The sequence below is a fragment of the Streptomyces sp. BPTC-684 genome, from assembly GCF_030028635.1.
GTDB lineage: Bacteria > Actinomycetota > Actinomycetes > Streptomycetales > Streptomycetaceae > Streptomyces > Streptomyces noboritoensis.
In genome coordinates this window covers 2,040,216-2,094,860 of record NZ_CP124863.1, presented here as the reverse complement: position 1 = coordinate 2,094,860, position 54,645 = coordinate 2,040,216, and the positions used below count along the sequence as shown (strand labels likewise).

56 protein-coding genes and 1 riboswitch (1 of these 57 cut by a window edge) are annotated in these 54,645 nt (G+C 71.9%); of the genes, 31 read left to right on the top strand and 25 right to left on the bottom strand.

The annotated features are described in order from the left end of the window. The 3 genes from QIY60_RS09310 to sucD form a co-directional block, all read left to right on the top strand. Window positions 1–285: the end of a VWA domain-containing protein gene (locus QIY60_RS09310; RefSeq protein ID WP_283145873.1), read on the top strand. Its footprint begins 831 nt before the window's first position; the window shows 285 of its 1,116 coding nt (coding positions 832–1,116); the start codon falls outside the window, past its left edge; its stop codon occupies window positions 283–285. A gap of 319 nt (window positions 286–604) precedes the next feature. Next, window positions 605–1,783, top strand: a complete 1,179-nt coding sequence (gene sucC, locus QIY60_RS09305) for an ADP-forming succinate--CoA ligase subunit beta (protein WP_283141994.1) — start codon at window positions 605–607, stop codon at window positions 1,781–1,783. Between the two features lie 21 nt (window positions 1,784–1,804). After that, window positions 1,805–2,689 carry a succinate--CoA ligase subunit alpha gene (sucD, locus tag QIY60_RS09300; protein ID WP_283141993.1) on the top strand — a complete coding sequence of 295 codons (885 nt, stop codon included), beginning with the start codon at window positions 1,805–1,807 and terminating at the stop codon, window positions 2,687–2,689. A 114-nt stretch (window positions 2,690–2,803) separates the two neighbouring features. Here sucD and QIY60_RS09295 read toward each other — a convergent pair whose 3' ends face one another. Continuing rightward, on the bottom strand, window positions 2,804–4,000 hold the full coding sequence (locus QIY60_RS09295; RefSeq protein ID WP_283141992.1) for a sigma factor-like helix-turn-helix DNA-binding protein: 1,197 nt from the start codon (window positions 3,998–4,000) through the stop codon (window positions 2,804–2,806). A 152-nt stretch (window positions 4,001–4,152) separates the two neighbouring features. On the opposite strand from QIY60_RS09295, the gene QIY60_RS09290 reads away from it, so the two are divergent. Then, on the top strand, window positions 4,153–5,910 hold the full coding sequence (locus QIY60_RS09290) for a DUF6350 family protein (RefSeq protein ID WP_283141991.1): 1,758 nt from the start codon (window positions 4,153–4,155) through the stop codon (window positions 5,908–5,910). 573 nt (window positions 5,911–6,483) lie between these two features. On the opposite strand, the gene QIY60_RS09285 is transcribed toward QIY60_RS09290, so the two are convergent. After that, entirely contained in the window at window positions 6,484–7,278 is a 795-nt protein-coding gene (locus QIY60_RS09285) for a hypothetical protein (RefSeq protein ID WP_283141990.1), read from the bottom strand. Window positions 7,279–7,698: 420 nt separating this feature from the next. On the opposite strand from QIY60_RS09285, the gene purN reads away from it, so the two are divergent. Continuing rightward, the gene (gene purN / locus QIY60_RS09280; protein WP_101389684.1) at window positions 7,699–8,334 is read left to right on the top strand and encodes a phosphoribosylglycinamide formyltransferase; all 636 of its coding nucleotides are present in this window, start codon (window positions 7,699–7,701) and stop codon (window positions 8,332–8,334) included. After that, window positions 8,331–9,887 (top strand): bifunctional phosphoribosylaminoimidazolecarboxamide formyltransferase/IMP cyclohydrolase, encoded by a 1,557-nt coding sequence (gene purH, locus QIY60_RS09275; protein WP_283141989.1) that lies wholly within the window; start codon window positions 8,331–8,333, stop codon window positions 9,885–9,887. The genes purN and purH overlap by 4 nt, the downstream gene beginning before the upstream one ends. A 56-nt stretch (window positions 9,888–9,943) precedes the next feature. On the opposite strand, the gene QIY60_RS09270 is transcribed toward purH, so the two are convergent. Next, window positions 9,944–10,570 carry a DUF3824 domain-containing protein gene (locus QIY60_RS09270; protein ID WP_283141988.1) on the bottom strand — a complete coding sequence of 209 codons (627 nt, stop codon included), beginning with the start codon at window positions 10,568–10,570 and terminating at the stop codon, window positions 9,944–9,946. Window positions 10,571–10,776: 206 nt separating this feature from the next. On the opposite strand from QIY60_RS09270, the gene QIY60_RS09265 reads away from it, so the two are divergent. The 7 genes from QIY60_RS09265 (at window position 10,777) to QIY60_RS09235 (ending at window position 18,033) form a co-directional block, all read left to right on the top strand. Beyond that, entirely contained in the window at window positions 10,777–11,637 is an 861-nt protein-coding gene (locus tag QIY60_RS09265; protein WP_283141987.1) for a bifunctional methylenetetrahydrofolate dehydrogenase/methenyltetrahydrofolate cyclohydrolase, read from the top strand. Between the two features lie 17 nt (window positions 11,638–11,654). Further along, window positions 11,655–12,230, top strand: coding sequence for a DUF3017 domain-containing protein (locus tag QIY60_RS09260; protein ID WP_283141986.1), 576 nt, complete (start codon window positions 11,655–11,657; stop codon window positions 12,228–12,230). Window positions 12,231–12,582: 352 nt separating this feature from the next. After that, window positions 12,583–13,596 carry an XRE family transcriptional regulator gene (locus QIY60_RS09255; RefSeq protein WP_283141985.1) on the top strand — a complete coding sequence of 338 codons (1,014 nt, stop codon included), beginning with the start codon at window positions 12,583–12,585 and terminating at the stop codon, window positions 13,594–13,596. Window positions 13,597–13,814: 218 nt separating this feature from the next. Then, window positions 13,815–14,804, top strand: a complete 990-nt coding sequence (locus QIY60_RS09250) for a malate dehydrogenase (RefSeq protein WP_283141984.1) — start codon at window positions 13,815–13,817, stop codon at window positions 14,802–14,804. A 177-nt stretch (window positions 14,805–14,981) separates the two neighbouring features. Continuing rightward, window positions 14,982–16,673 carry a hypothetical protein gene (locus tag QIY60_RS09245; RefSeq protein ID WP_283141983.1) on the top strand — a complete coding sequence of 564 codons (1,692 nt, stop codon included), beginning with the start codon at window positions 14,982–14,984 and terminating at the stop codon, window positions 16,671–16,673. Further along, window positions 16,660–17,037, top strand: coding sequence for a hypothetical protein (locus QIY60_RS09240; RefSeq protein WP_283141982.1), 378 nt, complete (start codon window positions 16,660–16,662; stop codon window positions 17,035–17,037). Before QIY60_RS09245 ends, QIY60_RS09240 begins: the two co-directional genes overlap by 14 nt. Before the next feature lie 3 nt (window positions 17,038–17,040). Further along, window positions 17,041–18,033 (top strand): hypothetical protein, encoded by a 993-nt coding sequence (locus QIY60_RS09235; protein ID WP_283141981.1) that lies wholly within the window; start codon window positions 17,041–17,043, stop codon window positions 18,031–18,033. Window positions 18,034–18,090: 57 nt separating this feature from the next. On the opposite strand, the gene QIY60_RS09230 is transcribed toward QIY60_RS09235, so the two are convergent. The 3 genes from QIY60_RS09230 to QIY60_RS09220 are packed head-to-tail and all read right to left on the bottom strand — an operon-like array spanning window position 18,091 to window position 19,789. Then, entirely contained in the window at window positions 18,091–18,819 is a 729-nt protein-coding gene (locus QIY60_RS09230) for an isocitrate lyase/phosphoenolpyruvate mutase family protein (protein WP_283141980.1), read from the bottom strand. Next, complete coding sequence (locus QIY60_RS09225) at window positions 18,807–19,256, bottom strand: carboxymuconolactone decarboxylase family protein (RefSeq protein WP_283141979.1); 450 nt, start codon at window positions 19,254–19,256, stop codon at window positions 18,807–18,809. The genes QIY60_RS09230 and QIY60_RS09225 overlap by 13 nt, the downstream gene beginning before the upstream one ends. After that, entirely contained in the window at window positions 19,253–19,789 is a 537-nt protein-coding gene (locus tag QIY60_RS09220; RefSeq protein ID WP_283141978.1) for a carboxymuconolactone decarboxylase family protein, read from the bottom strand. The genes QIY60_RS09225 and QIY60_RS09220 overlap by 4 nt, the downstream gene beginning before the upstream one ends. A gap of 47 nt (window positions 19,790–19,836) precedes the next feature. On the opposite strand from QIY60_RS09220, the gene QIY60_RS09215 reads away from it, so the two are divergent. Continuing rightward, entirely contained in the window at window positions 19,837–21,258 is a 1,422-nt protein-coding gene (locus tag QIY60_RS09215; protein ID WP_283141977.1) for a PLP-dependent aminotransferase family protein, read from the top strand. Between the two features lie 279 nt (window positions 21,259–21,537). On the opposite strand, the gene QIY60_RS09210 is transcribed toward QIY60_RS09215, so the two are convergent. Beyond that, the gene (locus QIY60_RS09210) at window positions 21,538–22,365 is read right to left on the bottom strand and encodes a hypothetical protein (RefSeq protein WP_283145872.1); all 828 of its coding nucleotides are present in this window, start codon (window positions 22,363–22,365) and stop codon (window positions 21,538–21,540) included. Window positions 22,366–22,509: 144 nt separating this feature from the next. Between QIY60_RS09210 and QIY60_RS09205 the strand changes: the two genes are divergently transcribed. Both QIY60_RS09205 and QIY60_RS09200 read left to right on the top strand, forming a co-directional pair. Then, window positions 22,510–22,836, top strand: a complete 327-nt coding sequence (locus QIY60_RS09205; RefSeq protein ID WP_283141976.1) for a hypothetical protein — start codon at window positions 22,510–22,512, stop codon at window positions 22,834–22,836. 3 nt (window positions 22,837–22,839) lie between these two features. Further along, window positions 22,840–24,021 carry a glutathionylspermidine synthase family protein gene (locus QIY60_RS09200; protein ID WP_283141975.1) on the top strand — a complete coding sequence of 394 codons (1,182 nt, stop codon included), beginning with the start codon at window positions 22,840–22,842 and terminating at the stop codon, window positions 24,019–24,021. A gap of 19 nt (window positions 24,022–24,040) precedes the next feature. Here QIY60_RS09200 and QIY60_RS09195 read toward each other — a convergent pair whose 3' ends face one another. Both QIY60_RS09195 and rocD read right to left on the bottom strand, forming a co-directional pair. Further along, the gene (locus QIY60_RS09195) at window positions 24,041–24,733 is read right to left on the bottom strand and encodes a polysaccharide deacetylase family protein (protein WP_283141974.1); all 693 of its coding nucleotides are present in this window, start codon (window positions 24,731–24,733) and stop codon (window positions 24,041–24,043) included. A gap of 99 nt (window positions 24,734–24,832) precedes the next feature. Beyond that, window positions 24,833–26,041, bottom strand: coding sequence for an ornithine--oxo-acid transaminase (gene rocD, locus QIY60_RS09190; RefSeq protein WP_283141973.1), 1,209 nt, complete (start codon window positions 26,039–26,041; stop codon window positions 24,833–24,835). A 111-nt stretch (window positions 26,042–26,152) separates the two neighbouring features. Next, a riboswitch (ZMP/ZTP riboswitch) is annotated at window positions 26,153–26,242 on the top strand. A gap of 25 nt (window positions 26,243–26,267) precedes the next feature. Between rocD and glyA the strand changes: the two genes are divergently transcribed. Continuing rightward, the gene (gene glyA, locus QIY60_RS09185) at window positions 26,268–27,539 is read left to right on the top strand and encodes a serine hydroxymethyltransferase (RefSeq protein WP_283141972.1); all 1,272 of its coding nucleotides are present in this window, start codon (window positions 26,268–26,270) and stop codon (window positions 27,537–27,539) included. Window positions 27,540–27,659: 120 nt separating this feature from the next. Here the strand turns inward: glyA and QIY60_RS09180 are convergent, their stop codons facing one another. The 3 genes from QIY60_RS09180 to QIY60_RS09170 all read right to left on the bottom strand — a co-directional run bounded on the left by QIY60_RS09180 (window position 27,660) and on the right by QIY60_RS09170 (window position 30,014). Continuing rightward, window positions 27,660–28,349 (bottom strand): hypothetical protein, encoded by a 690-nt coding sequence (locus QIY60_RS09180; RefSeq protein ID WP_283145871.1) that lies wholly within the window; start codon window positions 28,347–28,349, stop codon window positions 27,660–27,662. A gap of 206 nt (window positions 28,350–28,555) precedes the next feature. Next, window positions 28,556–29,416, bottom strand: a complete 861-nt coding sequence (locus QIY60_RS09175) for a hypothetical protein (RefSeq protein WP_283141971.1) — start codon at window positions 29,414–29,416, stop codon at window positions 28,556–28,558. Continuing rightward, window positions 29,409–30,014 (bottom strand): sigma-70 family RNA polymerase sigma factor, encoded by a 606-nt coding sequence (locus QIY60_RS09170; RefSeq protein WP_283141970.1) that lies wholly within the window; start codon window positions 30,012–30,014, stop codon window positions 29,409–29,411. Before QIY60_RS09170 ends, QIY60_RS09175 begins: the two co-directional genes overlap by 8 nt. Window positions 30,015–30,220: 206 nt before the next feature. On the opposite strand from QIY60_RS09170, the gene trpS reads away from it, so the two are divergent. Both trpS and QIY60_RS09160 read left to right on the top strand, forming a co-directional pair. Further along, window positions 30,221–31,234 carry a tryptophan--tRNA ligase gene (gene trpS, locus QIY60_RS09165; protein ID WP_283141969.1) on the top strand — a complete coding sequence of 338 codons (1,014 nt, stop codon included), beginning with the start codon at window positions 30,221–30,223 and terminating at the stop codon, window positions 31,232–31,234. Between the two features lie 182 nt (window positions 31,235–31,416). Further along, entirely contained in the window at window positions 31,417–31,992 is a 576-nt protein-coding gene (locus QIY60_RS09160; protein WP_283141968.1) for a 2'-5' RNA ligase family protein, read from the top strand. Window positions 31,993–32,395: 403 nt separating this feature from the next. Here the strand turns inward: QIY60_RS09160 and QIY60_RS09155 are convergent, their stop codons facing one another. Together QIY60_RS09155 and QIY60_RS09150 are read right to left on the bottom strand one after the other, a co-directional pair. Beyond that, window positions 32,396–33,151 (bottom strand): decaprenylphospho-beta-D-erythro-pentofuranosid-2-ulose 2-reductase, encoded by a 756-nt coding sequence (locus QIY60_RS09155; RefSeq protein ID WP_283141967.1) that lies wholly within the window; start codon window positions 33,149–33,151, stop codon window positions 32,396–32,398. A gap of 33 nt (window positions 33,152–33,184) precedes the next feature. Beyond that, entirely contained in the window at window positions 33,185–34,540 is a 1,356-nt protein-coding gene (locus QIY60_RS09150) for an FAD-binding oxidoreductase (RefSeq protein WP_283141966.1), read from the bottom strand. A 186-nt stretch (window positions 34,541–34,726) separates the two neighbouring features. Between QIY60_RS09150 and QIY60_RS09145 the strand changes: the two genes are divergently transcribed. The 4 genes from QIY60_RS09145 (at window position 34,727) to QIY60_RS09130 (ending at window position 37,609) form a co-directional block, all read left to right on the top strand. Continuing rightward, window positions 34,727–35,302 (top strand): phosphatase PAP2 family protein, encoded by a 576-nt coding sequence (locus QIY60_RS09145; protein WP_283141965.1) that lies wholly within the window; start codon window positions 34,727–34,729, stop codon window positions 35,300–35,302. 65 nt (window positions 35,303–35,367) lie between these two features. Beyond that, window positions 35,368–36,243, top strand: coding sequence for a decaprenyl-phosphate phosphoribosyltransferase (locus tag QIY60_RS09140; RefSeq protein ID WP_283145870.1), 876 nt, complete (start codon window positions 35,368–35,370; stop codon window positions 36,241–36,243). Between the two features lie 47 nt (window positions 36,244–36,290). Further along, window positions 36,291–36,710: a GtrA family protein gene (locus QIY60_RS09135; protein WP_283141964.1), complete on the top strand. Its 420-nt coding sequence runs from the start codon at window positions 36,291–36,293 to the stop codon at window positions 36,708–36,710. Next, entirely contained in the window at window positions 36,698–37,609 is a 912-nt protein-coding gene (locus QIY60_RS09130) for a YihY/virulence factor BrkB family protein (protein WP_283141963.1), read from the top strand. Before QIY60_RS09135 ends, QIY60_RS09130 begins: the two co-directional genes overlap by 13 nt. Here QIY60_RS09130 and QIY60_RS09125 read toward each other — a convergent pair. Continuing rightward, window positions 37,563–39,041: a D-alanyl-D-alanine carboxypeptidase gene (locus QIY60_RS09125; protein ID WP_283141962.1), complete on the bottom strand. Its 1,479-nt coding sequence runs from the start codon at window positions 39,039–39,041 to the stop codon at window positions 37,563–37,565. The two genes, QIY60_RS09130 and QIY60_RS09125, sit on opposite strands and share 47 nt — an antisense overlap. Here QIY60_RS09125 and QIY60_RS09120 point away from each other — a divergent pair. Together QIY60_RS09120 and QIY60_RS09115 are read left to right on the top strand one after the other, a co-directional pair. Then, the gene (locus tag QIY60_RS09120; protein WP_283141961.1) at window positions 38,980–39,255 is read left to right on the top strand and encodes a hypothetical protein; all 276 of its coding nucleotides are present in this window, start codon (window positions 38,980–38,982) and stop codon (window positions 39,253–39,255) included. The two genes, QIY60_RS09125 and QIY60_RS09120, sit on opposite strands and share 62 nt — an antisense overlap. 158 nt (window positions 39,256–39,413) lie before the next feature. Further along, entirely contained in the window at window positions 39,414–40,970 is a 1,557-nt protein-coding gene (locus QIY60_RS09115; protein ID WP_283141960.1) for an ABC transporter substrate-binding protein, read from the top strand. A 73-nt stretch (window positions 40,971–41,043) separates the two neighbouring features. On the opposite strand, the gene QIY60_RS09110 is transcribed toward QIY60_RS09115, so the two are convergent. The 3 genes from QIY60_RS09110 to QIY60_RS09100 form a co-directional block, all read right to left on the bottom strand. Beyond that, window positions 41,044–41,772, bottom strand: coding sequence for a TetR family transcriptional regulator (locus tag QIY60_RS09110; protein ID WP_283141959.1), 729 nt, complete (start codon window positions 41,770–41,772; stop codon window positions 41,044–41,046). Between the two features lie 37 nt (window positions 41,773–41,809). Then, entirely contained in the window at window positions 41,810–42,430 is a 621-nt protein-coding gene (locus tag QIY60_RS09105) for a Uma2 family endonuclease (protein WP_283141958.1), read from the bottom strand. A 124-nt stretch (window positions 42,431–42,554) separates the two neighbouring features. Continuing rightward, a complete protein-coding gene (locus QIY60_RS09100) occupies window positions 42,555–43,790 on the bottom strand; it encodes an MFS transporter (protein ID WP_283141957.1) in 1,236 nt (411 codons plus the stop codon). A gap of 92 nt (window positions 43,791–43,882) precedes the next feature. On the opposite strand from QIY60_RS09100, the gene QIY60_RS09095 reads away from it, so the two are divergent. Further along, window positions 43,883–44,395, top strand: coding sequence for a MarR family transcriptional regulator (locus QIY60_RS09095; protein ID WP_283141956.1), 513 nt, complete (start codon window positions 43,883–43,885; stop codon window positions 44,393–44,395). Between the two features lie 315 nt (window positions 44,396–44,710). On the opposite strand, the gene QIY60_RS09090 is transcribed toward QIY60_RS09095, so the two are convergent. The 5 genes from QIY60_RS09090 to QIY60_RS09070 all read right to left on the bottom strand — a co-directional run bounded on the left by QIY60_RS09090 (window position 44,711) and on the right by QIY60_RS09070 (window position 48,870). Beyond that, a complete protein-coding gene (locus QIY60_RS09090) occupies window positions 44,711–45,469 on the bottom strand; it encodes a succinate dehydrogenase iron-sulfur subunit (RefSeq protein ID WP_283141955.1) in 759 nt (252 codons plus the stop codon). Then, window positions 45,469–47,223: a succinate dehydrogenase flavoprotein subunit gene (sdhA, locus tag QIY60_RS09085; RefSeq protein ID WP_283141954.1), complete on the bottom strand. Its 1,755-nt coding sequence runs from the start codon at window positions 47,221–47,223 to the stop codon at window positions 45,469–45,471. Before sdhA ends, QIY60_RS09090 begins: the two co-directional genes overlap by 1 nt. Before the next feature lie 31 nt (window positions 47,224–47,254). After that, window positions 47,255–47,731 carry a succinate dehydrogenase hydrophobic membrane anchor subunit gene (locus tag QIY60_RS09080; RefSeq protein WP_101389719.1) on the bottom strand — a complete coding sequence of 159 codons (477 nt, stop codon included), beginning with the start codon at window positions 47,729–47,731 and terminating at the stop codon, window positions 47,255–47,257. 8 nt (window positions 47,732–47,739) lie between these two features. Then, window positions 47,740–48,120 carry a succinate dehydrogenase, cytochrome b556 subunit gene (gene sdhC, locus QIY60_RS09075; protein WP_188276263.1) on the bottom strand — a complete coding sequence of 127 codons (381 nt, stop codon included), beginning with the start codon at window positions 48,118–48,120 and terminating at the stop codon, window positions 47,740–47,742. A 216-nt stretch (window positions 48,121–48,336) separates the two neighbouring features. Then, the gene (locus QIY60_RS09070) at window positions 48,337–48,870 is read right to left on the bottom strand and encodes a 2-oxo-4-hydroxy-4-carboxy-5-ureidoimidazoline decarboxylase (RefSeq protein ID WP_283145869.1); all 534 of its coding nucleotides are present in this window, start codon (window positions 48,868–48,870) and stop codon (window positions 48,337–48,339) included. Between the two features lie 346 nt (window positions 48,871–49,216). Between QIY60_RS09070 and QIY60_RS09065 the strand changes: the two genes are divergently transcribed. Further along, on the top strand, window positions 49,217–50,860 hold the full coding sequence (locus QIY60_RS09065; protein WP_283141953.1) for a family 20 glycosylhydrolase: 1,644 nt from the start codon (window positions 49,217–49,219) through the stop codon (window positions 50,858–50,860). Between the two features lie 78 nt (window positions 50,861–50,938). Further along, complete coding sequence (locus tag QIY60_RS09060; RefSeq protein ID WP_283141952.1) at window positions 50,939–51,529, top strand: RNA polymerase sigma factor; 591 nt, start codon at window positions 50,939–50,941, stop codon at window positions 51,527–51,529. A 325-nt stretch (window positions 51,530–51,854) separates the two neighbouring features. Here QIY60_RS09060 and QIY60_RS09055 read toward each other — a convergent pair whose 3' ends face one another. After that, window positions 51,855–52,064, bottom strand: a complete 210-nt coding sequence (locus QIY60_RS09055; protein ID WP_283141951.1) for a DUF397 domain-containing protein — start codon at window positions 52,062–52,064, stop codon at window positions 51,855–51,857. After that, the gene (locus QIY60_RS09050; RefSeq protein WP_283141950.1) at window positions 52,061–52,891 is read right to left on the bottom strand and encodes a helix-turn-helix transcriptional regulator; all 831 of its coding nucleotides are present in this window, start codon (window positions 52,889–52,891) and stop codon (window positions 52,061–52,063) included. The genes QIY60_RS09055 and QIY60_RS09050 overlap by 4 nt, the downstream gene beginning before the upstream one ends. A gap of 301 nt (window positions 52,892–53,192) precedes the next feature. Here QIY60_RS09050 and QIY60_RS09045 point away from each other — a divergent pair, with 301 nt between their 5' ends. Genes QIY60_RS09045 through QIY60_RS09035 form a run of 3 tightly spaced genes read left to right on the top strand, consistent with a single transcriptional unit; the run spans window position 53,193 to window position 53,776 of the window. Continuing rightward, window positions 53,193–53,399 (top strand): hypothetical protein, encoded by a 207-nt coding sequence (locus QIY60_RS09045; protein WP_283141949.1) that lies wholly within the window; start codon window positions 53,193–53,195, stop codon window positions 53,397–53,399. A 3-nt stretch (window positions 53,400–53,402) separates the two neighbouring features. Beyond that, window positions 53,403–53,627 carry a hypothetical protein gene (locus QIY60_RS09040; protein WP_283141948.1) on the top strand — a complete coding sequence of 75 codons (225 nt, stop codon included), beginning with the start codon at window positions 53,403–53,405 and terminating at the stop codon, window positions 53,625–53,627. Continuing rightward, complete coding sequence (locus tag QIY60_RS09035) at window positions 53,624–53,776, top strand: hypothetical protein (RefSeq protein WP_283141947.1); 153 nt, start codon at window positions 53,624–53,626, stop codon at window positions 53,774–53,776. Before QIY60_RS09040 ends, QIY60_RS09035 begins: the two co-directional genes overlap by 4 nt. Window positions 53,777–54,645: the final 869 nt, after the last annotated feature.

Here is a 54,645-nt window from a genome sequence, read left to right as displayed (position 1 = left end):
ATCACCCGTCCTGCCGACACCGTCGTCGTACTGATCAGTGATCTTTACGAGGGAGGGATCCGGGACGAGATGCTGAAGCGGGTGGCGGCGATGAAGGCGTCCGGGGTGCAGTTCGTGGCCCTGCTCGCCCTCTCCGACGAGGGCGCCCCGGCGTACGACCACGAGCACGCGGCGGCCCTGTCGGCCCTGGGAGCGCCCGCCTTCGCCTGCACCCCCGACCTCTTCCCGGAGATCATGGCGGCGGCCATTGAGAAGCGGGCCCTGCCGATACCGGACGCGGGCTGAAACCCGGTGCCGGGGTCGGCCTCCCGGCCGGGGGTCCGGGGGTTGTCCCCCGGGAGATGCAGTATGGCGGCGGCCATTGAGAAGCGGGCTCTGCCGATACCTGACACGCTGTGAGCAGGTGATCTGTGACAGGTATCACCGCTCCGGTGTGATCTGCGATTTAGGGAGCTCGCTCTGGCGGGGATAACCTGCGAGACGGACATGCCGCGTACCCGGACACCGTGTACGCCTCCCTCAGTGACAGCGCCGTCACGTTGCCCTTCGCGGCACGCCCACGCAGAAAACGAACCGCGAGACCACTGAAAAGGGACGGACGCGCGTGGACCTGTTCGAGTACCAGGCGAGGGACCTCTTCGCCAAGCACGGTGTACCGGTGCTGGCCGGTGAAGTGATCGACACGCCTGAGGCAGCCCGCGAGGCGACCGAGCGGCTGGGCGGCAAGTCCGTCGTCAAGGCGCAGGTGAAGGTCGGCGGCCGCGGCAAGGCCGGTGGCGTCAAGCTGGCCGCCAACCCCGACGAGGCGGTCGCCCGCGCGACGGACATCCTCGGCATGGACATCAAGGGCCACACGGTCCACAAGGTGATGATCGCCGAGCTGTCCCCGGAGATCGAGGCGGAGTACTACGTCTCGTACCTCCTCGACCGCACCAACCGCACCTTCCTCGCCATGGCGTCGGTGCAGGGCGGCATGGACATCGAGGAGGTCGCGGAGAAGACCCCCGAGGCCCTCGCGAAGGTCCCGGTCAACGCCGTCGAAGGCGTGAACATCGAGAAGGCCCGCGAGATCGTGGCCCTGGCGAAGTTCCCGGCCGAGGTGGCCGAGGGTGTCGCCGAGGCCATGGTGACCCTGTGGGACACCTTCGTCGCCGAGGACGCGCTCCTCGTCGAGGTCAACCCGCTGGTGAAGACCAAGGACGGCCGCATCCTGGCGCTGGACGGCAAGGTCTCGCTCGACGAGAACGCCGAGTTCCGCCAGCCGGAGCACGAGGCGCTCGAGGACAAGGACGCGGCTGACCCGCTCGAAGCCGCGGCCAAGGCCAAGGGCCTCAACTACGTCAAGCTCGACGGCGAGGTCGGCATCATCGGCAACGGCGCGGGTCTCGTCATGAGCACCCTGGACGTCGTCGCGTACGCCGGTGAGAACCACGGCGGCGTGAAGCCGGCCAACTTCCTCGACATCGGCGGCGGCGCGTCCGCCCAGGTGATGGCGAACGGCCTGGAGATCATCCTCGGTGACGCGGACGTCAAGTCCGTGTTCGTCAACGTCTTCGGTGGCATCACCGCCTGCGACGAGGTCGCCAACGGCATCGTCCAGGCGCTGCAGCTCCTCGCCGACAAGGGCGAAGAGGTCACCAAGCCGCTGGTCGTGCGCCTCGACGGCAACAACGCGGAGCTGGGTCGCAAGATCCTGTCGGACGCGAACCACCCGCTGGTGCAGCGCGTGGACACCATGGACGGCGCGGCCGACAAGGCCGCCGAGCTCGCGGCCGCGAAGTAAGGGACGAGGGAAACCACAGCCATGGCTATCTTCCTCAACAAGGACAGCAAGGTCATCGTCCAGGGCATGACCGGTGCCACGGGCATGAAGCACACCAAGCTCATGCTCGGCGACGGCAGCAACATCGTCGGCGGTGTGAACCCGCGCAAGGCCGGCACGTCCGTCGACATCGACGGCCACGAGATCCCGGTCTTCGGCACGGTCGCCGAGGCGATGGAGAAGACCGGCGCCAACGTGTCCGTCCTCTTCGTGCCGCCGGCGTTCGCCAAGGCCGCCGTGGTCGAGGCGATCGACGCCGAGATCCCGCTCGCCGTGGTCATCACCGAGGGCATCGCGGTCCACGACTCCGCCGCCTTCTGGGCGTACGCGAAGGCCAAGGGCAACAAGACCCGCATCATCGGCCCGAACTGCCCCGGTCTGATCACGCCGGGCCAGTCCAACGCCGGCATCATCCCGGGCGACATCACCAAGCCGGGCCGTATCGGCTTGGTCTCGAAGTCCGGCACGCTGACGTACCAGATGATGTACGAGCTCCGTGACATCGGCTTCTCGTCCGCCGTCGGCATCGGTGGCGACCCGGTCATCGGCACCACGCACATCGATGCGCTCCAGGCGTTCCAGGACGACCCGGACACCGACCTGATCGTCATGATCGGTGAGATCGGCGGCGACGCCGAGGAGCGCGCGGCCGACTTCATCAAGGCCAACGTGACCAAGCCGGTCGTCGGCTACGTCGCGGGCTTCACCGCGCCCGAGGGCAAGACCATGGGCCACGCCGGCGCCATCGTCTCCGGCTCCTCCGGCACGGCCCAGGCCAAGAAGGAGGCCCTGGAGGCCGCGGGCGTCAAGGTCGGCAAGACGCCGACCGAGACGGCCAAGCTGGCGCGCGAGATCCTCGCGGGCTGACCTTCAGGTCCGCGGTTCTGTACGCGCGTGGGCCCGCACCCCTGTCCGGGGGTGCGGGCCCACGCGCGTTTCTCCGGGCGCAACAGGCGTCAGCCGGCGTCGCGTCAACTGGCGTCAGCGGGACTCCGGGACCAGCCGTTCCGGCCCGTGGGCGGGCTCTTCGAGCAGCTTGCGGTGGAGCTGCTCGTCCTCTTCGCCGTGCCGCTGCGGGCCGCTGTTGAGCGGGACGTCGCCGATGCGCTGACCCGGGGAGACCGGCGGGATGTAGCGGGTGGGCGCGGTGGAGAGCGTGAAGGCCGTCGCGCCGGCGATGACGGCGGTCAGGGTGACGGCGGCGCGCGTCCAGATCCGGATGCGGCGCTCGCCACCGGTGCGCACGTGCCAGGGGCCCGGCAGCCGGGTCACGGCCCGGGACTCGGCGAGGGCGAGTTCGCCGATGCGCCGCCGCAGCAGTTCGGACAGCGCCTCGGGGGTGGCGGCCGCAGCGAGCTCCGGCACGTGGGCGGCGACGGCCTCGCGGGCGTGCAGCAGCCGGTTCGCGGCGGCCGGGGTGCTGGCCTCGGTCTCGGCGGCGGTCTCGGGCAGGTCGAGGCCGAGGCCGTCGTAGAGCAGGAGAGTGCGGCGGTAGCGGGGCGGCAGGTCGAGCAGCGCGCGCAGCAGCGTACGGAGCTCGGGGTCGGCCGGGGGGCGGTCGGGGTGCCTGTGCGCGGGGCGGAACCGGTGCCAGGGGGAGAGGGCGTACTCGTGCGCCGCCGCCCGCAGCCAGCCCGCCGGGTCGGCGTCGGTGGCGACTTCGGGCCACCGCTGCCAGGCGAGGTGGAAGGCGCGCTCGACGGCCTCCTTCGCCAGCCACCGCCGACCGGTGAGCAGGTACGTCTGCTGGACGAGGGGGGTGGAGTGGGCGGCGTAGAGGGCGTCGAAGGCGTCGCCGGGGGGGTCGGGGACGGGGCGAGGAGGCTCGGCCTCCTCGGGCGGGGCGGGGTCCTGTGACGTCTCGTCGGCCTCGTCCGTATCGGCGGGTAGCGCGGGCGCCCCGGCGGCCGAGGGGACCGGTGCCGGGTCGTGGCGGACCGGGGCCGTGGCCCGGGGCTTGGCGGCGCGCTTCGCGGCGGAGCGGGGGCGGCGGGTGTTCAGGGGCTTGGCGGGTGCGCCGGGTTTCCCCCGGGTGGTGGGGGCGCCGGGCCCGACGTCCGCGTCCGGGGCGGGCGGGGCCCCGCCGGAGCCCGTGCCGGGCCGTTCCTCCGGGGGCGGCAGGGGCGGCAGGGGCGGCGGCGACATGGCGGCACCGGTGTCGGACGTGCGCTCTGTCATGAAGGGCTCCCAGGACTCCCCGCGAAGGCCGAGACGGCCGTACCGCCCGCAGTCTTACCCCGGTTAGAAAAGCATATAAACGTATATTGAGCGACACGGCGGGCATTTTCCTCTTACGGGGAGAAAGCGCGTGTCGTTGGCAGCATGGCGGCGTGACACAAGCGACCGATCGCGGCCTGATGTTGCCGGCGGCCCAGGGCCGCTCGTCCGTGCTGGCCACCTGCGTGCTGCGCGGGGCGATGGCGGCGGGGCTGGGACTCGGCGCGCTCGCCGTGCTGGTGACGGTGGTGTGGATCAGCTCGCCGTACCCCGACAGCGGGCCCGGCGGCGCGCTGCGCTCGGCGGCCGCGCTGTGGCTGCTCGCCCATGGAACGCAGCTGGTCAGACCCGACACGCTCAGCGGCGTGCCCGCTCCGGTGGGGATCGTGCCGCTGCTGCTCGTCGGGCTGCCGGTGTGGCCGGCGTACCGGACGGCGCGGGACGCGCTGTCGTACGAGGGGGAGCCGGGGTACGGGGACGACGAGGGGGTGGAGGAGGGCGGCGAGCTTGCGCCGCTGCCGCCCGCGTGGGCTGCCTTCACGGCGTTGACCTGCGGATATCTCCTGGTGGGTGCGGCGGCGGTGCTGTACGCGTCCGGCGGGCCGCTGCCCGCCGCGCCGCTCAGCGCCGCGCTGCACCTGCCCCTGGTGGCCTCGTGCGCGGTGGGTGCCGGGCTCTGGACCGCGTACGGCCGTCCGCGCGCTCCGCTGCCGCGCTGGGTGCCCGCGGCCGTACGCCGGGTGCTGGTCCATCGTCGTATGAATACGGCTGTACGAGCCGGGTCAGCCGGGGCCGCCGTGCTGCTGGCGGGCGGGGCGCTGCTCGCCGGGGCGGCGCTGGTGTGGCACGCGGGTGCGGCCCAGGACGCGTTCCTGCGGCTGGCGCAGGACTGGCCGGGGCGGCTCGCGGTGATGATGCTGCTGCTGGCGCTGGTGCCGAACGCGGCGGTGTGGGGGGCGGCGTACGGGCTGGGGCCGGGGTTCCTGCTCGGCGCGGGCGCGGTGGCGACGCCGCTGGGGGTGGCGGGCACGCCGGCGGTGCCGCACTTCCCGCTGCTGAGCGCGGTACCGGCCGAACCGCACGGGAACTGGCTGACCTGGTCGGTGGCGGCGCTTCCGGTGCCGGCCGGGCTGGTGGTCGGGTGGTGGACGGCGCGGCGGGCGACGGGCGAGGAGGAGGAGTGGGGGCGCGGGGAGACGGCGCTGGCGGCGGCGTACGGCGCGGCGGCGTGCGGGGCGGCGCTCGCGCTCCTGTCCGCGCTCTCGGGCGGCCCTCTCGGCACGGAGCACCTGGCGGCGCTGGGCCCGGTGTGGTGGCGCACGGGCGGGGCGGCGCTGCTGTGGACGGCGGCGGTGGGGGTGCCGGGGGCGCTGGTGCTGCGGTGGTGGTGGAGCCGGGGTGCGGCGGAGCCGCCGGTTGTGCCCGCAGGGCGGTGGTGGTCGCGCCTCGCCTGGCGGCGCCGGAAGACCGAGGCGGTGGAGCCGGTGGACGTCGAGCCGTACGACTTCCTGCCGATGAGGGCGTGGCACGACAGCGGGGCGCGGGAGGTGCGGTGGGCTGCGCTGCGGGAGGCGTCGGGGGGCCTGATGCCCGAGATCGCGCCGGGGGCGGCCGTACCGCCGGGGCCGGGTGCGCTGCCGGAGCCGGACGGGCCGCCCGAGCCGGAGGATCGGCCCGAGGTCGTCGGGCTGCCCGAGCCGGGCGGGCTGCCCGAGGCGGAGGTTCGGCCCGAGGTCGTCGTGCTGCTGGAGTCGGACGGGCCGCCCGAGCCGGAACCGGATGCGCCGGAGGCGTCTGCGCCGGGTGACGAGGGCGAACCCGGGCCCGAGAGCTCCCCCCTCCCCGAGACCGAGCCCCCGGCCCCCCACTAGCAGCGATGCCCACCCGCCCGCCCGTTCGGCGGTGTGGGAGAGGCCCGGGCCTCTGGTGGTGGGTTGCTCCCCGCCGGCGGCCGCACCCCGCCGCTCCCGGCGCCCGCCTGCGGTGGGCAGGGCGACGTCCCGCCCGCCCGTCCGGCGGCGTTGGAACGGCTCGGGCCTCTCGTGCTGGTTGCCCGCCATCGGCGCCTGCGGCCCGCAGGTCGCGGCGCCCGCCTGAGCCGGGCAGGCTCATCCCGCCCGCCCGTTCAGCCGTGCTGGCCAGGCTCGGGTCTCCCGTGGCCGGTTGCCCGCCGTCGGCGGCCGCGCCCCGCCGGTCGCGGCGCCCGCCTCCGGCGGGCAGGCCCATCCCACCCGCCCGTTCGGCGGTATGGGGATGGCTCGGGCCCTCGTGCCGGTTGCCCGCCATCGGCGGCTGCGCCCCGCCGCTCCCGGCGCCCACCTGAGCCGGGCAGGCTCATCCCGCCCGCCCGTTCAGCCGTGCCGGGACGGCTCAGGCCTCCCGATGTGGGGCTACCCGCCTGCGGCTGCCGACCGTCAACAACCCGCCCCCATCCACTCCTTCACTTACTCCTTCACCCCGAACAACGGCACCAACGGATCCGGTAGCAAGTCGTTGCACGCCAGGGAGCCCGTCTTCGTCAGGGCGTCGTCCACGCACGTGTAGTAGTCGCGGTACACGAGCTGCATCGTGAACGTCGCCGCCACGATCGACAGGGACAGGATCGCCGTCACCAGGCCCGTGACCGCCGCCGTCGTCTGGGGCTTGGCGGGGGGCGGGGGCGGGGCCGACGCGGGGTGGGCCGGGGCCGTCTCCGGGGGCTTCGGCTTGGCGCGGAGGGAGCTGATCGCCCAGTACAGCGCCAGCGAGCCGAGCAGCAGCGCGATCTCCGTCATGTCGAACAGGGCGAAGAAGAACGCCCACATGCCCGAGAGCAGCGCGTAGCGCGCCCGGCGCTGGGCCGGGTCCGTGGGGTCCCAGCGCAGGGCGGGGCCCGGCGGCGGGTTCTGGCCGGGACCGGGGCCGGGGCCGGAGCCGCGCTCCGGGTCCTCGGGGCGGTTGCCGAAACCGCCCTGGCCGGGGCCGGGCTGGCGGCTGCTCCACTGGCTGCCCCAGGGGGACGAGCCGTCGGCCGGGCGGCGCGGCCGCCACGGCTGGTCGGGCCGCCCCTCCGGCGGCGGCGCGAACGGGTTGTCGTCGGCGGGCGCCCGGTCCGGGCCCCCGCCGGTGGAGTCCCCTCCGGTGCCGCCCTGCGCCTGCCCGGCATCCTCTCCCCGCGCACCCGGGTTCGTCGGGTCCGTCGAATCCGTCGTCGCGGGGGACTGGCGTTCTGCGAACGGCTGGTCGCGTCGGTCCGGCATCTGGTGAACGTCTTCCCCTCGGACCCCTGGCCAAGGGGGTCGCATTCGTCGAGCATCCAGGTCGAGCGCCGAACGGCTCCCCGCGGGTTCCCGCGCGGGAGTCCGGCCGGACGCTCGGCGTGCTCATATCCGTGCTCATGTCGTCGTCGCGGCGCTGTCCTCGGACCGCGCCTCCCCAGACGCTACCTGCCGGGCCTGCCCCCGTCCCGTGGGGGCGGTTCGGTGTGCCGGTATCGTTGCTGACGGTCGGCGCATTCGTAGGGTTCCCCGTATCGAGGGGGACGACTCGTTCGTATGACCATACAAAGGTGCGTCGCGGGCGGTGTCCCGCCGGGCGCCAGGCCCCGCCCGGCGGGGTGCGGCGCACGCACCGGCACAGACCCACCACGCCTCACCCCGTACGCGAGAAAGGGCCCAGCCGTGGCCTCCCCGCCCCCCGCCGCCGCTCCGGCACGCCTCGTCGTGCTGGTCTCCGGATCCGGTACGAACCTCCAAGCCCTGCTCGACGCCATCGCCGCCGACCCGGACGGGTACGGCGCGCGGATCGTGGCCGTGGGGGCCGACCGGGACGGCATCGCCGGCCTTGAGCGGGCCGAAAAGGCCGGTCTGCCCACCTTTGTCTGCCGGGTGAAGGATCACCCCACCCGTGACGCCTGGGACCTCGCGCTCGCCGAGGCCACCGCAGCGTACGCGCCGGACCTCGTCGTGTCCGCGGGTTTCATGAAGATCGTGGGGAAGCACTTCCTCGCCCGGTTCGGCGGGAAGGTCGTCAACACGCACCCCGCCCTGCTGCCCAGTTTTCCCGGCGCCCACGGCGTCCGTGACGCCCTCGCGTACGGCGCCAAGGTCACCGGATGCACCGTCCACTTCGTCGACGACGGCGTCGACACCGGCCCGATCATCGCCCAGGGCGTGGTCGAGGTCCGGGCGGACGACACGGAGGACGCGCTCCACGAGCGCATCAAGGAAGTCGAGCGAAGGCTGCTCGTCGACGTCGTGGGGCGGCTGGCCCGCGACGGATATCGCATTGAGGGACGAAAGGTTCTGTTGCCGTGAGTAGCAAGCGGGAGATCCGTCGCGCGCTGGTCAGCGTCTATGACAAGAGTGGGCTGGAGGAGCTGGCGCGTGGGCTGCATGCGGCCGGGGTCGAGCTCGTTTCCACCGGGTCGACGGCCGGGCGCATCGCGGCCGCCGGGGTGCCCGTCACCAAGGTCGAGGAGCTGACCGGCTTCCCCGAGTGCCTGGACGGCCGGGTCAAGACGCTGCACCCGCGCGTGCACGCCGGGATCCTCGCCGATCTGCGCCTGGACTCGCACCGCGAGCAGCTGGCGGAGCTCGGCGTCGAGCCGTTCCAGCTCGTCGTGGTGAACCTGTACCCGTTCAAGGAGACCGTCGCCTCGGGCGCCTCCGCCGACGAGTGCGTCGAGCAGATCGACATCGGCGGGCCCTCGATGGTCCGGGCCGCCGCCAAGAACCACCCGTCGGTGGCCGTCGTCACCAGCCCCGAGCGGTACGCGGACGTGCTCGCGGCCGTCGAGAGCGGCGGCTTCGACCTGGACGCCCGCAAGCACCTGGCCGCCGAAGCGTTTCAGCACACCGCCGCGTACGACGTGGCCGTGGCCTCCTGGATGACCAATGTGTACGCGCCGGAGGACGGCGCCGCGCTGCCCGGCTTCCTCGGCGGGACCTGGGAGCGCAAGTCCACCCTGCGCTACGGCGAGAACCCGCACCAGGCCGCCGCGCTCTACACGGACGGGCAGCCGGGCGGCATCGCCAACGCCGAGCAGCTGCACGGCAAGGAGATGTCCTTCAACAACTACGTGGACACCGAGGCCGCCCGGCGCGCCGCCTACGACCACGACGAGCCGTGCGTCGCGATCATCAAGCACGCCAACCCGTGCGGCATCGCGGTCGACGCCGACCTCGCCACCGCCCACCGCAAGGCCCACGAGTGCGACCCGCTGTCCGCCTTCGGCGGCGTCATCGCGGTCAACCGCCCGGTGACGGTGGCCATGGCCGAGCAGGTCGCGGAGATCTTCACCGAGGTCATCGCGGCCCCGGCGTACGAGGACGGCGCGGTCGAGGTCCTGGCGCGCAAGAAGAACATCCGCGTCCTCAAGGTCGACGGCACCCCGCACCAGCCCGGCGACCTCAAGCCGGTCTCGGGCGGCGCCGTGCTCCAGCAGACCGATGTGTTCCAGGCCGAGGGCGACGACCCGGCGAACTGGACGCTGGCCACCGGGGACGCGCTCTCCGAGACCGAGCTGAAGGAGCTGGCGTTCGCCTGGAAGGCGTGCCGGGCCGTCAAGTCCAACGCCATCCTGCTCGCCAAGGACGGCGCCTCGGTCGGCGTCGGCATGGGCCAGGTCAACCGGGTCGACTCGGCCAAGCTGGCCGTGGAGCGGGCCGGCGAGGAGCGCGCGCGAGGCTCGTACGCCGCCTCGGACGCGTTCTTCCCGTTCCCCGACGGTCTGGAGATCCTGACCGCCGCGGGCGTGAAGGCGGTCGTGCAGCCGGGCGGTTCGGTCCGCGACGAGCTGGTGGTCGAGGCCGCGAAGAAGGCGGGCGTGACGATGTACTTCACCGGCACGCGCCACTTCTTCCACTGATCGCACACGCGAAAGGCCGCACCCCGGGTGCGGGGTGCGGCCCTTCGCGAAGTGGCTCAGTAGCGCGGGCGGTTGAACCAGGCGCTGCCGTCCCGGGTCATCATGGCCGCCGCCATGATGCCGCCGAAGGTGATCCACAGCAGGGCCCAGACCAGCGACGCCGAGCTGCCGGAGTCCGCGGAGCCGGCCAGGCCGAGCACGCCGACGACGGCGCCCAGGATGCCGTAGACCATCGTCGTGATGCGGACGCCCTGGCGGCCCTTGGACAGCCGTACGCCGAGCGTGATCGACAGCGCGGACAGGCCGAGGAAGACCAGCGCGATGACGACCATGATCCCGGCGGCGGCGTGGCCGATGTCCCCGAACGGGGTGTCGCCGAAGGTGTCGTCCGCGTCGTTCGACACGTCGTTGGCCGCGGCGCCGATGAACAGGAACAGGAAGCCGACCAGCACCTGGACGGCGCCCACGATGAACAGGAAGACGCGGGCGGTCTGCATCAGGCCCGGCATCTGCGGCGGCATCACCATGCCGCCGGGGTAGGCCGGGTAGCCCGGCGCTTGCGGGTAGCCGTACGGCTGCTGCGGCGGGACGCCCTGCGGGGCGGCCGGGTAGCCGTAGCCGGGCGGCGCCTGCGGCGGCGGGGGTGCCTGGCCGTACGGGTTGTTCGGGTCGCCGAAGCTCATGGCGGGTTTCCTCCGTTGTTCCTTGCGGGGACGACGCGGCCCGAGCGGAGGAAAGGTGGTGTGTGAGCGGTTCGCCCCCCGGCACTGCCCGCGGTACTGCGCAGATCATCGTTCTAAACGAGACATAAGTTTGTCCAGCCGGACGCTGGATGTGTTGTGCAAGTGCAACTTGGGCGATCATGAGTCGCCCTGGAAGAATGGGAAACATGACCGCCCAGATTCTCGATGGCAAGGCCACCGCCGCAGCGATCAAGTCCGATCTGGCCGTCCGCGTGGCGGCCCTCAAGGAGAGGGGCGTCCACCCCGGTCTCGGCACCGTCCTGGTCGGTGAGGACCCCGCCAGCCAGAAGTACGTGGCGGGCAAGCACCGCGACTGCGCGCAGGTGGGCATCGCCTCCATCCAGCGCGAACTGCCCGCCACCGCCACGCAGGAGGAGATCGAGGCGGTCGTCCGGGAGCTGAACGAGGACCCGGAGTGCACCGGCTACATCGTCCAACTCCCGCTCCCCAAGGGCATCGACGAGAACCGCATCCTGACGCTGATGGACCCGGCCAAGGACGCGGACGGGCTGCACCCGACCAACCTCGGCCGCCTGGTGCTCAACGAGCCGGGCCCGCTGCCCTGCACGCCGTACGGGATCATCCAGCTGCTGCGCAAGCACGGTGTGGAGATCAACGGCGCCGAGGTCGTGGTGATCGGCCGCGGTGTCACCATCGGGCGCCCGATGCCGCTGCTGCTGACCCGCCGCTCCGAGAACGCGACGGTGACGCAGTGCCACACCGGCACCCGTGACCTCGCCGCCCATCTGCGCCGGGCCGACATCATCGTGGCCGCCGCCGGGGTGCCGCACCTGGTCAAGCCCGAGGACGTCAAGCCGGGCGCGGCCGTCCTGGACGTCGGCGTCAGCCGCGACGAGAACGGCAAGATCCTCGGCGATGTGCACCCCGGTGTCACCGAGGTGGCGGGCTGGATCTCCCCGAACCCGGGCGGAGTCGGTCCGATGACCCGCGCCCAGCTGCTGGTCAACGTCGTCGAAGCGGCGGAGCGCGGCGCGTCCGCGAGCTGACCGGAAGGGACCGAGGCATGGACGCCGATACGAGTACGGGGGACGGCGGCACCGGCGGGGGCGACCCCGCGGAGCCGTCGGCGAGTGGCGCCCAGCCGTCCCCGGGGGCCGAGTCGGCCCTGAACGGGGCCGGGCCCTCCGCCAACGGCCACGGGGCCCCGGCCGGGGCCCCCGTCAGCGGGACCGCGGCCGCCCCCGCCCCCCGCAAGGCCTCCCGGCGGTTCCCCTCGGTCACGCGGGACACCGCGCGGCCCGAGGGCGGCGGGCGGGCGGCCTCCGGGGCCTCGCCCGCGCCCGCGCGCCAGTGGCCGCTGCTGACGGTGCTCGGGTCGACCGGGCTCGGGCTGCTGCTCGTCTCCGTGGACCTGTTCCGGGTCGGGCTGATCATCATCGGCCTGGCCCTGCTGGCGGGCGGCGTGCTGCGCTGGATGCTGCCGTCGGTGGGCATGCTGGCGGTGCGCTCCCGGTTCACCGACATCACCACGTACGGCGTGCTCGGCGTGCTGATCGTGCTGCTCGCGCTGGTGGCGCAGCCCAGGCCCTGGCTGGACATCCCGTTCCTGGAGGACGCGGTCCGGTTCACCGTGCGCTGAGCGGGGCGCGGGTGAACGCCCGCGCGCCCCGGTGCGTACATCCGTACGTAAAACAGAACGGCGCCCGTCCTCTCCCCCGTGGGACGACGGGCGCCGTCCGTCCCCCGTGGACGTAAGAGTCATGGACGCGCCAAGGCGGCTACAAGGGAAGCCGGAGGCCTGTGGCGCGGAGGTGACCGTTCCGCAACTGTGTGTGCGTCGGGCAACAGCCTCGCCCGGGCGGCGGGGGCCTTGGTGACGGCACCCCGCGCCGATGGGAGGATGGGGGCGGAACAGGGGCCAAGGGTGTGTGGGGGGCGGCACCGGTCTCGGGGGCACATCGGGCACGTATGGGGGGACAAGGGGGAAGCACATGCCTCGCTGGAAGGCGCTGCCGGAGGAACTCGACCCGCAGGTGAGGGAGTTCGCGAGCCAGCTGCGCAGACTGGTCGACCGCAGCGGACTGAGCCTGGCGGCGGTCGCCGACCGCACCGGCTACAGCAAGACCTCGTGGGAGCGCTACCTGGGCGGGCGGCTGCTGGCACCCAAGGGCGCGATCGTCGCGCTCGCCGAGGTCACCGGCACCAATCCCATCCATCTGACCACCATGTGGGAGCTCGCGGAGCGCGCCTGGAGCCGCGCCGAGATGCGCCACGACCTGACGATGGAGCAGATACGGATATCCCAGGCGCGGGCGGCGCTCGGCGAGTTCGGCCCGGCCCCCGGGGGCGGCGGGCCGCAGAGCCCGGCGCCCCAGCGCGCCGCCGAGCCGCTGCCGGCCGCGCCCCGGCCGTCCGGGCTCGGCGTCCCCGTGGCCGAGCCGGGCGCGGGCCGGCGCGTGCCGCCGCAGGGCCCGAACCGGGGGCCGGGCGGCGGGGGCGGCCCGGGGACCGGCGGGCGGCGCAGGCTGATGATGTTCGCGGTGGGCGTCGTCGGCGCCCTGCTCGTCATCGCCGCGGCCGTCCTGCTCACCGATCTGGGTGGCGGCGACGACAAGGCGGCCCCGAAGCCGTCGGTCACCCCCACCACCTCCGCGCCCTCGCTGCCCGCGGGCGTGAAGTGCGCCCGCGACAGCTGCACCGGGCAGGACCCGGAAGTGATGGGGTGCGGCGGCGCGTTCGCCAAGACCGTGTCGTCCGCGAAGATCGGCACCGCGCTGGTCCAGGTCCGCTACAGCCAGACCTGCCAGGCCGCCTGGGCCCGCATCCAGCAGGCCGCGCCCGGCGACAAGGTGACGATCAGCGCGGGCACCACGCCGGGCGGGTCCGGGACGGTCGACGCGGACAAGGAGGCGTACACCAAGATGCTCGCGGTCGACGGCCCGGCGTCGGCGAAGGCGTGCGCGACCCTGGTGTCCGGCAAGAAGGGCTGCACGGTACGGCAGTGAGCCGCCCGGAGTACGGGGTGAGGCGTCCCACAGGGGGGTGGGGGTTCGAGGTGGCCGGGGTCGGATAGCCTGACCGCTGGATATCTCTTCACGTCAAGATTCAGTTCGGGGTCACCCCCCCCGTGAGCCCGGGGAGCACCGAGCCGGACCTTGACGTGAAGAGATAGCCGGAACTAGGGGCAACCCCCCACCACCTGCTGTTCTAAACGGAGATCGCCATGACCCGCACTCCCGTGAATGTCACCGTCACCGGCGCGGCCGGACAGATCGGCTACGCGCTGCTCTTCCGTATCGCCTCCGGTCACCTGCTCGGCGCGGATGTGCCGGTCAACCTCCGTCTCCTGGAGATCCCGCAGGGCCTGAAGGCCGCCGAGGGCACCGCCATGGAGCTCGACGACTGCGCCTTCCCGCTGCTGCGCGGCATCGAGATCACCGACGACGCCGACAAGGCGTTCGACGGCGCCAACGTCGCCCTCCTGGTCGGCGCCCGCCCGCGCACCGCCGGCATGGAGCGCGGCGACCTGCTCTCCGCCAACGGCGGCATCTTCAAGCCGCAGGGCAAGGCCATCAACGACAACGCGGCGGACGACATCAAGGTCCTCGTCGTCGGCAACCCGGCCAACACCAACGCGCTCATCGCGCAGGCGGCGGCCCCGGACGTCCCGGCCGAGCGCTTCACCGCGATGACCCGTCTGGACCACAACCGGGCGATCTCGCAGCTCGCGAAGAAGACCGGCGCGGCCGTCTCGGACATCAAGCGCCTGACGATCTGGGGCAACCACTCGGCCACCCAGTACCCGGACGTCTTCCACGCCGAGGTCGCCGGCAAGAACGCCGCCGAGCTCGTCAACGACGAGGCGTGGCTGGCCGACACCTTCATCCCGACCGTCGCCAAGCGCGGCGCCGCGATCATCGAGGCCCGTGGCGCGTCCTCGGCCGCCTCCGCCGCCAACGCCGCCATCGACCACGTGCACACGTGGGTCAACGGCACCGCCGAGGGCGACTGGACCTCCATGGGCATCCCGTCGGACGGCTCCTACGGCGTCCCCGAGGGCCTCATCTCCTCCTTCCCGGTCACGGTCAAGGACGGCAAGTACGAGATCGTCCAGGGTCTGGAGATCAACGCCTTCTCGCGCGCCCGCATCGACGCGTCGGTGAAGGAGCTCACGGAAGAGCGCGACGCGGTGCGCGCGCTCGGCCTGATCTGAGCCTCCCGCTCGACACAGCCGTAACGCTGTAAACACCACCCCCGGCAGCCCCGCCAGGCCGCCGGGGGTGGTCTTTTTGGCGTACGACACGGAGGGGGCGCCTCCTCTACGCTGTGGCCTTCGTCACAGGCAACTCGCCTGTAGGCGTGGGGAGTTCGCTCATCGGGGGGACCGTTGGTGCAGACCTACCTGCCGCAGCAGCCGGGCCCGCCGGGCGACGGGACGGCGGGCCGCCGCCCCACGCCCGCCACCAGTGAGGCGACCCGGCTGCTGTGCGCGGGCGCCTATATCGACGAGGGCTTCCGGGACGCGGTGATCGACACCCTCTACCTCCACGAGGAGCGCATCGCCGCCCCTTCGCTGGGCATCGACGCGGCCAGGGTCCTCGCTCACGCCCTGCGCGCCCGGCGGATCGAACTCGGCTGGGCCGCCGCGATCGTCCTCCTGTGGATCCTCTCCGTACCGCTCACCCGGTGGCTGATGTTCTGCTACCTGCCCGCGTTCCAGCTGCTCACCCTCGCGGCCGCGATCCGGGGGACCGCCGCGCAGCCGGGCTGGATCCGCCGGACGGCCGCCTGGGTGGTGCGCATCCTCGGCTGGCTGCTCTACGCCTGGGTCCTGTGGCTGCTCGTCGTGCCCGCCGTGAAAGGCGGCCCGCCCGACGCGGCCGGGATCCCCGAGGAGATCGCCGAGCGGGCGCTCGGGGCGGGGCGCATCGAGGCGTGGGTCGCCCTGCTGCTGCCGCTGGTCCTCGCGTGGGCCGTCGCCATGCAGCGCGGCCAGTTCGCCAGAGCCCTCGTCGGTGAGCTGTCCCGGGCCCGGTTCCCCCAGCTCGCCCACGATCCGGCGGAAGCCGCGGAGGGGCTGCGCTTTCAGCGCCTGGCCCGCCGCATCCGCGCCGAGCAGCACGCGCCGCTGGTCCTCTACCAGGTGGGCAACCCGTTCTGCGGCGCCGGTGTCCCGTACGAGCCGTGGTCCCTCTCGGTCGAGCTGCGCCCGGGAAAGGACCGGGAACCGGAACCGCTCGACAACAGCGCCATCCTGCGCCGCATCGTGCCGCTCCTGGAGGCGCTGCGCTTCCCGTCCCCGCACGGCTCGCCGGAGCTGGCGGTGGCGGTCCGGGACCGGCTGCGGGACCTGGAGCTCGACGAGGTCGTGTTCCTGCCGGTGGAGGGCCTGCCGACGCGCGCCGACGCGCCGTGCACCCAGGACGCGTTCGAGCGCCACCGTGCCCACGCCATCGAGGAGGGCGGCGAGACCCGGCGCCACTTCCTGCGGATCCGGGTCGGCGGCTGGGGCGAGGGGATCGTCACCACCGTGCACGTACGGGTCCACACCCAGGGCGGGATGCTGATGCTGGAGGTCGCGCCGCACGTGCTGCGCCCGGTCAAGGGGGAATACGAGGGGGCCGACCGGGTCGCCCACCGCTACCAGCGCAACAACCGCTTCAGCAAGGCGGCCTGGGCACTCGCCCGCACCCCCGGCGCGGGGACGAAGGCGGTGGTCGCGCTGGTACGCGGGGCCGCCGCGCTGTGGCGGCTCGCCACCTCCGGCTACGGCAGGGCGCTGCCGGAGGGGCCGGTCACCTCGGTGCGCGAGCTGGGCTCCGGTGACGGGGCGTCCCTCTTCCAGGAGATGGACGTCAACCGCTATCTGAAGTCCATTCAGGACCGGGTGGCCAACGGGGTGCGGCTGGCGCTCCAGGAGGCGGGCTGGGAGACGGACGAGTTCGTCCAGAAGATCGTCAACGTCGCCGAGGGGGCGACGTTCATCGAGACCGCCAAGGGAGCCATCGCCATCGGCGACCGCAACACGGTGATCAACAGTACGAGCAGAGCGGGAACGGGAGGCGGCCGTGGCAACGGATGACGGGCAGGGCAAGCGGCCCAGCGGGATCAGCATCGGCAGTGTGGTGGGCGCGATGGCCATCGGCGACCACAACACCGTGACCAACCAGCAGGGCGGCGCACCGGCCGACCCCGTACAGGCCGAACTCCTCGAAGCGCTACGGGAGTTGCGCACCGACCTCGCCCGGGTCGTCGCGGGCGAGCGCACCCGGGCGCTCGACGGCGCCGCGGCCGACGCGGAGGCCGAGATCGCCTCGGCGGGCGCGGCGAGCCCGGGGCGCCTGGCCCGGCTGCGCCAGGCGCTCGACGGCGCGGAGGGCCTCACGAGCGTCCTCGCCTCGGCGGCCGCCGTCGGCCGGACGGTCGCCTCGCTCCTGGGCGGCTGAGCCATGAGCGCACGACGCGGTGGGGGCGCCCACTGGAACGACGAGACGCAGAGCTGGGAGCAGGGCGAACCCCCGCCGCGCCGGGGCGCCGGGGCGGCTCCCCGGCCACCGGGTCCGCCCGCGGGCCCGCCGCCCTCGTCGCCGCCGCTGTTCGGGGCGCCGCCGCCCCCGCCGCCGGGCTTCGCGCCGCCGCCGTATCACGAGGCGGAGACCCAGGGGGCGTACGGCCTGCCGGAGCTGCCGCGCGATCCGGCGCACCCGCCCCCGTACGCGCCGCTGGACCCGGGGCGGCGCAGGCAGCGGGCGGTCGTCGCCGCGGTCGCGGCCGCCGTCCTCGCGGGCGGGCTGGCGGGCGGCTGGCTGATGTGGGGCCGGGACGGCGGCTCGGGGAGCGGGGGAGTGGTGGCCACCTCGGCCTCGGCGTCGGGGACCGGGAGCCCGACGGATACGCCCACGGACACGCCCACGGATACTTCCACCGACGGGGCGACGGACACGCCGACGGACACGCCGACGCCCACCGACAGCGCGTCGCCCGACGCGAGCACCGCCGCCGTGCCGGACGGCTTCCGGCAGGTGGAGGACCCCCTCGGCTGGCGCGTCGCCGTACCGGCCGCCTGGACCCGCACCGAGGAGCGCAGCAGCGCCCTCTACCGCTCGCCCGACCAGCGCTACCTGCTCCAGATGTTCCGGCTGACGGAACCGGGCATCACCCCGTACGAGGCGCTGCGCATCACCTCGGACAATCTCGCCGCCCACCGCGGGTACCAGCGGATCTCGCTGCGCCGGATGACCGAGGTGACCACCACGGACGCGGCCGAGCTGGTCTACGCGTACAACCGCACCGTCCAGACCGACCGCGTCCAGGGCGTCGCCCGCTCCTTCGTCGCCGGGAACGGGGTGCCGTACACGGTGCTCGTGTACGGCCCCGACGAGGACTGGCCCGCCCAGCTCGGCGTCCTGAACAAGGTGCTCGGCACGTTCACGCCGAACTGAGAGAGGGGCGGACTGAGACTGGGAGGGGCGGACCGAGAAAGGGTCGGCCCCCGGCTCTCAGCCCGTGCGCAGCTGCTCCGCGATCTCCCGTACCGCCTTCATCGCGCGGCGCTGGAGGCCGGGACCGAACGTGACGCGGGCGGCGCCCAGTTCGCCCAGACGGCGCGGGGTCGGGCCGTCCGCGAGCGCGACCTGGTTGACCGGGGCCGGCACGGCGGCGGCGATCTTCGGCAGGTGGTCGGCGGGCGCCCCGTACGGGTAGACGCAGTCGGCGCCCGCCGCCACGTACGCGCGCGCCCGCGCGATCGTCTCGTCCAGGTCGGTGACGCCCTCGATGTACGTGTCCACGCGCGCGTTGATGAAGAGCCGGTCCCCGGCCTCCGCGCGCACCTCCGCCAGCCAGTCGGCGTGCCGCGCCGGGTCCTTGAGGGCGCCGTCGGCGGAGTCCTCCAGGTTGCAGCCGACCGCGCCGGTGTCGAGCAGCCGGGCCACCAGCTCCTTGGGGGCGAGGCCGTAGCCGCCCTCGACGTCCGCCGAGACGGGCACGGAGACGGCCCGGACGATCCGCGCGACCGCCGCGAACATCTCGTCCCCGGGCGTCTCGCCGTCCGCGTAACCCAGCGAGGCGGCGACCCCCGCGCTCGGCGTGGCGAGCGCCGGGAAGCCCGCCTCTTCGAACACCCGGGCGCTGGCCGCGTCCCACGGGCCGGGCAGGATCAGGGGGTCGCCCGGGGCGCGCCCGTGGTGCAGGGCGCGGAAGGAGGCGACGGGGGTCAGCTGTGCCATTCGGTCTCTCCGGGTGCGGTGCGGCGGGCCACCATCAGCCGGTTCCAGCTGTTGATGGCGGTGATCGCGGCGATGAGATGGGCCAGTTGGGTCTCGTCGAAGTGCTTGGCCGCCTGCTCGTACAGCTCGTCGGGAACGAAACCGTCGGTCAGAACCGTTATGCCCTCGGTGAGGGCGAGGGCCGCACGCTCGCGCTCGCTGAAGCGGTCGCCCGCTTCGCGCCAGGCCGCGACGAGGTCCAGCCGTCCCTCGGTCTCGCCGTGGTCGCGCGCGAGGTCGAGGTGCATGTCGAGGCAGAAGGCGCAGTGGTTGAGCTGCGAGGCGCGGACCATGACCAGCTCTGTCAGGGTCGGGTCGAGCGCCTTCTTGGCGGCCGCGCTCACGCCCGCCAGCGCCCGGTAGACCTCCTGCGGAACCTGCCAGCCGCGGGCCGTCACTTGTACATCCCGGGGGTGTAGTGGCCCGGGGTCATCCGGGTGGTGACGCCGAAGCGGTTCCAGGCGTTGATCACGGTGATCGCGGCGATCAGATGGCCCAGCTCGGTCGCGTCGAACTGCGCGGCCGCCTTCGCGTACACCTCGTCCGGCACGAAGCCGTCGGTGAGGACGGTGATCGCCTCGGTCAGCTCGATCGCCGCCAGCTCCCTCTCGGTGTAGAAGTGCTGGGACTCCTCCCAGGCGCTGAGCTGCACGATCCGCTCGACCGACTCGCCCGCCGCGAGCGCGTCCTTGGTGTGCATGTCGAGGCAGAACGCGCAGTGGTTGAGCTGCGAGGCACGGATCTTGACCAGCTCGTGGATCACCGGGTCCACCCCGCGCCCGGCCGCGGCCTCCAGCTTGACCATGGCCTTGTAGACCTCGGGGGCGGCCTTGGCCCAGTGCAGCCGGGGGGTCTGCTCGGCCGCGTAAGGCGCTTCCTTGCCGTCCTTGCCCTCGTCGTTCTCGCTCACCGTGTTCCCGTTCGTCGTCATGGAAGTGACGGTACGCGGCACATGTCACACGGGTATGGTCCATTTTCATGGTGGAATCCTGGGCCACTTCCTCCGGAACTCTGGCCGAAGTCTTCGGTGTCGACCTGCATGTGGAGGTGGGCGCGGGCGGGCTGCGCGCCGGCCTCATGGACGCGCTGCGCGAGGCCGTACGCGGCGGCAGGCTCGCCCCCGGCGCCCGGCTGCCCTCGTCGCGCTCGCTCGCCGCGGATCTGGGCGTCGCACGCAACACGGTGGCCGACGCGTACGCCGAACTCGTCGCCGAGGGCTGGCTCACCGCCCGCCAGGGCTCCGGGACCCGGGTCGCCCAGCGGACCGCGCCGCGCCGCCCTCAGCCGACCGGGCCCCGGCAGTCGGCGCGCCGCACCCCCGCGTACAGCCTGATCGCGGGCAGCCCCGACCTGGCGTCCTTTCCGCGCGCCGAGTGGCTGAAGGCGTCCCGGCGGGCGCTGACGGCCGCGCCCCACGAGGCCTTCGGCTACGGCGACCCGCGCGGCCGCATCGAGCTGCGCACGGTCCTGGCCGACTATCTGGCGCGGGCGCGCGGGGTGTACGCGGACCCCGAGCGGATCGTCGTCTGCGCGGGCTTCGTGCACGGCCTGATGCTGCTGGGGCGGGTGCTGCGGGCGCGCCGGGTGCGCGAGATCGGCGTCGAGTCGTACGGCCTGGACGTGCACCGGAACCTGCTGGTACGGGCGGGCCTGCGCACCCCGCCACTGCCCTTCGACGAACACGGCACGCTGACGGCCGAGTTGGGTGCGGCGAAGGGCCTGGGGGCGGTGCTGCTGACCCCCGCGCACCAGTTCCCGGTCGGGGTCGCGCTGCCGCCGGACCGGCGGGCCGAGGTCGTCGACTGGGCCCGGGCCACGGACGGGCTGATCCTGGAGGACGACTACGACGGCGAGTTCCGCTACGACCGCCAGCCCGTGGGCGCACTTCAAGGGCTGGACCCCGAGCACGTCGTCTACCTCGGCACGGCCAGCAAGTCGCTGGCGCCCGGGCTGCGGCTGGCGTGGATGGTGCTGCCGGAGCGGCTGGCGGGGGAGGTGGCGGAGGCGAAGGGGGACGTGGACTGGTCGTGCGGCGCGCTGGACCAGCTGACGCTGGCGGAGTTCGTGTCCTCCGGGGCGTACGACCGCCATGTGCGCGGGATGCGCCTGCGCTACCGGCGTCGCCGTGACCAGCTGGTGGCGGCGCTGGCCGAGCGCGCGCCGGAGGTCCGCGTCTCCGGGATCGCGGCGGGCCTGCACGCGGTCCTGGAGCTGCCGCCCGGCACCGAGCGCGCGGTGATCCAGGCCGCGGCCTGGCAGGGCCTGGCCCTCCAGGGCCTCTCGGCCTTCCGCCACCCACGCACGCCCGCGGCCCGGGACGCGCTGGTGGTGGGCTATGCGGCGCCGGCGGACAGCGGGTGGGCGGGGGCGCTGGATGCACTGTGCAGGGTGCTGCCTTAGCCCTGCGGGGTGCGGTGCTTCGTCTGCGGCCCGGTGGGGGCTGGTCGCGCAGTTCCCGGCGCCCCTGAAGGCGCCCCTGCGGGGCGCCCAGGGGGATGTCGCGGAGCGGCATTTCAGGGGCGCGGGGAACTGCGCGAGCAACCCAGCATGGTCCGCAGACGAACGTAAGCGGGGTGCAGGGGCCGCAGGCCCCGCAGCGGGGTCCGGGGCGTAGCCCCGGGAGAGCCACCTCCACCCCCACCCACCCCCGGAGGGTTTAGGGAAGGGGCGGGGAGGGGCCTACTCCGCCGTGTCCACCTGCGGCGCCTCCCCGAACCGCGCCAGCGCCAGCGCGCCCGCCACCGCCACCGCGAACCCCACCACCGCCAGCCACCCGAGCCCGGCCCGCGTGTGGTCGCCCAGCCACACCACCCCCGCCAACGCGGGCCCGATCGTCTCGCCCAGCACCATCCCGGCCGTAGCCGTCGTCACCGCCCCCCGCTGAAGCGCCGACGTCAGCAGCAGGAACGCCGCACCCCCGCCCAGCAGCAACGCGTACAGCGCCGGATTCGCGAGGTCGAAGGAGTCGATGAGCCGCACCGCGACCTCCACCACCCCGAACCCGCACCCCGCCCCCAGCCCGAGCACCAGCGCCCGCGCCCGTCCCGGCAGCCGCCCGGCGACCACCCCGGCCAGCAGGATCGCGGCCGCGACCGCCAGCAGCGCCCAGGGCAGCGCGGCGGGCCCGTCCTCGTGGCCCTCCTTGCCGGAGGCGAGCCCCAGCATCGCGAGCCCGGCGCAGACGACCCCGACGGCCGCCCACTCCGTACCGGACAGCCGCACCGCAAGCACCCGCGCCGCGACCACCGCCGTCACCGCGAGCGACGCGGCGAGCGCCGCCCCGACCGCGTAGATCGGGACCGTCCGCAGCGCCACGATCTGGAGGACGAACCCGAGCCCGTCGAGACCGAGCCCGGCGACGTAACGCCACTGCCGCACGGCCCGCAGCAGCAGCGCGGGATCGACCCCGGCATCCCCGGACCCGGCAGCCGACGCCGCCCGCGCCGCGACGGCCTGCAGAACGGTCGCGGTGCCGTAGCAGACCGCCGAACCCAGCGCGCAGATCATCCCAAAGAGCACAGACGGACTGTAGTGGAAGGCAGTTCAGGGGGCTGGAGAGGACGGATTCCGCTTCCCGTACGGCCGGGAACTAGGGTGTGGCCGGATCACGTCCCAGACATACGTACGAGATCACGAGGGGGAGGCCCACGCATGCGCAGATTCCGGTCCACAACGGTGGTGCTCGGCGGCATGGGGGTGCTCGCCGCCACGCTGACGGCCTGCTCCCACGAGCCGGACCGCCGCTGCGTCGACCCCGTCTCGCACAAGGAACTCCCCAAGTACGAGTGCAAGAGCGGCGGCCACGGCTCGTACTACTACGGCGGCTACACCCGCAACGGCGTCGTCTACGGCGGCTCCTTCAGGTCCGGCTCCGGATCCGGTTCCTCCGGCACCTCGGGTTCCTCCACCTCCTCCGGCTCATCCGGCGGTGTCGACCGGGGCGGCTTCGGCGGCCACTCCGGCTCGGGCGGCGGCTGACGGATGCAGCGGCACCGCATCGATCCGCGCCCCGGCTGGCAGCAGACCGTCGAGGCCCAGGGCCTGATCTACCCCCTGACCCGCTACCCGGACGACTCGCTGCGCCCGTACTGGGACGAGAGCGCGTACTACTCCTTCACGCTCCCCGAGGTCGAGGCGCTGGAGGAGGTCGTCGAGGAGCTGCACGGGATGTGCCTGGCCGCGGCCGCGCACATCGTCGAGCGGAATCGTTTCGCGGACCTCGGGATCACCGACCCGCACCTCGCCGCCCGGGTGGCCGAATCCTGGCACCGCCGCTCCGAACTCCCGTCCATCTACGGCCGTTTCGACCTGCGCTACGACGGTACGGGCCCGGCCAAGATGCTGGAGTACAACGCCGACACCCCCACCTCGCTGGTCGAGGCCGCGAGCCCGCAGTGGTTCTGGATGGAGGAGCGCTTCCCCGGCGCCGACCAGTGGAACTCGCTCCACGAACGCCTGATCGCCGCCTGGAAGCGGCAGGCCCCGCTGCTCCCGCCCGGCCCGCTCCACTTCGCCCACTCGGACGACGACGAGCTCGGCGAGGACCTGATGACCGTCGCGTATCTGCGCGAGACGGCGGAGCAGGCGGGCATCGAGACGGCGGCGCTGTCGGTGGAGCGGATCGGCTGGGACGGTCTGACCGGCCGTTTCGTCGACGACCGGCTCCGGTTCATCCGCAGCTGCTTCAAGCTCTACCCGTGGGAGTGGCTGACCACGGACCGGTTCGCCCCGCACGTCCTGGAGACCCTGGACAACGGCGGCGGCACCGGCAGCACCTGCTGGATCGAGCCCGCCTGGAAGATGCTGCTCTCCAACAAGGCGCTGCTCGCCATCCTCTGGGAGCTGTTCCCCGGCCACCCGAACCTGCTCCCGGCGTATCTGGACGGCCCGCGCGAGCTGGCGCACACCACCGGATACGTCTCCAAGCCGCTGCTCGGCCGGGAGGGCGCCGGGGTCGAGATCCACGCCCCGGGCGCACCGCCCGTCCTGCGCAACGAACCCGCCTGCTACCAGGCCCTCTCCCCGCTCCCGGACTTCGAGGGGAACCGGGTCGTCCTCGGCGCCTGGGTCGTCGAGGACGAGGCGGCGGGCCTGGGCATCCGCGAGTCCTCGGGCCCGATCACGGACGAGTACGCGCGCTTCATCCCGCACGTGATCCGCTAGCGGGGGTCCGACCGGGCGGCTACTCCGCGATGTAGTCGCGCAGCGGCGCGGGCTTCAGCCCCGCCGCGTCGGCCGCCGCCAGCACCCGCGTCAGGTCCGCCGCCACCGTGTCGTTGAAGTGCAGCAGCACGATGTCCCCGGCCTTCAACTGGGGCGTCGGCGGCGTCCACTGCCCCCAGGTCGTGAGGTCGTACGTCCAGGTCACCAGGGCCTTGGACCCGCAGGCCCGGGCCGTGGTCCGGGTGGTGTCGTCGTACGTCCCGTACGGCGGACGGGCCAGCCGGGGCCCGGCCCCGAACTGCGCCAGGTGCGCGTCCCGCGCCCCGCACAGCTGCGCCCGCTGGCCCGCCGCGTCGAGCGTCGTCAGATCCGGGTGGTCGACCGTGTGGTTCTCGATCCGCGAGGGCCCGTGGTCGAGGAGCGTCCGGAAGTACCCGGCGTCATACGAGTACGCCCCCGGCAGCACGAACAGCGAAGCAGGAACCTGTCGTTCGAGCAGCAGCCGCTGTGCGGCGGGGTCGTGGTTCCAGCCGTCGTCGATCGTGATGAAGACGACCGGCTTGTCGGTCTGGACGTGGGTGACGACGGGCACCGGCTCGGGCCAGTCCGCCCGCGCGGGTCCGGCGGGCCCGGCGAGCACCAGCAGGGGAACGAGCAGGGCGAAAGCGGCGCGGGCCACGGAGGCGACGCGCGCTGTGCGGGGTCTCGGCATGGCGGCATCATTGGTCTGGACCATCATTGTTGTCAACGGTCTTGTCCCAGAAGCCGGTTGTGCCGGTGGCCGGCCGAGCCCCGCACGGCCCGCCCGGAGCTACTCCTGCGCCAGCACCGCCCGCAGCTGGTCGAGCCCCCAGTCCAGGTCTTCCTTGCTGATCACCAGGGGTGGGGCGATCCGGATCGTCGAGCCATGGGTGTCCTTGACCAGGACGCCCCGGTCCATGAGTTGTTCGGAGATCTGCCGCCCCGTCCCGTACGACGGGTTGATGTCGACGCCCGCCCACAGGCCGCGCCCGCGCACCGCCTCGACCGCGCCGGTGCCGGCCAGCAGACCCAGCTCGTGGTGGAGGTGCTCACCCAGCTCGGTCGCCCGCTGCTGGTACTCACCGGTGCGCAGCATCGCGATGACCTCCAGGCCGACCGCGCACGCCAGCGGGTTGCCGCCGAAGGTCGACCCGTGCTCTCCGGGGCGGAACACCCCGAGCACCTCCGCCGAGCCCACCACCGCCGAGACCGGCACGACCCCGCCGCCGAGCGCCTTGCCCAGCACATACAGATCGGGCACCACGTCCTCGTGCTCGCACGCGAACGTCTTCCCGGTCCGGCCGAGCCCCGACTGGATCTCGTCCGCGATGAACAGCACGTTCCGCTCGCGCGTCAACTTCCGTACGCCCGGCAGATATCCGTGCGGCGGCACCAGCACCCCGGCCTCGCCCTGGATCGGTTCGAGCAGCACCGCCACGGTGTTCTCGGTGACGGCCGCCGAGAGCGCGGTCAGGTCCCCGTACGGCACGATCTCGAACCCCGGGGTGTACGGCCCGTAGTCCGCGCGGGCTTCCGGGTCCGTGGAGAAGCTGACGATCGTGGTCGTACGCCCGTGGAAGTTGTTGGCGGCGACCACGATCTTCGCCATCCCGTCCGGCACGCCCTTGACCCGGTAGCCCCACTTCCGGGCGGTCTTCACGGCCGTCTCGACGGCCTCCGCCCCGGTGTTCATGGGCAGCACCATCTCCTTGCCGCACAGCTCGGCGAGCTGCCCGCAGAAATCGGCGAACCGGTCGTGGTGGAACGCCCTCGACGTGAGCGTCACTCTCTCCAGCTGGGCCTTGGCCGCGTCGATCAGCCTGCGGTTGCCGTGCCCGAAGTTCAGCGCCGAGTACCCGGCGAGCATGTCGAGGAAGCGGCGCCCCTCGACATCGGTCATCCACGCGCCCTCGGCCGAGGCGACGACGACGGGCAACGGATGGTAGTTGTGCGCACTGTGAGCCTCGGCAGAGCGGATGGCGTCCGATGTAGTAGACACGGGGTCTCCGTTTCATCGTGCGGCGTGGGACTGGGGTAGCGCCCAGTTTCTCTCGTCGCTCGGATGCTGGACGAGGAAACCTTGATTCTCGGCGCGCCCGCTAGGGTGGGTGGTACGTACGGCGACTGGCGCACGGGGAAGCGACCCCGGGGAAGCCGTGCGTGACATGCGCACGAGGTGCCGCCCGCCTGGGCACCCGGGACCACGACGGACCCCGGAGGACGCCATGAGCCTGCCCCTTTCCCACCCGGCCCTTTCCGCCGCCGACCCCGAACTCGCCGCGCTCGTCGCCGCCGAGGAACAGCTGCAGTCGGACACCCTGCGGCTGATCCCCAGCGAGAACTACGTCTCGCAGGCCGTCCTCGAAGCCTCCGGCACGGTGCTGCAGAACAAGTACAGCGAGGGCTACTCAGGGCGCCGGTACTACGAGGGCCAGCAGAACATCGACCAGGTCGAGACGCTCGCCGTGGAGCGGGCGAAGGCGCTGTTCGGCGTCGAGCACGCCAACGTCCAGCCCTACTCCGGTTCGCCCGCCAACCTCGCCGTCTACCTCGCCTTCGCCGAGCCCGGCGACACCGTGATGGGCATGGCCCTGCCGATGGGCGGCCACCTCACCCACGGCTGGGGCGTCTCCGCGACCGGCAAGTGGTTCCGCGGCGTCCAGTACGGCGTACGCCACGACACCGGCCTCATCGACTTCGACGAGGTGCGCGAACTCGCCCTCAAGGAACGGCCGAAGATCATTTTCTGTGGCGGCACCGCCCTGCCCCGCACCATCGACTTCGCGGCCTTCGCGGAGATCGCCCGGGAGGCGGGCTCCGTCCTGGTCGCCGACGTCGCGCACATCGCGGGCCTGATCGCCGGTGGCGCCCACCCGTCCCCGGTCCCGCACGCGGACGTGATCTCCACGACCACCCACAAGACCCTGCGCGGCCCGCGCGGCGCGATGCTCATGTCCCGCGAGCAGCACGCCAAGGCCATCGACAAGGCCGTCTTCCCCGGCCTCCAGGGCGGCCCGCACAACCAGACCACCGCCGCGATCGCCGTCGCCCTCCACGAGGCGGCCCAGCCCTCCTTCCGCGACTACGCCCGGGCCGTCGTCGCCAACGCCGGGGCCCTCGCCGAGCAGCTCCTCGCGCGCGGCTTCGACCTGGTCTCGGGCGGCACCGACAACCATCTGATCCTGATGGACCTCACCCCCAAGGACGTCCCGGGCAAGGTCGCCGCCAAGGCCCTCGACCGGGCCGGGATCGTCGTCAACTACAACACCGTCCCGTACGACCCGAGGAAGCCGTTCGACCCCTCGGGCATCCGGATCGGCACCCCGTCCCTCACCTCCCGCGGTCTCGGTACGCAGCACATGGCGGCCGTGGCCGACTGGATCGACCGGGGCGTCACCGCAGCCCGCACCGGCGACGAGGACGCCCTCGCGGTCATCCGCGCCGAGGTGGCCGACCTGATGGCCGCGTTCCCGGCGCCGGGGCTTCCGACGGACTGAGCGCTTTGCTGGAAGTGTGGTCGGGCGGCTGCGGGCCGTGGGTGGCTGGTCGCGCCCACGCGGCGGAGCCGCACGATGACACAGCCCCGCGCCCCTTATGGGGCGCGGTACCGCACCTGCTCAGGCACCGTCCACGTCCCGTAGCTCCTGGCGCGGCCCGTCGTCGCGGCCTCGCCAGGAGGTGGCGACGGTCGCCGGGAGGCGGGTTGCCCACGGGCGTATGAGCAGGGCCAGGGCGGCGCCGATGGTCAAGCCCGGCAGGGCCCACCACCAGCCGGTTGCCGTCGAATCGGTGGAGACGTTTTTTCCGGCCGTTATCGTCGCCGTCTCCTCCCGCCCCTGCCCCTGCTCCGGCTCGACCGGCGGTGTCGTCCACTCCTGCGGTGCCACCCCGGTCGAGCCGCTGCCGGTGACCGGGCCCATCACCCCCAGTTTCTTCAGCAGCGCGCGCAGTTCGGCGGGGCGCTGGGCGCGGTGCCAGTAGCCGTTGAAGGTGCGGGGGACGTCGGCCGCCGTGTGTATCCAGACCGTGGTGGTGTCGTCGCTGGTGAAGACGCGGTCCAGCCGCCAGGGAGCCATGTCGTGGACCATCCACGTCACATTGATCTGGCGGGAGCGCATCGCCGCGTCCAGCGAGGGCGGGCGCTCCTTCTGGCCCTGGTTCGGCCGGCCGAGCAGGGTCATGAGGGCCGAATAGTCCGCGTCCGAGTTGTAGCGCGCGGCCGTCTGCGCGCTCTCCGGCGACACGATCAGCACGCTGGTCGGGCCGCCCGCGTGTGCGGCCGGTGCGGCCAGCAGCCCCAGTGCCACAGCCAAGCCGAGGGACAGGATCCCCCGCACCGCGGATCCGCCGCGCCTCCGCCCGCCCGGGCCCCGGCCCCGTACCGCCGAACCCGTCCCTGTCGTCCCCGTCCGTACTCCTCGCCACCGCATGGGATCCCCCAGCCGACCCCGGTACGGGCCCTCCGTACCGCGTCACTTCTGGTACACCGCCCGAGGCGCCGGGGTTCCCGGTTTCAGGGGGTGGAATCCGCGATCTCCTGCGCCCGGGACTTCGACGGCACGCCCTCAAGGCGCAGGGTCAGCTCGCCGTGCTTCTGCCAGACCAGCGTCGGGCCCGCGGTCCGCACCACCGGCGCGTACGGCCTCCCCTCCGCGTCCTGGAGGAGCATCCGCAGCTCATGGGGCTCTCCGAACCACAGCGCCGAGTCCTCGCCGTGCACCCGCGCCGATTCCCAGGGCACCTGGATCGTCTTGTAGAAGAGTGGGGAAGGCGTCGCACGGAACTCGTCGATCCGGATCGTCCGGCCGCCGTCCGGGTGCCAGCACACCGACAGGATCCGGCGGTCCGCCGAGACCGAGGCGCCCGCCGGCTTGCCCAGCGCCGACGGCAGCAGCGGATCGAACCCGGCCCGCGCCGCCGCCTCCAGCACCGAGAGCGGCCCCGTCCCGTCCGTGCACTCCGGCGCCCCGCCGCCGGGCGATCCTGCGCCCGACGCCATGGGGTCGACCCGGGCGGCCACGCCGCCGAAGCCGAACCAGTCGGCCACCGCCGCGCGGACCGGGGGAGTGAGCACGAGTATCACCAGCAGGCCCGAGAGGGCGGCCGCGAGGGCGCGCCAGCGGCGCCGGGCCCAGGCGCGGGCCCGTGCCCAGCGGCCCGGCGGCTCGGCCACCGGCACCGGCACGTGCTCCGCGAGGATCCGGGCCAGCACCCGCTCGGCCATCGACTCGCCGTCCACATCGGGCACGCGGATGCCGCGGCCCAGCGCCCGCAGCTCCTCCGGCAGCGATGTGCCACCGGCGGGGCCGCCCTCCTCACGACGGTTGTTCTCGCGGCGGCTGTTCTCGCGACGGTCGTCGGCGCCCTCACTCATGCTCCCTCTCACCTCCTCCCAGGACGTCCGGCGGCAGGATCCGGCCCAGTTTCCGCAGCGCCCGGTTGAGCCGGGACTTCACCGTGCCGCGCGCCCAGCCCAGCGCGGCCGCCGTCTCCGCCTCGTCCATCTCCAGGAGATAGCGGCAGGTCACGACCTGGCGGTGCTCCTCGCTCAGCTCGTCGAGCGCGGCCGTGAGCTGCGCGCGGCGCTCCTCCTCGACCGCGGCGACCGCCGGGTCCGCCGATTCCGGTATCAACGGTTCGGCCTCCGTCAGCGCCGCCTCCCGGCCCGTGGCGGCGCGGTGGCGGGCCGAGGAGCGCACTGTGTTCCTCGTCTCATTCACCACGATCCGTATCAGCCAGGGCCGGAACGGGGAGCCGTCCCGGAAGCGGCCCAGCGTGCAGTACGCCTTGAAGAACGCGGACTGCACCACGTCCTCCGCGTCCGCCCCCGCGCCGAACGCCGCCGCGACCCGTAGGGCCGGGGCCGTGTGGGCGCGCACCAGCTCGGCGTACGCCTCCGCCTCCCCGGCGCGTACGCGTGCGATCACCGCGGCCTCGTCGACGTCGATCCGGCCCCCCTCCCGCGTCCTCACACCTCACATACACCGCCCGGCGCCGATCGGTTCCCACTCGTTCAGGACACGTTCCCGGCACCTGGGCCGACTCGTTCGTGTGGAGTCCTCGATCCGGTCCTGGATCCGGTCCTCGAACCGTTCGTGGGTTCGCCCCGGGAGCCGTGCGCCGGTTCGTATCCACAACCGTTTCCGAGCGGTCGGCGCCACCTGAGAGAATGATGAGCATGGCCTCTGAACGTCTCCGCGTGCTCTCAGGAATCCAGCCCACCGCAGGCTCGTTCCACCTCGGCAACTACCTCGGCGCGGTCCGCCAGTGGGTGGCGTTGCAGGAGTCCCACGACGCGTTCTACATGGTCGTGGACCTGCATGCGATCACCGTTCCGCAGGACCCGAAGGAGCTGCGGGCCAACACGCGGCTCGCCGCCGCCCAGCTGCTGGCCGCCGGGCTCGACCCGGAGCGCTGCACGCTCTTCGTGCAGAGCCATGTGCCGGAGCACGCCCAGCTCGCCTGGGTCATGAACTGTCTGGCGGGCTTCGGCGAGGCGTCCCGTATGACGCAGTTCAAGGACAAGTCGGCGAAGCAGGGCGCCGACCGCGCCACCGTCGGCCTCTTCACGTACCCGATCCTCCAGGTCGCGGACATCCTGCTCTACCAGGCCAACGAGGTCCCGGTCGGCGAGGACCAGCGTCAGCACGTCGAGCTCACCCGTGACCTGGCCGAGCGCTTCAACGGCCGGTTCGGGGAGACGTTCAAGATCCCCAAGCCGTACATCCTCAAGGAGACGGCGAAGATCTACGACCTGCAGGACCCGTCGATCAAGATGAGCAAGTCGGCGTCCACGCCGAAGGGCCTGATCAACCTGCTCGACGAGCCGAAGACCACGGCCAAGAAGGTCAAGAGCGCGGTCACCGACACGGACACGGTGATCAAGTACGACGCCGAGAACAAGCCGGGCGTCTCCAACCTGCTGACCATCTACTCCACCCTCACCGGCAAGACGATCGCCGAGCTGGAGACGGAGTACGAGGGCAAGATGTACGGGGCGCTGAAGACGGACCTCGCCGAGGTGATGGTGGAGTTCGTCACGCCGTTCCGGGACCGGACGCAGGAATATCTGGACGACCCCGAGACGCTGGACTCGGTCCTGGCCAAGGGTGCGGAGAAGGCGCGGGCGGTCGCCGCCGAGACGCTGGCCACGGCATATGAGCGGGTCGGGTTCCTGCCCGCCAAGCACTGAGCCGCGCCGAGGGGCGGGGCACGGGGGGCGCGCGGCACGCGGGCGTGGCCCGCGGCCCGGGCCGTGCTCCGGGTCGTGTGACCTGTGGCCCGGCCAAGGGCTCTGGTCAGAACGGCGGCGCGCCCGCCACACTGCACACTGACGGACACAGACGTACCCGGACAACGACGGAGGAGAACGACGTGGGGACCGTAACGCTCGGCGTTTCGATCGCGGTCCCGGAGCCGTACGGCAGCCTGCTCCAGGAGCGGCGCGCGGGCTTCGGGGATCCCGCCGCGTACGGGATTCCCACGCATGTCACCCTCCTTCCGCCGACCGAGGTCGACGCGGCGTGCCTGCCCGCGATCCGGGCGCATCTGGCCGAGGTCGCGGCGGCGGGGCGGGCGTTTCCGATGCGGCTGTCCGGGACCGGGACGTTCCGGCCGCTGTCGCCGGTGGTGTTCGTGCAGGTCGTCGAGGGCGGGGCGGACTGTGCGTGGCTGCAGCAGCGGGTGCGGGACTCTGCGGGGCCGCTCGTGCGCGATCTGCAGTTCCCGTACCACCCGCATGTGACCGTGGCGCACGGGATCTCCGAGGAGGGGATGGACCGGGCGTTCGCCGAGCTGGGGGGGTTCGAGGCGGAGTGGACGTGTGGGGGGTTCGCTCTGTACGAGCAGGGTGTGGACGGGGTGTGGCGGAAGTTGTACGAGTACGGGTTTGGGTTGAGTGGGGTGCCGGTTCAGGGCGGGTCTCGGGACGAGCCGTCTGTTCGGGCGTGAGGGGTTCCCCACCCCGCCCCTTCCCGTAACCCTCCGGGGGTGAGGGGGGGAGGAAGGTCCGTCTCCCGGGGGCTTCGCCCCCGGACCCCCGCTGCGGGGGCTCCGCCCCCTGCACCCCTGGCGGGGCTGCGCCCCTGCACCCCGCCCCGTCTGCGGGTGGGTGGGTTTGCTGGGGGTCTGCCCCCACGCCCCTTGCGGGGCCTGCGCCCCCTGCACCCCGCTTCGGGGCTGCGCCCCGACCCCCGCTTGTCTGCGGGCCGTCTGTGGCTGGTCGCGCCCACGCGGCGGAGCCGCACAATGTCACAACCCCGCGCCCCTGAAAGGCGGGGGCTTCGCCCCCTGCCCCCGCCCCGCCTGCGGGTGGGTGGGGGCGTGGGTTTGCTCGGGGCTCCGCCCCGCCCCCCTACACCGGCAGCCTCCTGAAAATCGGGCGCGGTACATGCCTCAGTGCCGACATCACCACCCTCAGGGACCCGGGGACCCACACCACCTCCGACCTTCTCCTCAAGCCCGTCTCGATCGCCTCCGCCACCGCTTCGGGTGTCGTGGCCAGGGGGGCCTCCGGGAGGCCGTGGGTCATCTTGGTGCGGACGAAGCCGGGGCGGACCACCATGACGTGGACGCCCGAGCCGTGGAGGGCGTCGCCCAGGCCCTGGGTGAAGGCGTCCAGGCCCGCCTTGCTGGAGCCGTAGATGAAGTTGGCTCGGCGGGCGCGTTCGCCCGCCACCGAGGAGAGGACCACCAGGGAGCCGTGGCCCTGGGTCTGGAGGGCCTTCGCGCAGATCAGGGACGCCGAGACCGCGCCCGTGTAGTTGGTCTGCGCGACCCGTACCGCCGCCAGCGGCGCCCCCTCGTCCCGTACCTGGTCGCCCAGGATCCCGAACGCCAGCAGGACCATGTCGATGTCGCCCTGGGCGAAGACCTTGCCCAGGGCCGTCTCGTGCGACGCCGCGTCCAGCGCGTCGAACGCGAGCGTGTGCACGTCCGCGCCCAGCTCCCGCAGCTCCGCCGCGGCCGCGTCCAGCGCGGGCGACGGGCGCCCGGCCAGCCAGACCGTACGGGTCCGGCGGGCCACCAGTCGGCGCGCCGTCGCCAGGCCGATCTCGGACGTGCCGCCCAGCACCAGCAGGGACTGCGGGGTGCCGAATGCGTCCTTCATCTCGTAACTCCTCGGGAGGGGGGAGAGAGCCTGTTAGAGGCTCAAGCGGCGGGAGAGGTCTGAGGTGAAGACTCCCTCCGGGTCCAGTTCGCGGCGCAGGGACCGGAACTCCGGCAGCCGTGGGTACATCCCCTCCAGCACCTCCGGGCGCACCCTCGCGTCCTTCGCCAGGTAGACGCGGCCGCCCGCGCCCGCCACCTCCTCGTCCAGCTCGTCCAGGAAGCCGCCCAGGCCCGGCAGGCCCGCCGGGATGTCCAGGGCCAGGGTCCAGCCGGGGAGCGGGAAGGAGAGCCAGCCGGGGTCGGCCTCGCCGAAGCGCTTGAGGACCGCCAGGAAGGACGGGCAGCCCCGGTGCGCGATCCGGCGCACCACGCGGCGCAGCGCCTCCTCCTGGCCGTGGCCGACCACGAACTGGTACTGGACGAAGCCGCCCCTGCCGTAGATCCGGTTCCAGTGCGGGACGCCGTCCAGCGGGTGGAAGAACGTCGCGATCGACTGGAGCTCGCCCGTGCGGTGCCTCGGGGCCTTGCGGTACCAGAGTTCGTTGAACGCCGACACCGATGTCCGGGTGAGCAGGCCCTCTGGGACGTGGCGCGGCACCAGAGGCAGATGGGGTGTTCTGAAGCGCAGGGGGGCGCCTTGAGCGCGCCGTGGTAGTGCGTCCAGCGGTGCGTGATCCCCCCTCGTCAGCACAGCTCGGCCCGTCCTCGCGCCCCGGGCCAGCAGGTCGATCCACGCCACCGAGTAGCGGTAGCGGTGGTCCGTCGCCGACAGCCTCGCCATCAAGTCGTCCAGGTCCGCCGCCCGTTCCGTGTCCACCGTCATCAACGACGTCTGTACGGGGTGGAGTTGGAGCTCGGCCGAGAGGATTGCTCCTGTCAGGCCCATTCCGCCCGCTGTAGCCTCGAACAGCTCGTCGGTTGGCCTCAGCGTGCGGACCTCGCCGTCCGCCGTCAGCAGGTCCAGCGCGCGCACATGGCGCGAGAACGCGCCCGAGCCGTGGTGGTTCTTGCCGTGGATGTCCGCGCCGATCGCGCCGCCGACCGTGACGTACCGCGTCCCGGGCGTCACCGGCACGAACCAGCCCAGCGGCAGCAGGACTTCCATCAGGCGGTGCAGGCTGACGCCCGCCTCGCAGACCACCACGCCCGCCTCGGCGTCGATCGTGCGGATGCGGTCGAGGCCGGTCATGTCCAGGACGGCGCCGCCCGCGTTCTGCGCGGCGTCGCCGTACGCCCGGCCAAGACCCCGTGCGATGGATCCGCGCGCCCCGCCCGCGAGGACGGCGGCCGCCGCCTCCTCGTACGTACGCGGGCGGACCAGCCGGGCGGCCGTCGGGGCGGTGCGGCCCCAGCCGGTCACGGGGGTCGGGGGAGTGGCGGCAGGCATGGGAGCGACCGTAGCGGGGGTTCTGTTCTCTGTGCGGTGCTATGCCTTATTCGCCATGATACTCACCGAAATGGGTGATTGAGTGAGTGTCAAGCGGCATTGACGCGCATCTGGCGTCGCCGCCGGGGAGAGTCGCGTACGGCTGACGGCCGATCGGCGGGGCCGTCTCACGGAATGGGGTGGCAGATGCGGTACTCCGACGCGGACCACCGGCTGCTGTCGGCGCTGCGCGACTGCGGGGCGGAGCCACGGGTGGCCGCCGTCGCCCGTGCGTTCTCGTTCGCCGGGGAGCACGGGGCGGTGTGGCTGGCGGGCGGGGCGCTCGCCGCCGCCGTCGACCGGGAGCGGCGCGGGGGCTGGCTGCGCGGGGCCGCGCTGGTCGGGGCCGCGCACCTGGCCAGCATGGGTGTGAAGCGGGTGGTGCGGCGGCCCCGGCCGCGGCTGGCCGCCCGGGAGCCGCTGGTGCGCACCGCCGGGCGGCACTCGTTCCCCAGCTCGCACGCCACCTCGGCGGCCGCGGCGGCCGTCGCGTACGGCGCGCTGCGGCCCGCCGGGGCGCGGCTCGTGCCGCCGCTCGCCGCCGCGATGTGCGTGTCCCGGCTGGTCGTCGGCGTCCACTACCCCTCGGACGTGCTGGTCGGAGCCCTCCTCGGCGCGGTCACGGCCCGGCTGGGGGCGGGGTGGGTGGGCAACCCGCAGCCCCTGGGGCGCCCGCGATTCCCGGTGCGTCCCGCACTCCGGACCACCGGAGCCCCCTCGTGACCCGCTCCGGCCTCGTCGTCCTCGAAGAGCGCGCGGCCCGGCACCCGGGGCGGCGGGCGCTCGGGGTGCCCGCGGGCGTGCTCAGGACCGCGCGGCCCCGGCAGTGGATCAAGAACGTGCTCGTGGTCGCCGCGCCCGCCGCCGCCGGGCAGCTCGACTCGCGCCACACCCTGCGCCAACTCGCCCTGGTCTTCGTGCTGTTCACGGCCGCCGCCTCCGCCGTGTACCTCGTCAACGACGCGCGCGACGCCGACGCCGACCGCGCGCATCCGCAGAAGTGCCATCGGCCGGTGGCCACCGGGCAGGTGCCGGTGCCGGTCGCGTACGCCGTCGGGGGGCTGCTCGCGCTGCTCGCCCCGCTCGGCGCGGCCCTCACCTGCAACGCCATGACGGCGACCCTGCTCACCGGGTACGTGGTGATGCAGCTCGCCTACTGCGTCAAGCTCAAGCACGTCCTCGTCGTCGACCTCGTCGTGGTCACCGCCGGGTTCCTGATGCGGGCCATGATCGGCGGGGTCGCGCTCGCCATCCCGCTCTCGCGCTGGTTCCTGATCACCGCCGGGTTCGGCGCGCTGTTCATGGTCGCGGCCAAGCGGTACTCCGAAGCCGTCCAGATGGAGGGGCGCGGCGGCGCCACCCGCGCGCTGCTCGACGCGTACACCACCGGCTATCTGCGGTTCGTCTGGCAGCTCGCGGCCGGGGTCGCGGTCCTCGCGTACTGCATGTGGGCGCTGGAGAGCGACGGCATGGCGGGCGGCTCGCTGCTGCCGTGGCGGCAGCTGTCGATGGTCCCGTTCATCGGCGGGATCCTGCGGTACGCCGTGTTCGCCGACCGGGGGAGCGCGGGCGCCCCCGAGGACGTCGTCCTGCACGACCGGGCGCTCGCGGTCATCGGTCTGGTGTGGGTCGCGCTGTACGGGCTCGCGGTGGCCGACCTGTGAGGCGTACGGAGGGGGCGGGAACGCGGGCGCGCGGGGCGCGTGGAGGCGTGCGCCGGGCCGAGCTCGTCGGCTTCGCGCTGGCCGGGATCTGCGCGTACGCCGTCGACCTCGGCCTCTTCGTGTGGCTGCGGTCGGGCCTGGCGTGGGACCCGGTCACCGCCAAGTGCCTCTCGTTCGTGGCGGGGTGCACCGTCGCGTACCTCGGCAACGCCTTCGGTACGTACCGGGGCAGCCGGGCCGGGGGCCGCGAGTACGCCGTGTTCTTCGCGGTGAACATCGCGGGGGCGCTGGTGCAGCTGCTCTGCCTGGCCGTCACGCACTACGGCCTCGGCTTCACCTCGCCGCGCGCCGACACGCTCTCGGGCGCGGTGTTCGGCATGGCGCTCGCCACCTGCCTGCGCTTTTGGGGGACACGGACGCTTGTCTTCCGTAGCGAGGAGGGTACTCGGACGTCATGGACTGGCTGAAAAATCTTCCCGTCGTCGGGCCGTGGGTGGTCCGGCTGATGCGGACGCACGCGTGGCGTTCGTACGAGAGGCTCGACCGCGTGCACTGGTCCCGGCTCGCCGCCGCGATCACCTTCATCAGCTTCCTCGCGCTCTTCCCGCTGCTCACCGTGAGCGCGGCGATCGCCGCCGCCGTGCTGACCCCGGGCCGCGTCGAGAAGCTCCAGAAGACCCTCGCCGAGCAGGTCCCCGGCATCTCCGACCAGCTCGATCTGCAGGACCTGACCCGCAACGCGGGCACGGTCGGCGTCGTCGCCGGGGCGCTGCTGCTGTTCACCGGGATCGGCTGGGTCAGCGCGATGCGCGGCTGTCTGCGGGTGGTGTGGGACCGCGACGACGAGGAGGGCGAGAACCCGCTCCTGCGCAAGCTCAAGGACGGCGGGGTGCTGGTCGGCCTCGGCGGCGCGGGGCTCGCCTCGTTCGCCGCGTCCTCGATCGGCTCGACGGCCGTCGGCTGGACCGCCGACCAGCTGGGCATCGACCAGAACGGCGCCGGCCGGGTGTTCCTGCGGATCGCGGCGATCGCGGTGGCGGCCGCCGCCGACTTCCTGGTCCTGATGTACGTACTGACCCTGCTGCCCGGGGTCTCCCCGCCGCGCCGCCATCTGGTGACCGCCGGGATCATCGGCGCGGTGGGGTTCGAGCTGCTGAAGCTGCTGCTCGGCGGCTATATGCAGGGGGTCGCCGCCAAGAGCATGTACGGGGCGTTCGGGGTGCCCATCGCGCTGCTGCTGTGGATCAACTTCACCGCGAAGCTGCTGCTGTTCTGCGCCGCCTGGACGGCCACCCCGGCCAAACCGGACGATCCCGAGCTCACCGCTTCCGGCGCACCAGCTCCGGCAGGGGCCAGCGCCGGTTGAGCAGGAACACCCCGGCGGCGACGACCACGAGCACGCCGCCCGCGATGGCGAGCGCGGTGCCGATCCCGCCGGAGCCGGGCCCCTTCCGGGTGGTGACCGCCGCCTTGGCGGTGTCGCGGGCGGCGCCGTCCGCCGAGGGCTGCGAGCCCTGCGGGGCGCCGGTCGGGACCGCCGACTTGGGCGGGACCAGCTCGCCCACCGGGGTGACCTTGCCGGCCGCCGCGAAGCCCCAGTCAAGCAGGTTGGCGGCCTCCTTGTAGACGGCCTGGCCGTCGGAGGAGTCCGGGTTCATCACGGTGACGAGCAGCACCCGGCCGTCGCGCTCGGCGACCCCGGTGAAGGTCGCGCCCGCGTTGGTGGTGTTGCCGTTCTTGACGCCCGCGATGCCCTTGTACGGGCTGAGGCCGTTCTCGCCGGTGAGCAGCCGGTTGGTGTTCTGGATCTCGAAGTAGTCCCGCTCGTTGTTCTTGCCCTCGGCGCCGGGGAACTTGGCGGAGGCGGTGGAGCAGTACTCGCGGAAGTCCTTCTTCTGCAGGCCCGAGCGGGCGAACAGGGTGAGGTCGTACGCGCTGGAGACCTGGCCGGGTGCGTCGTAGCCGTCCGGCGAGACCACATGGGTGTCGAGCGCCTGGAGGTCGTCGGCGTGCGCCTGCATGTCCTGGACGGTCTTGGGCACGCCGCCGTTCATCGCCGACAGGACGTGCACGGCGTCGTTGCCCGAGCGCAGGAAGACGCCGAGCCACAGGTCGTGCACGGTGTACGACTGGTTCTCCTTGACGCCGACCAGGCTGCTGCCCTCGCCGACGCCGTCGAGGTCGGTCGGGCCGACCTGGCGCACATCGGTCTTGGGGAACTTGGGCAGCACGGTGTCCGCGAAGAGCATCTTCAGGGTGGAGGCGGGAGGCAGCCGCCAGTGCGCGTTGTGCGAGGCGAGCACCTGGCCGTTCTCCGCGTCCGCGACGATCCACGAACGGCCCGTCAGCTCCATCGGCAGCACCGGCGCCCCCGCGCCCAGCTTCACCTGGGTGCCGGGCTGCCCGAGCTGCGCGCCGCCGACCGTCGACATGGTGGCCGGCGGCGGGTCGGGGTCCTTGCGGGCCTTGCCCGCCCTGCCGGGGTCGGTCGGCTTGCCGGGCTGCCCCTGCGTGCCCGGTTTGTCATCGTTCGGCAGGGCCGACGCGGGCGCGGCGGTGAGCGCGGGCAGCAGCGCGGCGACGGCGACCGCCAGTGCGATTTTCGCGGGCTTCTTCACAGCAGACACGGACGAGAACGTACAGGTCCGGGGTGCCGATCCGAACATCGGAGGGGGGACCCGCCGGGAGCCGCCACCCGCCCGGCTGCGCCCGCTTCGCCCCGGTGATACTGATTCCATGAAGCTCAGCAGCCGCGTCTCCTGGTTCCTGCTCGCGTTCGGAGTGTGGAGCTGGATCATCTGGATCACTTTCGTCAAGAACCTGTGGAAGGACGGCAGCGGGCTGGCCTTCGACGACGCGGGCGACCCGACGGCGTACTTCTGGGTGCACCTCACCCTCGCCGTCGTGTCCTTTCTCCTGGGGACGGGCGTCGGCCTCATCGGGTTCCGTTCGGTACGGCAACTGCGCGGGGAAGCCGCCGGTGCCGCCGGGTCACGGACCGCTAACGAGTAGGGGCGATCCCCTTGTCACGCGCGGCTAACGAGTAGCTGTGCAGTGAAGATTTCCTCTTCCGAATGTGAAACCCGTGTGATTGGGTGATCGCCATCACAGGTGTGTCCGGGGGGTCGGGCACGCCTGAAGGGGTGGGGCGTTCCGAGGAGAGCACGGCGATGCGGTCGATCCGTATGCGGGTTCTGGCGATAAGCGCGGTAGTGGTGGTCGCCGGTGTGGGGGGATGGCAGCTGCTGCCGTCCGACGGACAGAAGAAGGACCCGATCACGGTCGGGACGACGGACGCGATCACGTCCCTGGACCCGGCCGGCGCCTATGACGCCGGATCCTGGGCGCTGTACAGCAACGTCTACCAGTCGCTGCTGACCTTCAAGCCCGGCTCGGCGGTGCCGGTGCCCGACGCGGCCCGCAGCTGCAAGTTCATCGGGCTGAAGCTGATGACGTATCAGTGCGAGCTGCGCGACGGGCTGACGTTCTCGTCCGGCCGCAAGATCACCGCGGCGGACGTCAAGTTCTCCTTCGACCGGGTGCTGAAGATCAAGAGCGATGTGGGCCCGGCCCCGCTGCTCTCCTCCCTCGGGTCGGTCCAGGCCGACGGCGACACCGTCACCTTCAATCTGAAGACCAGGGACGCGACCTTCCCGTCCAAGCTGGCGACCGGTGCCGGGTCGATCGTCGACAGCAGTACGTACCCGGAGAAGTCGCTGCACAAGGGCAACAGCGTGGTCGGCTCAGGTCCGTACCTGCTCAAGTCGTACAAGCGGGGCCAGAGCGCGGTCCTGGAGCCGAACCCCGACTACCGGGGCGCGGTCGGCAAGAAGGGCCTGCCCGTCGAGGTCCGCTACTTCGCCGAGTCCGACCAGCTCAACCAGGCGTGGACGGCCAGGCAGGTCGAGGTGGCGCACCGCCAGATGCCGCCCAAGGTGCTCGCCAAGCTGTCGCCCGGCGACCCGGACATCCGCATCAGCGAGACGCCCGGCGCCGAGACCCGCAACCTGAACATCAACGTCCGGCCCGGCCACCCGCTGGCCAAGACCAAGGTCCGCCAGGCGCTGGCCGCGCTGATCGACCGGCCCGCGCTGGCCGCGTCCGTCTACGGCGGCACGGTCGAGCCGCTGTTCTCGCTGATCCCGCAGGGCTTCACCGGCCACAGCACGGCCTTCTTCGACGCCTACCCCAAGGTGGACGTGGCGAAGGCGAAGGCGCTGCTGAAGTCGGCGGGCGTGCAGACCCCGCTGAGGTTCACGCTCGCCTACCGCAAGCTCGGGGCCAACGGCGCCGAGGCCGAGCTGCTCAAGACGCAGCTGGAGAACGGCGGCCTGTTCGACGTCGACCTGCTCGCCGAGGCCGACTGGGCCAAGATGCAGAAGAACTACGCGGCCGGTGTCTACGACGCGTACACCGCGGGCTGGGTCGCGGACTTCCCGGACCCGGACAACTTCAGCCAGCCGCTCGTCGGCACCGGGAACAGCCTGCACACCGGGTACTCGGACAAGGACGTCGACAGCATCATCCAGCGCACCCAGCAGTACAGCGACCGGGGCCGCACCGCCGACGACTTCAAGGCGCTCCAGGACAAGGTCGCCGAGGACGTGCCGCTGATCCCGCTGTGGCAGGGCAAGGACTACGTGGTGAGCAGCCGCAGCGTCGGCGGCCTCCAGTACCTGTCGGACGGCACGGGCGTGTGGCGGCTGTGGGAGCTGGGCTGGATCTGAGGGGGGCGCTTCGCGGGGCGCGGATGTTCGGCTGCGGGCCGCCTTGGGCTGGTCGCGCAGTTCCCCGCGCCCCTCAAGGGCGCTTCCGGGCCGTGGCCGCCTGGGCCATGCCCGGCAGGAAGTCCGTGAACAGCTCGTGCACCTCGTGGACGAGCGGGCGCAGCACCCGGAAGCGGGCGAGCGCCACGCCGCGCGTGGTGAGCTTGGCGCCGCGCGCGGCCAGCCGGTAGCTGCGCTCGCGGCCCTCGGAGCGGTCGAAGACCCAGTAGAGGACCAGGCCCATCTGGGAGAGCCACATCAACTCGGGCAGTACGTCGACGAGTTCGGCCGGGACCTTGGTCCTCGTCCCCGCCAGCACCTCGCGGTGCACGTCGATGGCCGCCTCGCGGGCGTGCTCGGACTCCGGCGAGAAGGGGCTGAGCGGGCTGTCCGGGTCCGCCGCGTTCTTGAAGAACTGCGCCGCGAACTCGTGGTACGGGGCCGCGATGTCGAGCCAGGCGCTGAGCACCCCGGCCAGGCGCGCCTCCAGATCGGTCTCGTTGTCGAGCACGTCCCGGACCGCGGCCTGGTGTTCGGCGGCGATCCGGTCGTAGAACCCCTGGATCAGATGCTCTTTGCCCGCGAAGTAGTAGTACGCGTTGCCGACCGAGACCCCGGCCTCCTTGGCGATGGCCCGCATGGTCGTCTTGTCGTAACCGAGCTCCTGGAACAGCCGCATGGCGGTCTCCAGGATCAGGGTGCGGGTCTGCTCGCCCTTGGCGGGACTCTGCTCGCTCTGGGGGACCTCGTTCTCTGCTGGCACGCCAAGAGCCTAATCGGCCACGGAACCACCGGTGCCATCAGTCCTGCTTCGGCTCCTGCTTGCGCTGCGCTGCCGCGAGGACCGCCGTCACATCAAGGGTGACCTCGGCGCCGATCGACTCGGGCAGGGTGACGAGCTCGCCGGGGGCGTGGATCCGGTGGGTGTCGTAATCGTCTGCGACTGGGTCGGTCAGGACATGAAGGCGGTTGTGCTTCCGGTCGACGATCACGTAGACCGGAAGCTTGGAGTTCGCGTAGGCGGTGACCTTGGTGCGCAGGTCGGTCTGGTAGTTGCTGGAGGTGACTTCCAGGACGAGGCGGAAGACGATGGGGTCGTAGCAGTTGTTCTCGACGTGGTGGTCCTCGAAGTCGGCGTCGACCACGGCGAGGTCGGGGATGGCGTAGTCCTCGCGGCCTGTCTGGAGCCAGAGGCCGACTCCTTGGAGCACCTTGACCCGCTCGCCGTGCAGCCCCGCCCTCAGGAAAGGGACCATGAGGTCGGTCAGGGCGCGGGCGTGGGCGCCGTCCGGGGGTGGCGACACGAGGATCTGGCCTCCGATGATCTCGACGCGGTGGCCGGGAAGCCGCTCCATGATCTGGTTGGCCTCATCGATCAGAGGCCAGTTGCCAAGGGGTTGCTCAGCGGGTGCTGCGGACATCACGTGCCTCCCTTGGGCTGCTGTCGAGAGCATCATCGTAGGACGGGCGCGCTCCGGCCGGGGATCACGGCGCGTTCACCCGGTCGAGCGAGCGCGCCCCTCCTGACCGGGCGCATGGCCGCGTTCAGGCTTCGGCCCGGGTGAGCGCGGGAGCGTCCTCCACCGGGCGGCCGAAGTGGCGCACCCCCGGCACCGCCGCCGTCGCCAGGCAGGCCCCGCCCACCACCAGCGCGGCGGCCAGCAGCGGCACTTCGGGCCCCCAGGCGTCGGCGGCCAGCGGTGCGAGCGCGTACCCGACGGGCATCGCCGCCAGCGAGAGCAGCCAGTCGTACGAGGTCACGCGGGCCAGGGCGTGGCCGGGGATCGCCGACTGCACCGCCGTCTCCCAGACCGGCGAGAGGAAGCCGAGCCCGAGCTGGGCGATTCCGTACGCGGCGATGACGATCGGCGCCGGGGCGGAGAGCGCGAGCAGGGTGAGCGGCAGGGCGTAGGTGGCCAGGCCCAGATTGGCCGTCAGGATGGGGCGCCTCGGCTTGGCGCGCCCGGCGAGCAGCGAGCCGAGCAGCAGGCCCACCGCGCCCGCCTGCATGAACACCAGCCAGAACGTCTTGCCGTCGAACTCCTCGAAGGCGATGGCGGGTCCCAGCGTCATCAGGACGGCGGCGGCGCCGTTCCAGGCGGAGTGGGCGAACAGGCTGGTCCAGTACCAGTCCCGCGAGCGCATCTCGCCCCAGCCCTCCTTGAGGTCGGCGGCGAGCGAGCGCCGGACCAGCGGCACGTGCCGCACCCGGATCGAGCTCAGCAGGGCCGCGCTGACGGCGAAGGACGCGGAGTCGAGCACGAAGGCCCAGCCGGGTCCGGCGGCCAGGATGAGCACGCCCGCCAGCGCCGGGCCGCCCAGCCGGGTCGCGCTGTTGACCACGCCCATCAGGGCGTTGGCGCGCCGCCGGTTCTCCTCCTCGACCGTGCCGGTGATCAGCGGCGCCATCGCGGGCATGGCGAAGGCGGAGGCGCAGCCGCCGATCGCCTCGGCGAGCGCGATCTGCCACAGCCGGGGGTCCCCGCCGAGCAGTTCGACGCCCACGAAGAGCTGGGTGGCGCAGCGGACGAGGTCGGTGCCGAGCGCGACCGTGCGGGCGTTGAAGCGGTCGCCCATGACGCCGCCGACGGGCAGGAGCAGCAGCTTGGGGACCATCGAGCAGGCGAGCACGATCGCGAGGTCGGCGGTGGACTCGGTCGCCAGGAAGACGGCGAGGGCGAGCGCGGGCGGGATCACGGCGTCGCCGAGCAGGGACAGGGAGCGGCCGATGAAGAGCAGCCGGAACGCGCGCGTGCGCAGGGGATGGGGCAGTGGTGGCATGTCGAGAATCTATTTCGGTACCGAATAATTCGTCAACGAAATATTTGCTGCCGAAGGGGCGGGCCGGGCGGTCGCGTACGTACGATCAAGGCATGGAGCGCGCAGACGGGACCGAGGAGCGGCGGGACTGGACCGACGGGCACGTGGAGCAGTGGCTGCCGGTGCTGCCGGGGCTCGACCCGGTCGTCGAGGGCGCGGTGACCCGGATGAAGAAGCTCTCCGTCCACCTCCAGCGCGTACGGGAGCAGTCCCTGGTCGACTTCGCGCTCGACCGGCCGGAGTTCGACACGCTGCACAAGTTGGCGGGGCGTGGAGGTACGGCGACGCCGTCGCAGCTCGCCACGGATCTCGACCTCGCGCCCGCGTCCGTCACGGGGCGCCTCGACGCGCTGGAGCGGCGTGGCTTTGTACGCCGTACGCCCTCCACGACCGACCGGCGGCGGGTCCACGTCGAGCTGACCGAGTCCGGTCGGGCGACCTGGCGGGGTGCGATGGACATGCTGGGGGACGAGGAGTCGCGGGTGTTGGGAGCGCTGTCGGAAGACGAGCGCGTTCAGCTGAACGACATGCTGCGGCGGATCATGGTGGTCGCGGAGGCGCGTTGACCGCTCCGCGGGGGGCGGCTCTTCACCTGCGGGCCGGTCGGGGCTGGTCGCTCCCCCGAGTTCTCGGCTTCGCTCGAACAGGGGGGACCCCCATCGCGGCGGAGCCGCACAATGTCACAGCCCCGCGCCCCTGTAGGGCGCCCGGTGCCGCGGCGCCCAGGCTGGACACGCGAAGGCCCCGCCTCCCGGGTCGGGAAGCGGGGCCCTCGTCCGTGGGCCGATGCCTCGGCCACGACCGACGGACGGAGTCCGTCGCAGCGTCTCGAAGCCCGGGAGGCCCGCAAGGGCCGAGCGGTGCGAGAGACGCAGGAAGAACTAGAAGCGGCGCGTGATCAGTGCGCGCTTGACTTCCTGGATCGCCTTGGTGACCTCGATGCCACGCGGGCAGGCGTCCGTGCAGTTGAACGTGGTGCGGCAGCGCCACACGCCGTCCTTGTCGTTCAGGATCTCCAGGCGCTGCTCCGCCGCCTCGTCACGCGAGTCGAAGATGAAGCGGTGCGCGTTGACGATCGCCGCCGGGCCGAAGTACTGGCCGTCGTTCCAGAACACCGGGCACGACGAGGTGCACGCGGCGCACAGGATGCACTTGGTGGTGTCGTCGAAGCGCTCGCGGTCCTCGGCGGACTGCAGACGCTCGCGCGTCGGCTCGTTGCCCTTCGTGACGAGGAAGGGCATCACGTCGCGGTACGCCTGGAAGAACGGGTCCATGTCCACGACCAGGTCCTTCAGGACCGTCAGGCCCTTGATGGCCTCGACCGTGATCGGCTTCTCCGGGTTCAGGTCCTTGATCAGCGTCTTGCAGGCGAGCCTGTTCTTGCCGTTGATCCGCATGGCGTCCGAACCGCAGATGCCGTGCGCGCACGAGCGCCGGAAGGTCAGCGAGCCGTCCAGTTCCCACTTGATCTTGTGGAGACCGTCGAGCACGCGCTCCTTCGGGTCGATCTCGACCTGGAAGTCCTGCCAGGTGGCCTCGTCCGAGATCTCCGGGTTGAACCGGCGGATCCGGAAGGTGACCGTGATGTACGGGGAGTCGGCGAAGCCCGCCTCCGCCTTTTCCAGAGTGGGGGTGGCCATCAGTACTTACGCTCCATCGGCTGGTAGCGGGTCTGGACGACGGGCTTGTAGTCGAGTCGGATCGAGTCCTTGCCGCCGTCCGCGACCTCGCGGTACGCCATGGTGTGGCGCATGAAGTTGACGTCGTCGCGGTTGGGGTAGTCCTCGCGGTAGTGACCGCCGCGGGACTCCTTGCGCGCCAGGGCCGACACGGCCATGACCTCGGCCAGGTCGAGCAGGTTGCCCAGCTCGATGGCCTCCAGGAGGTCGGTGTTGAACCGCTTGCCCTTGTCCTGGACCGAGACGTTCTTGTAGCGCTCGCGGAGCTCCGCGATCTTCTCCACGGCCGTCTTGATCGTCTGCTCGGTGCGGAAGACCATGACGTTGGCGTCCATGGTCTCCTGCAGTTCCTTGCGGATCACCGCGACGCGCTCGGTGCCGGTCGACGACAGCAGGTTCTTGACCTGGGTCTCCACCAGCTCCGCCGGGTTCTCCGGCAGCTCGACGAAGTCGTGCTTGGCGGAGTACTCGGCGGCGGCGATGCCGGAGCGCTTGCCGAAGACGTTGATGTCGAGCAGCGAGTTGGTGCCGAGGCGGTTGGCGCCGTGCACCGACACGCAGGCGACCTCGCCGGCCGCGTAGAGGCCCGGGACGACGGTGGTGTTGTCCGCCAGGACCTCACCCTCGACGTTGGTCGGGATGCCGCCCATGGCGTAGTGCGCGGTGGGCTGGATCGGGATCGGGTCCGTGTACGGCTCGATGCCCAGGTACGTCCGCGCGAACTCGGTGATGTCCGGGAGCTTGGCGTCCAACTGCTCCGGCGGGAGGTGCGTGAGGTCGAGGTAGACGTGGTCGCCCTCGGGACCGCAGCCGCGGCCCTCACGGATCTCGGTGTAGATGGAGCGCGAGACGACGTCACGGGACGCGAGGTCCTTCATGACCGGCGCGTACTTCTCCATGAAGCGCTCGCCGTCCTTGTTGCGGAGGATGCCGCCCTCACCGCGGGCGCCCTCCGTCAGCAGGATGCCCATGCGCCAGATGCCCGTCGGGTGGAACTGGAAGAACTCCATGTCCTCCAGCGGCAGACCGCGGCGGTAGCAGGCGGCCTGGCCGTCACCGGTCAGGGTGTGCGCGTTGGAGGTCACCTTGAAGAACTTGCCGGTGCCGCCGGATGCGTAGATCACGGACTTCGCCTGGAAGACGTGGATCTCGCCGGTCGCGAGCTCGTACGCCACCACACCGGCGGACGTCTTGACGCCGTCGACCTCGGTGATGAGCTGGTCGAGCACGTAGAACTCGTTGAAGAACTCCACGCCCTCCTTGACGCAGTTCTGGTACAGCGTCTGGAGGATCATGTGGCCGGTGCGGTCCGCGGCGTAGCAGGACCGGCGGACCGGGGCCTCGCCGTGGTTGCGCGAGTGGCCGCCGAAGCGGCGCTGGTCGATGGTGCCGTCCGGGGTGCGGTTGAACGGCAGGCCCATCTTCTCCAGGTCGAGGACCGCGTCGATGGCCTCCTTCGCCAGGATCTCGGCGGCGTCCTGGTCGACCAGGTAGTCACCGCCCTTGACCGTGTCGAAGGTGTGCCACTCCCAGTTGTCCTCCTCCACGTTGGCGAGCGCGGCGGCCATGCCGCCCTGCGCCGCGCCCGTGTGGGAGCGGGTGGGGTAGAGCTTCGTCAGCACCGCGGTGCGGCTGCGCTTCGTCGCCTCGATGGCGGCGCGCATACCGGCGCCGCCGGCGCCGACGATGACGGTGTCGTACTTGTGGATCTTCATCAGAGAATTCCTCAGTCCCTCAGCCCGTGGCCTAGCGGATGTTCGGGTCGAAGGTGAAGATCACCAGCGTGCCCAGCAGGACGGTGAACACCGTGGCGGTGTAGAGCAGCATCTTCAGCCAGAAGCGGGTGTTGTCCCGCTGCGCGTAGTCGTTGATGACCGTGCGCAGGCCGTTGGCGCCGTGCAGCATCGCCAGCCACAGCATGGCCAGGTCCCAGACCTGCCAGAACGGGTTGGCCCAGCGGCCCGCCACGAAGGCGAAGCCGATCTTGGAGACGCCGCCGTCGAGCACCAGCTGGATGCACAGGTGGGTGACGACGAGGACGACCAGGACGACGCCGGACAGCCGCATGAAGAGCCAGCCGTACAGCTCGAAGTTCGTGCGGGTCGACTTCGGCGTCTTCTTGGTCCGCTTGCGCGGGGCCTCGATGAGCGGCGCGGGGTTGTCGGCGTCGTACAGGCCGGTGGCCTCGACCTCGCCGATCGCGGAAGTGGTTTCGGCAGACATGTCAGTCCTCAGCTCCCGAACAGTTCACGGGCGGCGTGACCGAGCACCGGGTACAGGGCGCCGATCATCAGAACGACCCAGATGCCCACGACGGACCACAGCATCTGCTTCTGGTAGCGGGGGCCCTTGGCCCAGAAGTCCACCGCGATGATGCGGAGACCGTTGAGCGCGTGGAAGAGGATGGCGGCGACGAGGCCGTACTCCAAAAGAGCCACGATGGGCGTCTTGTAGGTAGCGACGACCTTGTCGTAGTCCTCGGGGGAGACACGCACGAGAGCGGTGTCGAGGACATGGACGAACAGGAAGAAGAAGATGAGGACACCGGTGACTCGATGAGCCACCCACGACCACATGCCTTCCCGGCCGCGGTACAGCGTTCCAGCCGGCACGGAAAAACCCTCCGGGAGCGGGGACTAGGGCCGGCCGGCTTGACTGTCGGTCTGACCCGGCCGGGTACGGTCCACCGGCCCCGGTCATCGTAGCGACGAGATGTCGGTTCGTTCGCGCGGGGTCCTCAGGTGTGATCAAACAGGCAATCAATCTGCCACGGACGGGCTACGTCAGGGCCCGGACGGGCCGTCACGGGGCCGGTGGTGGGGGCGGGATCAGCGGGGCGCGCCCGCCGTGTCCGGTTCCGGATGGTTGGTCATGAGATGGGTGAGCCGGGCACGGGCGAGTCGGCGCAGCTCCTCGGCGGCGATGGCCCGCTCCTCGTCCTGCTCGTTGGTCATCCGCACCCGGATGCCCCCGAGCATCTCGTTCAGGAGTTCGGTGGGTCGCCGCCCCTCCAGGCAGATCACGAAGGCGTGCCCGAACCGGCTCTCGTACGCGGCGTGCGCGGCCCGCAGCGCGGTGTGGGCCGCCGACGGGGCCGTGCGGTCGAGGCCCGGCGAGCGCTCGTCGGCGAGCGCCTCGGTGAGGTCGTCGTGCGCGAGGTCGTAGCTGGCCTCGTCGGCCGCGGCGAGCAGTGCGTCCAGATCCGGGTAGGGGCGGTGGGCGGCCACCCGCAGGGCCCAGCGGCGGCTGGCGCAGCAGGCGAGCAGCACGGCTTCGGCCGCCGCCTCGGGAGCGTGGTTGAACCGCGTCAGACCGTCCTCGACCGGCTCGTACGGGTCCGAGATGATCGGGTTGGTGTGGATCTGGCCCGTTACGTCCGGGCGGCCCGTGGAGCGGGGAGTGTGATGAAGTGGCGGCGGTCGCTTCCGGGGGCCGGCGTGGGATTCGCTGGACAGCGTGGGCTCCTCGAACGAACGACGAACGGCGGCCGGCGACGGCTTCGTGCGGGCGCCGGCGGAGAGACAGCAGAGAGGCGGGAGGTGAAGAAGAGGTGGGAGTGCCGCCACGCTATCGAGGCCCGGTGGAGGGTGCCCGACGGTTGCGCGAATTTCACCCGGACGTGAGGGGTGATGTGCGCATGGTGGACGCCTCCCGGGTCCCTCGCCTCGCCTTCGCCGTGGTTGTTCCCGTATGGGAGGATTCTGAGTGATGTCGCAGTCCAGGAGTGCCGGCGGCGCCGACGGCGCCCGTGGTGACCGGACGGCCCGGATCAGCCGGGGCGCCCTGGTGGCACGCGTCGCCCTCGCGGCCGCGGCCGCCCTCGTGCTCACCGTGCTGGTCTGGCCCGAGGACGACACCCACGGCGGCCACGGCGGCCGCCTCGATCCGAAACCCGGTGCCTCCTCCTCGCCCGCCCAGATCTACCCGATCTCCTCGCCGCCCCGCACGATCCCCTCCGTACGGCAGCACGAGCCCGCCCGCGGCCCCGGCTTCCGGCCCGTCGCCGCCACCCGCGTCGTCGTCCCCACCGGCAGCGAGGCGCTCGCGGACGAGGCCCAGCTGCTCGCGGAGGAGCTCGACAAGGAGTACGTGCAGGGCGCGGCGCCCCGGCCCGGCGACATCGAGCTGGCCCTGAACCCGAAGGCCAAGGCCACCCCCGAGTCGTACACGCTGACCGCCCGCGAGCGGACCGTGCGGATCACCGGCCCCGACGAGGCCGGGGTCTTCTACGGCACCCGCACCCTCAAGCAGGCGCTGCGCGACGGCGGGGTGATGCCCGAGGGCGTCGTCGAGGACTGGCCCGACCGCCCGCAGCGCGGCCTCAACCTGGACATCGCGCGCAAGCCGTTCACGGCGGGCTGGATCGAGGCCCGGCTGCGCGAGATGGCCGACCTGAAGATGAACCAGCTCGGGCTGCACTTCTCCGACGACCAGGGCTTCCGGATCGAGTCCGCCTCGCACCCCGAGGTCGTCTCGCGCGACCACCTCAGCAAGCGCGAGGTCGAGCGGATCGTCGCGCTCGCCCGGCGGCTGCACATCGAGGTGGTCCCCGAGATCGACTCGCCGGGCCACCTGGGCGCGGTGATCAAGGCCCACCCCGCCCTCGGGCTGCGCAGCGCCACGGGCCGCACCGTCCAGGGCGCGGTCGACATAGCGAACCCGGAGGCGGCGCGGTTCGTCGACGACCTGCTGCGCGAGTACGCGGACCTGTTCCCCGGCGCCTACTGGCACCTCGGCGGCGACGAGTACCTCGCCCTGATGGCCAAGAACCCGGAGGCCACCTACCCGGGCCTGGCCGCCGCCGCGCGCGCCAAATACGGCCCCAAGGGCGACATAGCGGACCTGGCGACCGGCTGGCTCAACGACCGGGCGGCGGCGCTGCGCCCGTACGGCAAGAAGTTCAAGGCCTGGAACGACGGCTACTTCAAGGGCACCTCCGTCGCCCCCGACCCGGCCCGCGAGGTCGAGTACTGGACCGGCAAGGAGCTCGGCGCCCGCCCGCCGGAGGAGTACCTCGCCGAGGGCCGCAAGACGGTCAACCTCAACGACGAGTACCTGTACTACGTCCTGGGCGAGCCCAACGCCTTCAAGTACCCCACCGGCCGGCGCATCTACCAGGAGTGGACGCCGCTGGTGCTGCGCGGCACCAAGCCCGTCGCCGCCCGCTACTCCGACCAGGTGCTCGGCGCCCGGTTCGCCGTCTGGTGCGACTACGCCAACGCCCAGACGCAGGACCAGGTGGCCCGGGGCATCCGGATGCCGCTGGCCGCCACCGCACAGAAGCTGTGGGACCCGCGCACTCCGGCCCTGGAGTGGGAGGAGTTCAAGGAGCTCGCCGACAAGCTGGGGTGAGGTCCGCCCGGGCCCTCCTTCAGGTCCCACTCCCGGCCCGGCTGTGACAATTCCGGCCGCCCGCGCGCAGAACAGACCATGGGGGACGGGGGCCGGCGGCATGGCCGGATACGGGCCGACGACGCGGAGCTCGGGGCGGCCGTCGCACGTGCCCAGGAGGGGGACGAGCGGGCCTTCGCCGTGGTCTACCGGCTGGTCCACCCGGGGCTGCTCGCCCAGATGCGGGCGCTCGTCGCCGCCGAGGCCGAGGACGTGGCGTCCGACGCGTGGCTGGAGATAGCCCGTGACCTGGCCCGGTTCCGGGGCGACGGGGCGGGCTTCAGGGGCTGGGCCGCGACCATCGCGCGCCACCGCGCCCTGGACCACCTGCGCCGCCAGAAGCGAAGACCGCGCACCGTCGGGCTCGACCAGGAGGCCCTGGAGCTGCCGGGCGGCCAGGACACCGCCGAGGCGGCCCTGGAGTTCCTGTCGACCCGCTGGGCGCTCCAGCTGATCGCCACCCTGCCGCGCGAACAGGCCGAGGCGGTGCTGCTGCGGGTGGTGGCCGGGCTCGACGGCGCGGCGGCGGGGCGGGTCCTCGGCAAGCGCGCCGGTTCCGTACGTACTTCCGCGCACCGGGGGCTGCGGCGGCTCGCCCAAGGGCTCGGGCCGCAGACGGACCGGCCGTGACGGCGGCGGGGCGGCCCAACGGGCGGCGGGCGCGGGGGAGTCGGCGCGGAAGGACGGCCGGGGCCGCCACCCCTGGCTCGACTAACCCACAAAAGGGCCCCTGACCAGGTGTTTCATTGCCTGATCAGGGGCCCTTCGCTGATGTCCTGTGCATCCCCTGTCCAGGCGTTTCTGGCCGCTTCGGACCGCTGTTGGTCATGCGTTGGTCACGTGACCAAGGGCCGATGAAGTGGGGTTCACGCCTCGACTGAGTGAAGTCGGGGCGTAAGAGGGTGGTCGAGTCCCGCCACTCCAAAGAGGAGGGAAGGCGGGGCTTGCGGCCGGGCTAGCGGGACTGCTTGGCGTACTCCACCAGACCAGCCCATGCACCCGGGCGGAGCATGAGTATCGGGCCGGGGTTCTTGCTGTCGTGGACGGGGGCGACCCCGTGAGTCATGGCGTAACTTGGGGCCCATTCAAGGCAGTTGCCGCCCCCGTTGCCGCTGTACGAGGACTTGACCCACTCCATGGGGGAGAGGTCCGGGGTGTTGCTCATGTCGGTAGTGCCTCCATTACGGACCGGACGAACTCCGCCGAATCTCTCGGCGGCAAGACATGTGCTGTAAGCCGATCGTAGGCCCGCCGTCGCTCCGTGACGACCTCTGATTCTTCGAGCAACGTTCCGGTGGTGATGCTCTCCTCGTAGGCAACTTGTGTACCGCCTTCCAGCGTCATGAGCGTGAGCGACCCGCCAACAAGGGCATGGCCGCCGTGCGTGAACGGAAGGACCTGAAGCGTGCTGCTGGGGGTCAGCGCCGACCTGGCCAGACGGGCAAGCTGAACGCGCATCACCGTTGGTCCGCCGAACCCCCGATGCAAGACCGCTTCGTCCAGGATCACGGAGTAGTCCGGCGCAGGCTCACCATCCAACAAGGCTTGACGCCCCATGCGGGCTGTCACGAGCTCGTTGATTGCCTCGGATGAGGCTTTCGGATTGTGCTCAACGAACTGCGCCCGCGCGTACTCCTCGGTCTGCAACAGCCCCGGCACGATCTGGCAGGTGTACTCCTGAATGAGCTGCGCTCTCGCCTCAAGCTCCATGCGACGCCTGAACTGATCAGGGTGAATCTCCTTGCGCGCCAGGGAGTACAGATTCTCAAACAGGCGATCTGTGCCAAACGCAGCGTCCAGCTTGGCGGGTAAGTCTGGCGGGATCATGGACTCAGCCGTTTCGAAACGGGCAAGCGCTGACTTGCTGTACTTCACGATCCCTGCCAGCCGCTCAAGACTCATACCGGCTGCCTCGCGGTGCCGTCGCTGTTCTGAGCCGAAGAGATGATGCGCCGACCTGTCGGGGGTCAGTTCGCGCGCTCTTGCTACCACCGTGCATCCCTCATTTCCCGCGTCGCAGGTTGGGACATGAATCTCTGTCGAGCGTAGCCGCGAAGGGCAACCATTGGAGCACGGACGGTAGTTGATCGGCAGACCAGCGAAGGGCACGGCACCCGACCGTGACCAGCGACACCGCCAGGAGCACCCGCACGCCGGACGATGTGACTGAACTGGTCACTCATATACGGGAGTTCGGCCCCTGGGGGCTAGTGACGTGGCGCCCGCGCGGCGGATTCACTCACCGGGACACCGTGGACCTTCGCGCCGTAGAGGCTGGACTCAGGCGGAAGCTGTGAGCGCCCCTCAGCCGGTCCGGCAGCGCCTGACCCTGATCAAGGTCGGCACCACCGTCTACGACACGGCCACGAACCGCACAGGACGCGTGATGGACCTGTTGTGGTCGTCGCGCGTCGTGCTCCGGCCGCTCAAGGGGGGCACGGAGTGGTGGGCGCATAGCCGGATCCTCCGCCCCCACACTCACCACACCAAGGGGAACTGACCCATGCCCATGGACATGCAGGAATGGCGGGACAGCACCGCCACCGCCGACAACGCCGCCAACGCGTTCCGCGACTTGCTGAGACTGGCGGACGCGCCGGACCGGACGATCAACAGTGTCCGGGGCGCTGCCAGCCACAAGGGTGAGGCGCTGGTGTACATCGGCCACCTGCCCGCCAACGTGGTGGAGCGCCTGGCGGAGCGCGTGTGCCTGGAGGTGACCCCGTGAGGCGGTTACTCACCCGGCTGAGGCGGTCACTCATCCGGCTGGGGTACCGCGCCGAGGACGCCGTCCTTGATGGCGGCCTGCTCCTGGCCATCGCGTACACGAACGCGATCACTGCCACCGTGCTTCTGGGCTGGCTGGGACAGCCCTAGATGACTTCCGCCCTCTCCCGCAGGAGTCCTGATCCACGTGCACGGGGATGGCCGTGGGGAAGGGCGGAGCCCCACCCCCGCGCCATGGCTCTCCAAGTTGGCGAATGGTGCGGTATGGCCCGACCTGTGGCGCCGGAAATCAGAAACGGCGCTGTCGGGCCAGCGACGGTCCCCGGCCGTTCCTGACCCTGGACGGCCGGGGACCCGTTGTCCCACAGATTCCGCCCCTGCCAACGCCGAACCACAATTTTCCCTCGGACCACGGCAGGGGCGGGCAACACGCCTGTCCGGTCGCACGCCCTCATTCCCGTGAAGCGGAGTCGGTTGGACGGGTCCGCAAGTGCACGAGGTGGGACTCCTCCGCTCAAAGGAGTGAACCCCGCTCGAAGCTCAAGTTCGCTGGCAGATGCAGGTGATAGTCCATGGTTCCTAACCCCCTGAGAGGTGACCCGTGGCCTGGATCTGCCCCCACTGCAACACCCCTGAAGGGGTCGCCTACATCCAAAACGAAGGCGGCCTGCACCCGTTTCCCTGCCTGCACTGCAACAAAATGTGCCAGCTGGCCGGGCACCCTGGAGGGAAGGCCGCCGGTGGTGCCCCATGTCGACGCGAACGCTGCTCCGGCTGGGTGTATGACGTCTACACGTTCAACGACACCGGACGCCTGGTCAGCGTGGACCGGCAGGCATGTCAGAGCTGCGGGGAAACCAAGGCAGGAGAGGTGATCCGCAATGGCCCAGATACAGGAAAACCGAGCGTGCCCCACACCCGGATGCAACGGATCCGTCGGTGAGATCTGGGAGACGGACGAACACGGAAACAAGATCCAAAAGTTCAACGTAGTGCCCTGCACTGTTTGTGGCGCGGGC

Excerpts from the sequence above, each read along its gene's own strand:
- QIY60_RS09175 (WP_283141971.1), bottom strand. The coding sequence starts at position 29,416 with ATGAGTGAGGGCGCCGACGACCGTCGCGAGAACAGCCGCCGCGAGAAC.
- QIY60_RS09100 (WP_283141957.1), bottom strand. The coding sequence starts at position 43,790 with ATGCCACCACTGCCCCATCCCCTGCGCACGCGCGCGTTCCGGCTGCTC.
- QIY60_RS09115 (WP_283141960.1), top strand. The coding sequence starts at position 39,414 with ATGCGGTCGATCCGTATGCGGGTTCTGGCGATAAGCGCGGTAGTGGTG.
- QIY60_RS09230 (WP_283141980.1), bottom strand. The coding sequence starts at position 18,819 with ATGGCACAGCTGACCCCCGTCGCCTCCTTCCGCGCCCTGCACCACGGG.
- sdhA (WP_283141954.1), bottom strand. The coding sequence starts at position 47,223 with ATGAAGATCCACAAGTACGACACCGTCATCGTCGGCGCCGGCGGCGCC.
- QIY60_RS09125 (WP_283141962.1), bottom strand. The coding sequence starts at position 39,041 with ATGATCCAGCTCCACACTCCGAACGCGAGCAGGAACCAGGAGACGCGG.
- QIY60_RS09065 (WP_283141953.1), top strand. The coding sequence starts at position 49,217 with ATGTCGCAGTCCAGGAGTGCCGGCGGCGCCGACGGCGCCCGTGGTGAC.
- QIY60_RS09265 (WP_283141987.1), top strand. The coding sequence starts at position 10,777 with ATGACCGCCCAGATTCTCGATGGCAAGGCCACCGCCGCAGCGATCAAG.
- glyA (WP_283141972.1), top strand. The coding sequence starts at position 26,268 with ATGAGCCTGCCCCTTTCCCACCCGGCCCTTTCCGCCGCCGACCCCGAA.
- QIY60_RS09255 (WP_283141985.1), top strand. The coding sequence starts at position 12,583 with ATGCCTCGCTGGAAGGCGCTGCCGGAGGAACTCGACCCGCAGGTGAGG.
- QIY60_RS09205 (WP_283141976.1), top strand. The coding sequence starts at position 22,510 with ATGCGCAGATTCCGGTCCACAACGGTGGTGCTCGGCGGCATGGGGGTG.
- trpS (WP_283141969.1), top strand. The coding sequence starts at position 30,221 with ATGGCCTCTGAACGTCTCCGCGTGCTCTCAGGAATCCAGCCCACCGCA.
- QIY60_RS09235 (WP_283141981.1), top strand. The coding sequence starts at position 17,041 with ATGAGCGCACGACGCGGTGGGGGCGCCCACTGGAACGACGAGACGCAG.
- QIY60_RS09270 (WP_283141988.1), bottom strand. The coding sequence starts at position 10,570 with ATGAGCTTCGGCGACCCGAACAACCCGTACGGCCAGGCACCCCCGCCG.
- sucD (WP_283141993.1), top strand. The coding sequence starts at position 1,805 with ATGGCTATCTTCCTCAACAAGGACAGCAAGGTCATCGTCCAGGGCATG.
- QIY60_RS09210 (WP_283145872.1), bottom strand. The coding sequence starts at position 22,365 with ATGATCTGCGCGCTGGGTTCGGCGGTCTGCTACGGCACCGCGACCGTT.
- QIY60_RS09215 (WP_283141977.1), top strand. The coding sequence starts at position 19,837 with ATGGTGGAATCCTGGGCCACTTCCTCCGGAACTCTGGCCGAAGTCTTC.
- QIY60_RS09040 (WP_283141948.1), top strand. The coding sequence starts at position 53,403 with ATGCCCATGGACATGCAGGAATGGCGGGACAGCACCGCCACCGCCGAC.
- QIY60_RS09155 (WP_283141967.1), bottom strand. The coding sequence starts at position 33,151 with ATGAAGGACGCATTCGGCACCCCGCAGTCCCTGCTGGTGCTGGGCGGC.
- QIY60_RS09260 (WP_283141986.1), top strand. The coding sequence starts at position 11,655 with ATGGACGCCGATACGAGTACGGGGGACGGCGGCACCGGCGGGGGCGAC.
- QIY60_RS09295 (WP_283141992.1), bottom strand. The coding sequence starts at position 4,000 with ATGACAGAGCGCACGTCCGACACCGGTGCCGCCATGTCGCCGCCGCCC.
- QIY60_RS09090 (WP_283141955.1), bottom strand. The coding sequence starts at position 45,469 with ATGGCCACCCCCACTCTGGAAAAGGCGGAGGCGGGCTTCGCCGACTCC.
- QIY60_RS09150 (WP_283141966.1), bottom strand. The coding sequence starts at position 34,540 with ATGCCTGCCGCCACTCCCCCGACCCCCGTGACCGGCTGGGGCCGCACC.
- QIY60_RS09130 (WP_283141963.1), top strand. The coding sequence starts at position 36,698 with ATGGACTGGCTGAAAAATCTTCCCGTCGTCGGGCCGTGGGTGGTCCGG.
- QIY60_RS09200 (WP_283141975.1), top strand. The coding sequence starts at position 22,840 with ATGCAGCGGCACCGCATCGATCCGCGCCCCGGCTGGCAGCAGACCGTC.
- QIY60_RS09145 (WP_283141965.1), top strand. The coding sequence starts at position 34,727 with ATGCGGTACTCCGACGCGGACCACCGGCTGCTGTCGGCGCTGCGCGAC.
- QIY60_RS09220 (WP_283141978.1), bottom strand. The coding sequence starts at position 19,789 with ATGACGACGAACGGGAACACGGTGAGCGAGAACGACGAGGGCAAGGAC.
- QIY60_RS09120 (WP_283141961.1), top strand. The coding sequence starts at position 38,980 with ATGAAGCTCAGCAGCCGCGTCTCCTGGTTCCTGCTCGCGTTCGGAGTG.
- QIY60_RS09250 (WP_283141984.1), top strand. The coding sequence starts at position 13,815 with ATGACCCGCACTCCCGTGAATGTCACCGTCACCGGCGCGGCCGGACAG.
- QIY60_RS09055 (WP_283141951.1), bottom strand. The coding sequence starts at position 52,064 with ATGAGCAACACCCCGGACCTCTCCCCCATGGAGTGGGTCAAGTCCTCG.
- QIY60_RS09060 (WP_283141952.1), top strand. The coding sequence starts at position 50,939 with ATGGGGGACGGGGGCCGGCGGCATGGCCGGATACGGGCCGACGACGCG.
- QIY60_RS09095 (WP_283141956.1), top strand. The coding sequence starts at position 43,883 with ATGGAGCGCGCAGACGGGACCGAGGAGCGGCGGGACTGGACCGACGGG.
- QIY60_RS09285 (WP_283141990.1), bottom strand. The coding sequence starts at position 7,278 with ATGCCGGACCGACGCGACCAGCCGTTCGCAGAACGCCAGTCCCCCGCG.
- QIY60_RS09080 (WP_101389719.1), bottom strand. The coding sequence starts at position 47,731 with ATGTCTGCCGAAACCACTTCCGCGATCGGCGAGGTCGAGGCCACCGGC.
- QIY60_RS09195 (WP_283141974.1), bottom strand. The coding sequence starts at position 24,733 with ATGCCGAGACCCCGCACAGCGCGCGTCGCCTCCGTGGCCCGCGCCGCT.
- QIY60_RS09105 (WP_283141958.1), bottom strand. The coding sequence starts at position 42,430 with ATGTCCGCAGCACCCGCTGAGCAACCCCTTGGCAACTGGCCTCTGATC.